Source organism: Mucilaginibacter sp. (assembly GCF_039921305.1).
GTDB lineage: Bacteria > Bacteroidota > Bacteroidia > Sphingobacteriales > Sphingobacteriaceae > Mucilaginibacter.
In genome coordinates this window covers 115,343-173,013 of record NZ_JBDSCA010000025.1, presented here as the reverse complement: position 1 = coordinate 173,013, position 57,671 = coordinate 115,343, and the positions used below count along the sequence as shown (strand labels likewise).

41 protein-coding genes (2 of these 41 running past the window's edge) are annotated in these 57,671 nt (G+C 41.6%); 16 read left to right on the top strand and 25 right to left on the bottom strand.

Annotated features, from left to right (window positions below):
• The 5 genes from ABIN91_RS07650 to ABIN91_RS07630 form a co-directional block, all read right to left on the bottom strand.
• Positions 1–1,535, bottom strand: partial view of an alpha-L-fucosidase gene (locus tag ABIN91_RS07650; protein ID WP_348050150.1) — the 5' portion only. 10 nt of this gene lie to the left of the window's left edge; 1,535 of the gene's 1,545 nt are visible here — the first part of the coding sequence; it begins with the start codon at positions 1,533–1,535; its stop codon lies off the left edge, out of view.
• Between the two features lie 27 nt (positions 1,536–1,562).
• A complete protein-coding gene (locus ABIN91_RS07645; protein WP_348050148.1) occupies positions 1,563–3,980 on the bottom strand; it encodes a glycoside hydrolase family 3 N-terminal domain-containing protein in 2,418 nt (805 codons plus the stop codon).
• A 172-nt stretch (positions 3,981–4,152) separates the two neighbouring features.
• Positions 4,153–8,262, bottom strand: coding sequence for a two-component regulator propeller domain-containing protein (locus ABIN91_RS07640; RefSeq protein ID WP_348050146.1), 4,110 nt, complete (start codon positions 8,260–8,262; stop codon positions 4,153–4,155).
• A complete protein-coding gene (locus ABIN91_RS07635; RefSeq protein WP_348050144.1) occupies positions 8,189–8,464 on the bottom strand; it encodes a hypothetical protein in 276 nt (91 codons plus the stop codon). Before ABIN91_RS07635 ends, ABIN91_RS07640 begins: the two co-directional genes overlap by 74 nt.
• Before the next feature lie 12 nt (positions 8,465–8,476).
• Complete coding sequence (locus ABIN91_RS07630; protein WP_348050143.1) at positions 8,477–9,712, bottom strand: right-handed parallel beta-helix repeat-containing protein; 1,236 nt, start codon at positions 9,710–9,712, stop codon at positions 8,477–8,479.
• Between the two features lie 309 nt (positions 9,713–10,021).
• Here ABIN91_RS07630 and arsC point away from each other — a divergent pair, with 309 nt between their 5' ends.
• On the top strand, positions 10,022–10,363 hold the full coding sequence (gene arsC / locus ABIN91_RS07625) for an arsenate reductase (glutaredoxin) (protein ID WP_348050141.1): 342 nt from the start codon (positions 10,022–10,024) through the stop codon (positions 10,361–10,363).
• 18 nt (positions 10,364–10,381) lie between these two features.
• Here the strand turns inward: arsC and ABIN91_RS07620 are convergent, their stop codons facing one another.
• The 7 genes from ABIN91_RS07620 to ABIN91_RS07590 all read right to left on the bottom strand — a co-directional run bounded on the left by ABIN91_RS07620 (position 10,382) and on the right by ABIN91_RS07590 (position 21,427).
• Positions 10,382–11,872: a rubredoxin gene (locus ABIN91_RS07620; RefSeq protein ID WP_348050139.1), complete on the bottom strand. Its 1,491-nt coding sequence runs from the start codon at positions 11,870–11,872 to the stop codon at positions 10,382–10,384.
• On the bottom strand, positions 11,872–15,453 hold the full coding sequence (locus ABIN91_RS07615; protein ID WP_348050137.1) for a molybdopterin-dependent oxidoreductase: 3,582 nt from the start codon (positions 15,451–15,453) through the stop codon (positions 11,872–11,874). The genes ABIN91_RS07620 and ABIN91_RS07615 overlap by 1 nt, the downstream gene beginning before the upstream one ends.
• Before the next feature lie 10 nt (positions 15,454–15,463).
• Positions 15,464–16,774, bottom strand: a complete 1,311-nt coding sequence (locus tag ABIN91_RS07610; RefSeq protein WP_348050135.1) for an MFS transporter — start codon at positions 16,772–16,774, stop codon at positions 15,464–15,466.
• Positions 16,775–16,815: 41 nt separating this feature from the next.
• Positions 16,816–17,688 (bottom strand): ABC transporter ATP-binding protein, encoded by an 873-nt coding sequence (locus ABIN91_RS07605; protein ID WP_348050133.1) that lies wholly within the window; start codon positions 17,686–17,688, stop codon positions 16,816–16,818.
• 29 nt (positions 17,689–17,717) lie between these two features.
• Positions 17,718–18,503, bottom strand: coding sequence for a nitrate ABC transporter permease (gene ntrB / locus ABIN91_RS07600; protein WP_348050131.1), 786 nt, complete (start codon positions 18,501–18,503; stop codon positions 17,718–17,720).
• Between the two features lie 84 nt (positions 18,504–18,587).
• The gene (locus ABIN91_RS07595; protein ID WP_348050129.1) at positions 18,588–19,811 is read right to left on the bottom strand and encodes a CmpA/NrtA family ABC transporter substrate-binding protein; all 1,224 of its coding nucleotides are present in this window, start codon (positions 19,809–19,811) and stop codon (positions 18,588–18,590) included.
• Between the two features lie 17 nt (positions 19,812–19,828).
• Positions 19,829–21,427, bottom strand: a complete 1,599-nt coding sequence (locus ABIN91_RS07590; protein WP_348050127.1) for an alginate export family protein — start codon at positions 21,425–21,427, stop codon at positions 19,829–19,831.
• Between the two features lie 514 nt (positions 21,428–21,941).
• On the opposite strand from ABIN91_RS07590, the gene ABIN91_RS07585 reads away from it, so the two are divergent.
• A complete protein-coding gene (locus ABIN91_RS07585) occupies positions 21,942–22,637 on the top strand; it encodes a Crp/Fnr family transcriptional regulator (RefSeq protein ID WP_348050125.1) in 696 nt (231 codons plus the stop codon).
• A gap of 9 nt (positions 22,638–22,646) precedes the next feature.
• Here ABIN91_RS07585 and nirD read toward each other — a convergent pair whose 3' ends face one another.
• Entirely contained in the window at positions 22,647–22,994 is a 348-nt protein-coding gene (gene nirD, locus ABIN91_RS07580) for a nitrite reductase small subunit NirD (RefSeq protein WP_348050123.1), read from the bottom strand.
• Between the two features lie 115 nt (positions 22,995–23,109).
• Positions 23,110–25,608 (bottom strand): nitrite reductase large subunit NirB, encoded by a 2,499-nt coding sequence (gene nirB / locus ABIN91_RS07575; RefSeq protein WP_348050121.1) that lies wholly within the window; start codon positions 25,606–25,608, stop codon positions 23,110–23,112.
• A 327-nt stretch (positions 25,609–25,935) separates the two neighbouring features.
• Between nirB and ABIN91_RS07570 the strand changes: the two genes are divergently transcribed.
• Entirely contained in the window at positions 25,936–26,289 is a 354-nt protein-coding gene (locus ABIN91_RS07570; protein ID WP_348050120.1) for a hypothetical protein, read from the top strand.
• Between the two features lie 21 nt (positions 26,290–26,310).
• On the opposite strand, the gene ABIN91_RS07565 is transcribed toward ABIN91_RS07570, so the two are convergent.
• A complete protein-coding gene (locus tag ABIN91_RS07565; protein ID WP_348050118.1) occupies positions 26,311–27,144 on the bottom strand; it encodes an alpha/beta hydrolase family protein in 834 nt (277 codons plus the stop codon).
• A 139-nt stretch (positions 27,145–27,283) separates the two neighbouring features.
• On the opposite strand from ABIN91_RS07565, the gene ABIN91_RS07560 reads away from it, so the two are divergent.
• Positions 27,284–28,264, top strand: a complete 981-nt coding sequence (locus ABIN91_RS07560) for a hypothetical protein (protein ID WP_348050116.1) — start codon at positions 27,284–27,286, stop codon at positions 28,262–28,264.
• A gap of 161 nt (positions 28,265–28,425) precedes the next feature.
• Here ABIN91_RS07560 and dnaE read toward each other — a convergent pair whose 3' ends face one another.
• The gene (gene dnaE / locus ABIN91_RS07555) at positions 28,426–32,013 is read right to left on the bottom strand and encodes a DNA polymerase III subunit alpha (protein ID WP_348050114.1); all 3,588 of its coding nucleotides are present in this window, start codon (positions 32,011–32,013) and stop codon (positions 28,426–28,428) included.
• A gap of 253 nt (positions 32,014–32,266) precedes the next feature.
• Between dnaE and ABIN91_RS07550 the strand changes: the two genes are divergently transcribed.
• The 4 genes from ABIN91_RS07550 to ABIN91_RS07535 all read left to right on the top strand — a co-directional run bounded on the left by ABIN91_RS07550 (position 32,267) and on the right by ABIN91_RS07535 (position 41,421).
• Positions 32,267–37,363 carry a translocation/assembly module TamB domain-containing protein gene (locus ABIN91_RS07550; protein ID WP_348050112.1) on the top strand — a complete coding sequence of 1,699 codons (5,097 nt, stop codon included), beginning with the start codon at positions 32,267–32,269 and terminating at the stop codon, positions 37,361–37,363.
• Position 37,364: 1 nt separating this feature from the next.
• Positions 37,365–39,641 carry a BamA/TamA family outer membrane protein gene (locus ABIN91_RS07545; protein ID WP_348050110.1) on the top strand — a complete coding sequence of 759 codons (2,277 nt, stop codon included), beginning with the start codon at positions 37,365–37,367 and terminating at the stop codon, positions 39,639–39,641.
• Positions 39,642–40,056: 415 nt separating this feature from the next.
• A complete protein-coding gene (gene mdh / locus ABIN91_RS07540) occupies positions 40,057–40,995 on the top strand; it encodes a malate dehydrogenase (RefSeq protein ID WP_348050108.1) in 939 nt (312 codons plus the stop codon).
• Positions 40,996–41,421 (top strand): aspartyl protease family protein, encoded by a 426-nt coding sequence (locus ABIN91_RS07535; protein ID WP_348050106.1) that lies wholly within the window; start codon positions 40,996–40,998, stop codon positions 41,419–41,421.
• Here ABIN91_RS07535 and ABIN91_RS07530 read toward each other — a convergent pair.
• The 6 genes from ABIN91_RS07530 to ABIN91_RS07505 form a co-directional block, all read right to left on the bottom strand.
• Complete coding sequence (locus tag ABIN91_RS07530) at positions 41,416–42,105, bottom strand: hypothetical protein (protein ID WP_348050105.1); 690 nt, start codon at positions 42,103–42,105, stop codon at positions 41,416–41,418. The genes ABIN91_RS07535 and ABIN91_RS07530 overlap by 6 nt on opposite strands.
• 236 nt (positions 42,106–42,341) lie before the next feature.
• Complete coding sequence (locus tag ABIN91_RS07525) at positions 42,342–42,749, bottom strand: hypothetical protein (protein ID WP_348050103.1); 408 nt, start codon at positions 42,747–42,749, stop codon at positions 42,342–42,344.
• Positions 42,746–43,210, bottom strand: a complete 465-nt coding sequence (locus tag ABIN91_RS07520) for a hypothetical protein (RefSeq protein ID WP_348050101.1) — start codon at positions 43,208–43,210, stop codon at positions 42,746–42,748. Before ABIN91_RS07520 ends, ABIN91_RS07525 begins: the two co-directional genes overlap by 4 nt.
• Positions 43,207–43,440 (bottom strand): hypothetical protein, encoded by a 234-nt coding sequence (locus ABIN91_RS07515; protein ID WP_348050097.1) that lies wholly within the window; start codon positions 43,438–43,440, stop codon positions 43,207–43,209. The genes ABIN91_RS07520 and ABIN91_RS07515 overlap by 4 nt, the downstream gene beginning before the upstream one ends.
• A complete protein-coding gene (locus ABIN91_RS07510) occupies positions 43,440–44,081 on the bottom strand; it encodes a hypothetical protein (RefSeq protein ID WP_348050095.1) in 642 nt (213 codons plus the stop codon). Before ABIN91_RS07510 ends, ABIN91_RS07515 begins: the two co-directional genes overlap by 1 nt.
• Entirely contained in the window at positions 44,078–44,416 is a 339-nt protein-coding gene (locus tag ABIN91_RS07505; RefSeq protein WP_348050093.1) for a PadR family transcriptional regulator, read from the bottom strand. Before ABIN91_RS07505 ends, ABIN91_RS07510 begins: the two co-directional genes overlap by 4 nt.
• A 116-nt stretch (positions 44,417–44,532) precedes the next feature.
• Between ABIN91_RS07505 and ABIN91_RS07500 the strand changes: the two genes are divergently transcribed.
• Positions 44,533–46,314 carry a DUF885 domain-containing protein gene (locus tag ABIN91_RS07500; RefSeq protein ID WP_348050091.1) on the top strand — a complete coding sequence of 594 codons (1,782 nt, stop codon included), beginning with the start codon at positions 44,533–44,535 and terminating at the stop codon, positions 46,312–46,314.
• Between the two features lie 195 nt (positions 46,315–46,509).
• On the opposite strand, the gene gyrB is transcribed toward ABIN91_RS07500, so the two are convergent.
• Positions 46,510–48,510: a DNA topoisomerase (ATP-hydrolyzing) subunit B gene (gene gyrB, locus ABIN91_RS07495; RefSeq protein WP_348050089.1), complete on the bottom strand. Its 2,001-nt coding sequence runs from the start codon at positions 48,508–48,510 to the stop codon at positions 46,510–46,512.
• 308 nt (positions 48,511–48,818) lie between these two features.
• Here gyrB and ABIN91_RS07490 point away from each other — a divergent pair, with 308 nt between their 5' ends.
• The 6 genes from ABIN91_RS07490 to ABIN91_RS07465 all read left to right on the top strand — a co-directional run bounded on the left by ABIN91_RS07490 (position 48,819) and on the right by ABIN91_RS07465 (position 53,473).
• On the top strand, positions 48,819–49,418 hold the full coding sequence (locus ABIN91_RS07490) for an OmpH family outer membrane protein (RefSeq protein WP_348050087.1): 600 nt from the start codon (positions 48,819–48,821) through the stop codon (positions 49,416–49,418).
• Between the two features lie 68 nt (positions 49,419–49,486).
• Positions 49,487–49,966 carry a nucleoside deaminase gene (locus ABIN91_RS07485; RefSeq protein WP_348050085.1) on the top strand — a complete coding sequence of 160 codons (480 nt, stop codon included), beginning with the start codon at positions 49,487–49,489 and terminating at the stop codon, positions 49,964–49,966.
• A gap of 432 nt (positions 49,967–50,398) precedes the next feature.
• A complete protein-coding gene (locus tag ABIN91_RS07480) occupies positions 50,399–51,919 on the top strand; it encodes a DUF3943 domain-containing protein (protein ID WP_348050083.1) in 1,521 nt (506 codons plus the stop codon).
• A 27-nt stretch (positions 51,920–51,946) separates the two neighbouring features.
• On the top strand, positions 51,947–52,720 hold the full coding sequence (locus ABIN91_RS07475; protein WP_348050081.1) for a phosphatase PAP2 family protein: 774 nt from the start codon (positions 51,947–51,949) through the stop codon (positions 52,718–52,720).
• A 96-nt stretch (positions 52,721–52,816) separates the two neighbouring features.
• Complete coding sequence (locus tag ABIN91_RS07470) at positions 52,817–53,044, top strand: hypothetical protein (RefSeq protein WP_348050079.1); 228 nt, start codon at positions 52,817–52,819, stop codon at positions 53,042–53,044.
• A 129-nt stretch (positions 53,045–53,173) separates the two neighbouring features.
• On the top strand, positions 53,174–53,473 hold the full coding sequence (locus ABIN91_RS07465; RefSeq protein WP_348050077.1) for a hypothetical protein: 300 nt from the start codon (positions 53,174–53,176) through the stop codon (positions 53,471–53,473).
• A 59-nt stretch (positions 53,474–53,532) separates the two neighbouring features.
• Here ABIN91_RS07465 and ABIN91_RS07460 read toward each other — a convergent pair whose 3' ends face one another.
• A complete protein-coding gene (locus ABIN91_RS07460; protein ID WP_348050075.1) occupies positions 53,533–54,966 on the bottom strand; it encodes a family 43 glycosylhydrolase in 1,434 nt (477 codons plus the stop codon).
• Between the two features lie 122 nt (positions 54,967–55,088).
• Complete coding sequence (locus tag ABIN91_RS07455; RefSeq protein WP_348050073.1) at positions 55,089–56,825, bottom strand: phospho-sugar mutase; 1,737 nt, start codon at positions 56,823–56,825, stop codon at positions 55,089–55,091.
• A 343-nt stretch (positions 56,826–57,168) separates the two neighbouring features.
• Between ABIN91_RS07455 and ABIN91_RS07450 the strand changes: the two genes are divergently transcribed.
• Positions 57,169–57,671 carry the 5' portion of an ABC transporter ATP-binding protein gene (locus ABIN91_RS07450; protein WP_348050071.1) on the top strand. It continues 1,222 nt past the right edge of the window, so 503 of the gene's 1,725 nt are visible here — the first part of the coding sequence; the start codon lies at positions 57,169–57,171; its stop codon lies beyond the right edge, outside the window.

Genomic DNA, 57,671 nt, shown 5'->3' with positions numbered 1-57,671 from the left:
ATCGCGATCACATCAACAGATCCACTTCGCAATTTGGATGGTACATTAATCGATATAGTTCCGTTATCCACTGTATAACTTAGCTTACTGTTACCCGCTATCATGCTGATATGTTTTGGAATACCGCTTGTTTTGAAAGTAATTGTTTCATCTTTAGCCGTAGTTGCTTTTGGATTGGCTGCCGGAGTAAGAAACAAATAACGATACTTCCCTTTAGCCGTTGCCGGCACCGATGAAGTCTCATCTCCATTAATGGCAACCGTACCTTGTACCGACGCTCCATTCACTTTCATCCAACTGGCTATCTCAGCAAGGCGCTGGTATTCTGCATCGCTAAACTGCCCGCTTTTATCCGGACCAAAGTTTAACAGCAAATTGGTGTTTATTGATCGGCAAGTAACCAGTTTGTCCAGCAGGTAAGGTGTAGCTTTTAATGGCGCTTTGGTGTATCCCCATCCCGGGTTCGCACTCGTCATGCACAGTTCGGCCCAGCCATCCTGTTTAGTTGCGGGTATGCCTTTATCACCTTCAAATGTTTTATAATCGCCATAGCCAAAAAACCGGGGACTAACCACTATACCGGGCTGTAATTGATGGATCTGATCCATCGTAATACAATCCTTCCACGCAGCGTTTCCTTTCGGAATATCGGGCGATCCATCAAACCAAACCATGTCTATTTTACCATAGTTGGTCAACAATTCGGTTATCTGGCCCTTAATGTATGCCGCAACTTCGTAGTAATGCGCCTGCTTTTCGCTTTCTGTTTTTTTAACGGTGCGCGGGTGCAGGTTAACATCCAACTCGGGCACATTAGGATAATTTTTGCCTACGCCGTAATATAAAAAACTTTGATAATCCTGGTTAAAGTACCAATCTGGTCCGGAATAATATAAACCAACCTTTAATCCATATTTACGGCAGGCGGCAACAAACTCCTTAACCAAATCACGACCGCCCATGTAGTTTTTAGTGTTGAAGTTACCATAGCGGCTTGGCCACATAGCAAAGCCATCGTGGTGGCGGGTGGTGAATACGGCATATTTCATCCCGGCATCTTTGGCGGCTTTAACCCATTTATCGGCATCGTAATTTTGCGGATTAAAATCTTTAGCCTGCTGCCAATATTGTATAGGTGTTAAGCACGAGTTATCCAGCTCACAATGGTGGCCGGCAAAAAAATTGCCATCTTTAATATACTTTGCTACCGTCGCGGTATCCGGCAACGGCCGTTTCCAGCCTATTTGTGTACCCGCCATCATCGGCCACGATAAGTCAACCTCTTTAATTGATGCGATGCTCCAATGCACAAACAAGCCAAAGCCAGCTTCCGCGAACCATTGCGCATCGGGGTTAGTAGTATGTTTATAGGTCGATTTTTTATCATCACTTATCCCAATCTGCTCATGCTCCATTTTGATGCGGTCGGCCTCTTCTTTTTTAGTATTGGTTTGGGCATGTGCAATTTGCACTATTGCCAAACTCAACAATAGCAGCAGTGCAATTTGGGAAAACCGGGTGTTTGATATTTTCATAACGAATGATTGTATTTAACGTGTATCTTATTTAAAAATAGCTGACCCGGTAACAGAACCAGTTTTAGTGATCTCGAACTTTCCTGTCAGCTTAATATCTTCTGATGATGCACCTACCATTACACTAAACTCGCCCGGTTCCACAACGTGCTGCATCTGGCGGTTATACAACATCAGATCATCGGGTACTATAGTGAACGATACCGACTTACTTTCGCCGGGTTGCAAGCTTACGCGATCAAAACCGCGCAGCACTTTTTCGTAAGTGGTAACCGTACTCAGCACATCGCGGATATAAAGCTGCACCACCTCATCACCTGCTAATTTACCTGCGTTCTTTACGGTGAAAGTTACAGTAACACTCCCATCGACAGATTGGGAAAGTGGATTGATCTTCAGATCGCTATAAGCAAAAGTGGTATAGCTTAACCCAAAACCAAACGGATATAGCAGGCCTTTTATTTTCGCCAGTTCGCCTTCATCAGTTTGAGAGTTTGGTTTACTTGGGAAATTGAATGGCAACTGCCCAACAGATTTGGGGAACGTGAGCGTTAATTTACCACCGGGGTTATAATCGCCAAACAAAACATCCGCTATAGCGATACCACCCTTCACACCCGGATAACCGGTATAAATGATGCCGTCCACATTTTGATCTATCCAGTTAATGGTCATCGGTTGCGATCCTATTAAAACCACCACCACGGGTTTGCCGGTAGCTTTAACAGCTTTGATCAATTGTAACTGGTAACCGGGTAAATCAAGACTGGTACGGCTTTTATTTTCGCCCGCGGTTTGGGTGTTACCACCTAATACCACAATTGCCAGGTCTGATTTTGATGCTACGGTGGCCGCGCTGTCTATCATGGCTTGCTCGTCTTTATTCGGCTCTTGCGGTAAGATCTCGCTTTCGGGCCAGCGCTTATCAACCAGTTTGCAGCCTAAAGCGTAGTGTACATTTTTAACACCCAATTTGGCTTGTACACCTTGCAAAACGTTAACGCTTTTTGATGCCAGCGGACCGTAATGTGTATGCGCATAATCGTCATCGGTAGCGTTGGGGCCTATCACAGCAACGTTTAACTGTTTGGATAATGGTAAAATATTAGCCTTGTTTTTCAGCAACACAATACTTTCTTTAGATGCCTGCAAGGCTACAGCCTGGTTAGCGGCGCTGTTTACATATTTAGCGCTGGCTTCGGCATCAGCAACATAAGGGTGATCAAACAATCCCAATTTAAATTTAACGCGCAGCACATCGCGTACGCGGTTGTTAATGGTATCCATAGGTATTTTACCCTCTTTAACCAACTGGCGGGCGTAAATAATAATACTATCGGGTGTGCGGAAGGTGGTACGTACATTCATGCCAGCCATAAATGCCTGCAAAACGGCATCTTTTAAATCGGCGGCTACATGGTGTTTGTTGTATAAATATTCAAGAGCATCGCTATCGCTGACCACATACCCGGTAAAGCCAAACTCGGTGCGCAGGCGTTGGATCAGCCAGTAGCTGCTTCCTGATATAGGCACACCATCGTAATCGTTATACGAGCTCATTACCCCCATCAAATTGGCTTCTTTAATTACCTTTTTAAAGGGATATAACAGAATGTTCTCCACCTCCCGCGGCGCCACTTGTGGGTCGGTACGGGCCAAACCCTCGCGGGCGCCTTTGTTGGCGCTATATACGGCAAAGTGTTTGGCAGTTGCCGCTATCTGATTGTTTTGCTGCATACCCTTAGCCATTTCTACCCCCATACGGGCCACCAGATAAGGGTCCTCACCATAAACTTCTTCTAAGCGGCCCCAACGTTGGTCGCGGGCTACGTCTAATATTGGCGCGTAAACGTTGGTGTAGCCCAACGCGCGGGCTTCTTTACCGGTTATAACGCCCATTTGGCCAACCAATCGCTTATCCCAAGTCATGCCCATATTCAGTTGCGTTGGGAAACCCGTTGCAGTATGTGCCTCTACACCACGAATACCCTCATCAGTAAAATCAACAGGGATTCCTAAGCGGGTTTGCTCAATAAAAAAGCGCTGGGTTTGGTTCATGGCCCAAACGTGCTTTTTAACATCGGCAACCAGGTCAAGTTCGGATGTTTTACCCCAGGTTAAAAAGCCGTTTAAATGCTCATCTATATTGGCTATGCCATCTTTCCATATCTGATTTTTCCAATCGGGCGTAGGTAATGAGTCTTTCAAAATACGTTTATAGCCGTACAGGGTGGCCATCTGACAGGTTTTCTCCTCCAGGGTCATCTGTCTCAACAAGTCTTTTACCCGGGCATCAATAGGTTGGGTGCTGTCTTCATAAATATCTTTTTTACCATTTTTATTAAGGTCTATCCAACCTTTTTTATAAATGGGCGGATCGGTTTTAAAGGATAAACAGCTTAGCAGGCAAATCAATAACAACAGGCTCGGTACAGCACGTTTCATAACTAATAGTAATTTATAATTAACAATACAATAATGTAGCTTTAGGATATTTGCCGATTTGATATTACAAACCGGCAAAGCGAATATGCAATTGTGTTTGCCTTTAAGGGGGGTAAAATGGGGCTTTTTTAGGGGTATAAATCCGCCATAGGGCTAAAATAAACCTGTAAGGTTAAATAGCAGTTTGGTTGTTTTGTTCCGTGTACTCCGACGGGGTTTTACCGAACTGCTTTTTAAATTCTTTGCTAAAATATTTACGGTCGTTAAAACCAACAGTGTAGGCAACCTCGGCAATGCTGAATTTATTTTGTGCAAGCAACTGGGCAGCTTGTTTTAATCGGGTTGATTTGATAAAATCGGTAATGGTTAAATCCGTCAAAGCCTTTATTTTACGGTAAAGTACCGTTTGGCTCATGCCGATAATGTTCACCAGCTTGATCACGTCAAACTCAGGGTCTTCCATGTTTTGCTCCACAATTTCCATCAACCGGTTTAAAAACTTTTCATCCGGCGATGCGATAACTTTATTGGCAGGCATCAGCATTACCTGCTGACTATATTTTTGTCGCATGGATTGCCTTGCCAGTAATAAATTGCGCACGTTAAGCTCCAGTATCTGCATACTGAATGGCTTGGTAATATAAGCATCGGCACCCGTTTCCAAACCGCTTACCTGGTGCGTATGAGCAGCCTTAGCAGTAAGCAGTATCAGCGGGATATGGTTGGTACGCTCATCAGTTTTAATTTTAGAACATAGCTCAAGGCCATCCATCACCGGCATCGTTACATCACTGATGATGAGATCGGGTATCAATCCGCTTGCTGTATCCCAACCATCGGCTCCGTTGTTGCTTTCGTGTATCTCATAAGTTTCGGCCAGGCCTTCTTTAATAAAGCCGCGAACCTCGTCGTTATCCTCAACCAACAGTACAACAGGCTTTTCCTTACCGGGGATAGGTTCAATGTTCAGTTCAGGTACCTGATAGCTTATCGGTTGAGGCGTATGCTGTTCCGGTATTTCATCTGCAAGTTCATCAACTGCAAAATGCGCCTTGCCCTTTAACAAGCTTACCTTAAAGGCTGTGTTGCCCGGTTGATTAGCTATAGCAATATCGCTCTTCACACTAATGCTGCCTTTGTGCAAGCCAACAATGTTTTTAGCCAGTGCCAGGCCTATCCCCCAACCCGATGCTTTTGACGAGTGCTTATCCTGGTAAAAATCATCAAAAATGTGTTGCTGCGCTTCCGCGGATATACCAGGGCCATTATCGGTAATGGTAATGGCCACATCATTAATACTCGTGATTAGATTTACCGAGATATTCCCCCCATCCGGCGTAAACTTAAACGCGTTCGACAGGATGTTGAATAAAACCTTTTCAAACTGTGGCCCATCAAAATAAACCATCACTTCGTCCGTATCCGATGTAAAGCTGTAGCTGATATTCTTCGCTATTGCCACCCGCTCAAAAGACAGGTATACATCATTACAAAATTTCACCACACCCTGTTCGGCGGCAAAGAGCTTCATGTGGCCGGTTTCAATTTTTCTAAAATCAAGCAACTCGTTCACCAAACGTATCAATCTATCAGCATTTTGCTTTACGTAAACCAATTGACGGCTCACCGCAGCATTATCCAAAGTTGTATCAATCAATTTTTCAACAGGAGCCAATATCAGCGTAAGCGGTGTACGGATCTCGTGCGATACCTTGGTGAAAAAATCCAGCTTAAGCTGATGCACTTCCTGCTGCCGCTCATAATTTAAATGCTCATAATATAAGTCGCGCTCCAACCGCGCCTGCCTGCGGAAAAAGCGGATGACCAGATACAATATCATAGCAAATACAATGGTATATATTAAATACGCCCACCAGGTTTTCCATAGCGGCGGTAATATTTTTATGTGCAGGCTTTTTACATCCGCGCTCCATAAACCATCATTGTTACTGCCACGTACCAAAAAATGATAATCGCCGGCGGGTAAATTGGTATAGGTTGCTGTAGGGATGCTTACATAGTTCCAGTCCTTTTCAAAGCCATCCAACTTGTACATGTATTGGTTACGGTCGGGCTTATCATAATTAAGCGCCGTAAAATCAATACTAAACACATTCTGATCGTGGGTGAAAGTAAGATCAGTAGTGAGGCCTATATCTTTTTTAAGCAATCCGGTAGTATCGCCAATACCAACCGGCTGGTTAAACAGCTTTAGGCTTGTGAATAAGATAGCCGGGGCAACATTATTCTCCCTGATCTGCCTTGGGCTAAAGCTAACCAAACCATTAAATGTTCCAAAATACAAGCTACCATCAGCATCCCGGTACCCCGAGCCATAATTAAACTCGTTGGTTGGCAAACCATCTTTTACGTTATAGTTTTTAAACCTGCCCGTTTTGATATTGAATTTGGATAAACCATTATCCGTACTTACCCACAAATAGCCATTATCACCCTGTTGTATGTTCAATACGTTATCGCTCGGTAAGCCTTGCTGCGTAGTATAAGTTTTAAATTTTTGCGTTTGCGGATTATATAAACTCAATCCACCATGAAAAGACCCTATCCAAATGTTGCCGCTGCTATCCTCCTTAATACAATTGATGTAACCTACCCTTAGCGCATTGCTATCGCGCTCATTAGCTTTAAACCAGGTAAAGGCTTTGGCACCGGGCTTTAATAAATTAAGCCCGCCGGTTGTACCCACCCAAATGTTATGTTTTGAGTCTTCATAAATACAGCGTATCCAACGACTGCTTAAACGCAAGGGATGCGCCGTATCACCCAGATAGTATAAAAACACCTGTTGCTTTTTATCAAACAGGTTTAGTCCGGTTGATGTACCAACCCAAAACCGGCTTTGACTATCCTCTAATATGCAACTCACAATATCGCTGCTAATGGTGTTTGGGTTATTGGCATCATGGCGGTAATGCTTAAAATTATCCGTAACGGGTTGATACTCGTCTAACCCACCCTGGTGCAGGCCAACCCACAGGTTATTATCCTTATCGCAATACAACGCCTTAATAAAATTGGTACCTATCGCGCCAGCATCAACCGGGTGACTGGCGTAATGTTTAAAAGAGCCTGCCACTTTATCAAAATAATTTAGACCATTACCCTCAGTACCTATCCACAGGTTCTGTTTCACATTGGCCGTAATGGCGCTTACAATATTGCCGCTAATACTGTTTTTAAATTTATTACTTTGATAAACCGTGAACGGGATGCTATTAGGGTGAATAATGTTTACACCACCAAACATGGTACCCACCCAAATGGTACCGTTGTTATCCAGATAAATATCCTTAACTGAGTTATCACTCAAGCTATTGCGGTTTTCTACATCATGCTCGTAATGGGTAAATTGTTTGGTTTGCGGATCAAATACGTTGAGGCCGTTCATGGTTCCAATCCAGAGCTTACCGCTCTTATCAGTCATTATTTTGCGCACATCGTTATTGCTCAACGTATTGGCATTGTACGGATTGTGCTTAAAGTGGGTAAAGGTTGCCGTTTGCGGGTTGTATAGATTCAGCCCTCCGGTTTCGGTACCTATCCACAAGTTGCCTTGCTTATCCTCGGTAATGGCTTTTACAAAATTGCCATCCAAGCCATTCGGGTCTGATTTTGAACTGCTGAATGTGGTAAAGATATAGTCGCCTTTCCGGGCAGTCATTCTGGTTACCCCGTCCGAAGTGCCGATCCACAGATTTTGATCATGATCCTGGTACACGATATTGACCTGGTTGCCTGCCAAACCGGGGTGATTATGGGTGGCCTTAAAATATTTGATAAACTTTCGGGATTTGGCCGATGGCAGCATGTTTAAACCATTCAAACTGCCAAACCACAAATTGCCCTGCTTATCCTGATAGGTACAAAAGATATTATTATCGCTTAAACTGCCTGCATTTTTAGGATCGTTCATGATTCGCTCGAACGAATCGCTTTCGGGAAGGTAGCGGTTGAGGCCCCTTACGGTTCCTACCCACAGGTTTTTTTCCTTATCCTCAAATACCGAAAATATATAATCGCTGCAGCTGATACTGGTGGTATCGTTATAATGATAGTTGTAGATCTTGATCTGGCGGGCGTCGTAGCGGTTGAGCCTGTCGCGGGTGCCAAACCACATATAACCGCGGCTATCCTTAAAAATAGATAGCACAGTACTTTGTGACAGCCCATTAGCAACCGACAAATGATCAAATAAAAGCTGACCGAGTGAGGCTTTGTAAAACGCGAAAAGTAAAACAATCAGGATCAAAAACTTTTTCATCCGCAGCCCGCACAATTTGTAAATCTTTAATCAAATCTAAAATTAGTAATTTTTTGCCAGTTAATAAACTGCGGGAGTCCTCCTTATCAAAACGAATGATAACACCGTTAATTACCTGTACATAAACAATAAAAACAGCACCCGCTTTAGCAAAACAACGGGGAAATCGTTTTACCTCAGCAGGCACTGCACAAATCAACAATCAAAAAAATGCTTAATAGTTACCCGAGTTAGCTATACCACTTTTAAGGTACAGGTTGCCCGATGCTGTATCGTTATTATATACGCCACCACCCGATGCATTAAAATTAGCGGTGCTCAAATTGGCACCATTAATCCAAATAGTACCGTTGGGTATCAAATTGTTTTGTATCAGGATGGAATACTCCATATCGGTTGTGTTATCACGATAGTAACCTATACCATGATAGGCATCGTTACCCGTAGCGCTCATATTAATATTATTGCCGGATACAACCACATATTTGAGGTACGGAAAAGCCGGGATATTATCATACTCGTACAACAACACGCCCGAGCCATTCATGGTATTAGTTGATATAGTAGCATTTTGCCCGTTGCGAACCTTTACCGCGCCACCGCTGCCGGTTGCTGGCCAGCCGGATATGGTATTGTTGGTAATGGTTAACCCGTTAAAGCTATGCGCGTATATGCCATGGTCGGTTAACGAATCTACACTGTTCAATGCCGTGTTACGGTTTAATACGTTATTGTCAATTAAGCTGTTGGTTTGGCTATTATCGTTAATACCACAAACAAAATAACCTGTGGTGCTGCCATTACCAAAGGTATTATTCAGTATTTTGGCATTGGTAGTACTTTTGACCCACACACCACGGCCAGGATCGGTTGAGCGGTGACTGAATACGCAATTACTCACCAGTGAACTATCCGTACTTAAAAACTCTACATAATCATCTTTCAGGTTATTGGTTTTGTTGGTACTGGCGGCACGCTTGGCATAATCAAAAATACAGTACTTTACCCATGTAGACGTGGCGCCGGTAACCACCATCCGGATATTCCAGAAGGTAATGCCCGAGAACATGCAATTGTTCAGCTCGGTACTATAGCTTAAGGTAAGTATATTGCTTAATCCGGTGGCATCAAAAATGGGGTTTGTGGTAGTTTGCTTTACAATTTTAACCCCCGCCTTCATCACTATTTTACCTGTAATGGTATAAGTACCCGGTTGCACATACACGGTTTGGCCAGCGCTTGCCCCGGCAATAACAGCATTGATCTGTGTCAGCGTCATCCCCGTCTCGATCACATGATCGGCTACCGAGAATTTAGAGGTAATGTTTGTGAATTTACCATCAGCGATACCGTCTGGTTGCGCACCAATGGTAGCTCCTTTTTTGCACGATAGTGCACATACTGCCATTCCGGCCAGCATGAGTTTTAGCGTAAAAATTTTAGTTTTCATAATTTATGGGTTGGTTTAAAACGAATTTGCGTTAAACCATTAATTATGAGGGGTAAGTGAGCGGTGTAAATGGGGTTAAATATTAGTCATGATAATATTTCTGGGCTCAAAAGGCAAACCACCCCAAACATGTAGTGTCAATTAGAGGAATTATGTTTATCTGAAACCAATGAGCTATCTCCTCTTTTGCACTTTCGATCTCATTTCTTAATTTTAGTATTGCAGATTTGTTCTTTAAAACGATTCAAAATAAATGGTGCCTTAATAACTACCGAAAGTGTTTTTACATCAATTTTACCAGATAATTAAATGATCAAGATTTACCATAATAATAGTTGCAGCAAAAGTAATTGTGCACTGACCATACTGGAAGAAAGCGGAAAAAAATTTGAGGTTGTTAATTATTTAGAAACACCGCCAACAGCAGATGAATTGATTGACATTATTAATAAATTGGGAATCAAGGCCCATCATCTCATTCGTAAAAACGAAGCCGTTTATATAGAAAAATACAGTGGCAAGGAGCTTTCGGACCGGGAATGGGTGATGGTAATGGTTGAGCATCCTATATTAATAGAACGCCCTATATTAGTTTCGGGAGCACGCGCGGTTATTGCAAGATCAACAGAAAAAATTTACGACATTTTGTAGTTGATAAATCGTTAAGCTTTAAGTAGAAACTACATCTGATAAAGTTGGCATCACCAATAATTCAAAATCAGCTTTAGGTGCATCGCATGTTGGGCAGTGGTAATGTTCAATGTCTGTAAACTTTGTACCCGGGCTTACTTCATTTATTACATCGCCATAGGTTTCGTTATACTGAGTGAGGCAGTTTTTACATTGGTAGATTTTCTCGTCGGTTTGAATGTTATTATTTTCGGTATCTGGTACAGATGCTATTGTTTTAACGCGATTAGCGCTTTGCTGTTGGTAAAAATGATTACACAACTCAATTAACAATGCACTTACATTTTGCCTGGTTACATTGCGTTTATAAATGATAAAATCCTTTGAGTTTGGATTAAAATCGCGGGTGTGCTGTATCTCAAACAAATCATCCTTACCCGCCTTATGCGGTTGTTTATTAATAATTACCGAACCAAATAAACCCGATTTCGGCTTGGTTTTAACCGCGAAGCATAAGTGATAGGTACGCGTATCGGCTTCTTCAAATTCACGCACCAATTCTCGTTTCATGTCTAAACCTTCTTCGCATAATTCTTCGGTTTGCCAGTTGAGTTCGTTAGCGGCATGCCTTACGTTAATACGATAATGATTTAGAATATTACCCCAGGCTTTACGGTCGGCCTGCTCAATACCTTTAATCACGAGAGATTTCCAGGGTGTTGCATAAAGCTGCCCAATACGTGTTTCCAAACAAAGCGTACAGATATCCTTCAAAAAATCAACCGGGAATAGCTCATTCCTGCGGTATATACCCAACCATAGTTTGTTATTACCATACTTATTAAAACCCTCGTAAAAAGGCAACTGAAAATCAGGAAGCTGTAACGGCTGTGTATAAGATTGAATTAAAAAAGAACTTTTTGCTTTTACACTTTTATGCAACAAGGCGCCATCAATAACAGGCTGATCGTAAAACAACTTCCGTTTACTCAGGATCTCATCCTCAATTAATTTGCTGATGCCGGGGATATCTTCGGAATAGATCAACGATGGCCAGCAATACAAGTTATTGGTTTTAGGAAAGCGAACATACAGGTACCAAAAATTGCTTACGTCCGAAGAAATAAAATTAAGGTTCCCGGTAAAAAAGGGGATAAAAGTTTGTGAGTTGTCGGCCAGGTTTATCTTCAATTCAGGATGGTAATCAAACAAGTCCAAAATATCTTTATAAACACCTTCCTTTAACCAATTGGCGTTGTAAACAATATCCTCGGTTACATATGAACTGATAATATTGGGGTGCTTATCCGCATTGATCTCGTAATTAAAATCAGATATCAGCAGGTCGTTTTTCAGGTCCTCTAATTCAGCATTAGTAACTTCAAAAAGTAATTGCTGCCTGTTACCAAAACGCACATTTTCAATACCAGCCGATTGGCATATGTTCATAATATCCAACAATTCTCCGGCAGGTAATATCCCACCCGGAAAATTGATCTTCACCATATATTTTAAATCGGCCTGTTCCATCAATTAACCTGTTCTAATTTCTCAATCTGTAATATTTCATCCAATATCCGCTTAACCTCTGGCCGGCACGAGCCGCAACCCGTTCCTGCACCTGTTGCTGTACATAGCTGCTTTAACTCGGTACAACCTTCCGCAATTTTATTGGTGATATTACCCTGCCCAACATTGTTACAGCTGCAAACCAGCTTACCAATAACAGGTTCGGCCTTATTACCACTGCGTAATAGTTGGATCCGCTTTTCGCTGAGTTCAGTTTTATTGGCTATCAGTTCCCTAAATTCCTGGAACTCGGTTTTATCACCTATCAATATTGTACCAACCAATTTATCCTGATGGATGATACATTTTTTATAATACCGTTTGGCCTTATCAATAAACACAATCTCCTCGTAATTATGATCGTCCGGAGATTCTGATAAACCAATACTACATAGGTCAAAGCCATGTATCTTAATAATATTCATAAACAGACTGCCTTTGTAATAGCTGGCAATGTCTCCGTTCATGTACTTAGCTACCACATCTGCTTGTTGTTCGGCAGCAGCGGTTATACCATATAAGGTACCTTCAAATTCAGCTATCTCCCCTATGGCATAAATATCCGGATCATTGGTTTGCAGGTATTGATTCACAATTACGCCGCGTTTGCATTCAAGGCCGCAATCTTTAGCCAACTCCAAATTAGGGGTGGTACCTATGGCTAATATCACGGCATCGCAATCAATACGGTTACCACTTTTTAAACCAATACCAGTTAACTTTTTGCGACCGTAATAAAGCTGAACTTCATCATCATAATAAACATCGCAACCCTGGTCAATAATTTCCTCGTGCAGTAACTGGCTACCCAACGGATCAAGCTGGCGATTTAAGAAGCGGGAGATCCGTTGTACGATGGTGATCTTCACGCCTACCTCCCGTAAGGAAGCCGCCATTTCTAAACCCAGTAAGCCACCACCCACAATAACAACATGGGCATTTGTGGGGATATGGTTTTTAAAGTTATCAGCATCGGTACGGCTCCGCATGGTGAATATCCCCGGCAAGGCAGGTACATTACGAGGCACTGCTGCGCGGCTTCCTGTTGCCATGATCAGCACATCGTAATCCGTTTTAATACCGCGCGAGTCAATCACAAATTTGCTTTCGCGATCAACCTGCTCAACGCTTACACCACGTAATAATTTGATGTTGTAATTAGGTTCTTCCTCATCGGTCATTTTAACCAACTGCTCCCAGCGCTGCTCACCGCTAATGTAGTCGGGAAGCATAACCCGGTTGTAAAAGGGGAAATCTTCTTTACTAAAAATGGTGATCTCATCATCAACATTCATTTCGCGATACGATTTTACAAAGCCATAAGCCCCCGCCCCTGCTCCGATTACCACAATGCGCTGAAAAGGCTTTTTATATTTTTGTACACTAACGGCACAAAATTTAAAGTCGGGTTCTTTTGATATGGGGTCAACTTGATCATTAGTAAGGTTGTTAGCCCTGTTAAGATCATTCCCTAATATTTTACCCCAGTGCATTGGTAAAAACACAACTCCCTGTTTAATGCCAGCGGTGATCTTAGCTTTAACCTGTACCTCGCCCCTTTTAGAACGAATCACCGTAACTTCACCTTCGCCAATATTTAGCCTGCGGGCATCAGCGGGATTGATCTCTAAAAAGGCCTGGGCAATATGCTGATTGAGTTTGTTCACCTTTCCGGTTTTGCTCATGGTATGCCACTGATCCCGAATGCGGCCGGTGGTTAAAATGAACGGATAGTTTTCATTGGGTTGTTCACCGCTGTTAGCATCGGGCACGGCATGGATAACGGCTTTAGCCGATGGCGTATAAAACTGATGATCGGCAAATAAACGTGCTGTACCTTTTGAGGGTGGCAATGGTTCAACTACCGGTGCTATTTTCTTTTTACCTATAGGTTTTTCTGCTTCCAATGGTTTAGGGTAGGGCCATTGAACAGTTTTAACCTGCCTTAAAATATCATAACTTAAACCACTGATATCAATATGCGTACCGGCGGTTAAAGCGGCATGCTCGGCATAAATAGCCGCCGAATTTTCAAAATCAAAACCAGCATAGCCCATTTTCCGGGCAAAGCGGCAAGTAATTTCGGCATCGGGGATAGCCTCACCTGGCGCGTCAATAACTTTATTGAGATAGCTAATGCGGCGCTCCGAATTGGTCATGGTTCCCTCTTTCTCGGCCCAGGCAGCGGCTGGTAATATCACATCGGCATAGGGCAAGGTTTCAAGCTTGTTGCTTACATCCTGCACCACTACAAATTTGGCTTTCTTTAAAGCTTCTTCGGCTAAACGCACATTAGGCAAACTGGTTAGCGGATTGGTACACACTATCCATATCGCTTTTAAGCGGCCATCATTCAAAGCCTCAAACATTTCGGTGGCTGTTAATCCCGGCTTTTCGCCAATGGGCTTGCCGCCCCAAAAGTGTTGTACCTCTTCGCGGTGTGCCGGATTTTTAAGATCGCGATGCGCAGGCAGTAAATTAGCTAATCCACCAACCTCGCGCCCACCCATAGCATTGGGTTGTCCGGTTAACGAGAACGGCCCCGAACCCGGTTTACCAATATGCCCGGTTATCAAATTAAGGTTTATTAAACTCAGGTTCTTATTCACCCCAATTGAGCTTTGGTTAAGCCCCATCGTCCACATCGAAATAAAACCTTTAGCATTGCCAATGTATTTTGCCGCCAGCCTGATATCGCTTTCGCTGACACCACAAATTTGAGCGGCTTGTTTTAATGATGTTTTGAAAACCAGTTCCTGATACTCCGCAAAGCCTTCGGCATGGTTAGTTATAAAATCCAGATCAATATCCCCGTTCTCAATAATGGCCCGGCCAATGGCGTGGTTCAATGTAATATCCGTACCAGGGTTCAGTTGCAAATGCAGATCGGCAATGGAACAGGTATCTGTTACCCGTGGGTCAACCACAATAATTTTAGTATCCGGGTTGGCCGCTTTATGCGCCTCAACCCTTCGCCATAAAATGGGATGGCACCAGGCCGGGTTTGCTCCCATTACATAAAAGCAATCGGCCAGTTCAATATCATCGTAACAAATAGGTACGCTATCCTCGCCCAAAGCCATTTTATAGGCAGCAACTGCGCTGCTCATGCACAAGCGCGAATTGGTATCAATGTTATTGCTCCCTATAAAGCCTTTCATTAACTTATTGAGTACATAATACTCTTCGGTTAAACATTGCCCTGAAGCATAAATGGCAACTGAATCCGGACCGTATTTATCAATAAAAGTTTTGAATACTGCGGCTGTACGGGTTAAAGCATCATCCCAGCTAACACGCTGTACGGGCATATTTTTATTGTACCGCATTTGCGGATAAAGCAGCCTGTCGCTTTGGTTGTTTACGGTATGATGCAGGTTCATACCCTTACTGCAAAGCATACCCATATTTACCGGGTGCTCTTTGTCACCTTCAAGCGATACTGTTCCGTTCTTTTCTTTATTAAGCAAAATGCCGCAGCCAACGCCGCAATAGCAGCAGGTGGTACTTAATTGTTCGGTATGCTTATTTTTAGACGACATTCTTTTTTAATTATATTTCGGCAACAGCTAAATCATCAACTGATTTTTCTTCGCCTACCTTAAAAACCTTGGTGAAACGGGTGATCAATATCACTACCGAAACCGCGATAACTACGTAACCGATATAAGTAAATGCCTCGGCATAAGTAATACTGCTTGATTTGAATAAAAAGCCAAACAACATGCCGCCAAGGTTACCGCCCGCGCCAACTATACCGCTTATTAACCCTACATTTTTAGTGTTAATAAAAGGAACAATGCCATACGTTGCACCGTTAGACATTTTAAGGAATAACGCGAACGTTAACATAGATATGATAGCGAATAACATTGAGCCAGCTTGCGCGAATAAAATAAGGCCCAAGCCTTCAAGCAACAACACTCCGGCTAATAATAGGCCTTTGCCACGCATTCCGTATTTACCGCCAACCTTATCTGACACGATGCCGCCCAGGGCGCGGGCAAAAATATTCATGAAGCCAAATATTCCGGCCCAAAAACCTGCCGAACTTTGTGACAGGTGAAAACTATCTACAAAATGCAACGAGGCCACATTATCAAAAGTAAGCTCCATACCAAAGCAGCAGGCATAAGCTAAGGTTAGCGCCCAAACGCGCCAGTCGGCCAGTACGCTCCAATCTGTTTTTTTGGCTTCGGCTTTGGAGTGGCCTATCTCATCAAAGTTACCGGCTGGGGTATCTTTGGTATATCTATGATAAACAAATGCGATGATAAGCATCATTACTCCCGGAACGATCATGGCGTATCTCCAGGCCTCGGCTTTAGTAAAGCCGAAACCAACAATAGCTGCAAATATTAATGGCATTACCATATTGGTTACACCACCGCCCAGGTTTCCCCAGCCACCAGTTACCGCATTGGCAGTACCTTTTATTTTGGCTCCAAACATCATTGATGTATGGTATTGCGTAATAACAAATGATGCGCCTATGATACCAATACATAAGCGGAATAACAGAAACGTGGTATAACTATGTGCCAATCCCACACAAAATACCGGGATCGAACCTATAAGGAGTAACCTAACAGCGGTTTTCCGTGGGCCCCAAACATCACATAGCTTACCTATAATTAAACGGGCAATAATGGTTGATGCTACCGATGCGATAATGAGATTACCTATCTGGGGCTTGGTTAAGCCTAATTCTACACGGATAGTTGGCATTAATGGGGCCAAACCAAACCAGCCAAAAAAGCATACAAAAAACATTAACCACGTAATGTGGAAGGTTTTCATCTGGATGCCCGATAAACTAAAAATTTTTAGCTTATCAAGTGGTTGCGTTGCTGTGGTATTCATTGTTATAATTTATGGTGTGATTGTATTATCTAATTGTTTTATTAATCGTTAATTGAAAACTTATCTATAAGCAAGTTCAATAACTTATCGTGGATGGTCATATAAGCGGGATCGTGTACGATATCCTTTTTATTACGCGGGCGGGGTAAGGGAACGTCTACAATTTCTTTAATAGTGGCCGCGGGGCCGTTATTCATTACCACTACCCTGTCTGATAAAAAAATGGCCTCTTCAATATCATGGGTAACCATTACTATGGTTTTTTCGCGATTATCGAGGTTCCATAACTTAAGCAGCTCAACATGCATGGAGCTTTTTGTTAAAGCATCCAGCGCGCCAAAGGGCTCATCTAATAATAGTATTTTGGGATTGATAGAAAAGGCACGGGCAATGGCCACACGCTGTTTCATCCCACCAGATAATTGTCCGGGCAACTTATCTTTATGCTCCCATAAGTTAACCATTTTTAAGTTGGTTTCTACCAGTGCTACTTTTTCGGCAGCGCTTTTATCTTTTAAAGCTGAATCAACAGCTACGTAAATGTTTTTATATACGGTTAGCCACGGCAGCAGTGAGTAATTTTGAAAAACAATACCCCTATCCGGACCGGGAGCGTTTACCTTTTTACCATTGGCTATAACTTCGCCCCCGGTAGGTTGTACCATGCCACTTATGGTACCCATTAAAGTGGATTTGCCACAACCCGAGTGACCGATAAGGGTAATGATCTCTCCTTTTTTAACCGAGAGGCTAATATCTTTAACAGCAGTATAAACGCCTTTAGCAGTTTTAAAACTTACTGATACATTTTTAACATCAATACTTTTGTCCGATACAACGGCTTGTTCCAGTATCTGATCAGCGATTGTATTGATGCTATCTGTAGGCTTTGATTCTATTGTTGATGCGCTCATGATGTGATGATTTGATGTTTATAAATTAACTATACCGCATACGAAAACTTATTTTGCAACCAGGTAAAGCATTTATCAAGCAGTGAGCCTACCAAGCCTATAATGATTATGGCCACCAATATTTTAGCGATGTTACCACCGTTAAAACCTTCTTCCCAAACAAAATAGCCCAGCCCCATACCACCCGAAAGCATTTCGCCGGCTACAATAACCATCCAGGCAACACCTATTGACAGGCGCAAACCGGTAACTATATGTGGCAAACTGAACGGCAATAATATTTTGGTTAGATATTTCCAGGTAGAAAAGCCGAAAGCCTTACTAACGTTTTTATGATCTTGCGGAATATTTGAAGCCCCAAAAGCCGCATTAATTAAGGTTGGCCATAACGAGCAGATGAATATCATAAAGATGCTGGCTTTAGGTGAATCCTGAAAAATGGCTAAACCCAAAGGGAACCAGGCCAATGGTGATACCGGTTTTAATATCTGCACAATAGGGTTGATCATTTTCATGGCAATTTTGCTGCTGCCCATTAATAAACCCAAGGGGATAGCGAACAAGCTTCCCAAACCAAAACCAATACTTACCCTGCCTAATGAGCTAAATAGTTTTGTACCTATTCCTTTATAATCCGGATCGTTTTGAAAAGGATTATGCATAACCTCTTTAAACACTATCCAGGTTGCCTGCGGGTTAGGTATTTCGTTTTTAGTTAATTTGGATATCAGGGCCCATATCCCCCCAAGGATAACCATACCTGCTATAAAGTATGCTACCGAAAGCGCTGTTTTGGCCGAAAAGAAATATTTCATTGTTATTTGATTTATGTTTTGAAAAACTACCGGGCGGCTTTCGCCTCCCGATAGTATCATCACTCATTATTAAAACTCAAACTATTACTTTTTTGCTCCGGCTATATAAGCGGCCGGGTTGGCAGGATCAAACATTATGGTTTCGAGGTTCGTTTTAAACGGCTTCATGTCTTCCTGTATAGGTACGCCCATACTTTTGGCCACCTCGGCATACAAATCGCTCATAATTATTTTTTGCGAAATATCTTTATAAGCCGGCGCGGTAGTTATCATTCCGAAACGCATGTATTGCGCCATAAACCAAATACCGTATGATATTTTAGGTGTATTCACCATTCCGTTATTGTAAAACAACATGTAGTCGTTTTTATATTTCTGCACACCCAGATCGCAACCCAGATCGGTTGAACCCATTAGCCGGGCCTCAATTACCTGTACCGGCGCGTTCACATAATTTGGCCTGCTTAAAAATAAGGCCGCTTTTTTGCGATTGCTCATTACATCAAGCCATTTACAAGCTTCCATAATGGCTTTCATTACATTTTTCAAATCTTCTTTATCTGTTTCGGCAAAAGTTTTATTTACCACTAATGCCTTTTCGGGATGATTTGTCCAGATATCCTGACTGGCGATGTGTGTGAAGCCAATATTTTGTGTGGCCGCTACACCATTCCATGGTTCACCAACGCAAAAGCCTTCCATGTTATCAACCTTCATGTTGGCTACCATTTGTGGCGGCGGAATGGTAATGATACCTACCGATTTAGCACTAACGCCACAAGCGGAAAGCCAGTTACGCAGCCATATATCATGTGTACCACCCGGGAAAGTCATGGCAAACGTTACCTCTTTACGGGCCTTAACAGTTTTGATAGCCCCGGCAACTTTTTTAAGATCTTTAAAGCCTACAATACCGCAAAAATCTTTTGACAGGGTTATGGCTTGCCCGTTGTTACTCAATGTCATGGCGATGCGCATTTCTGAACCCGACTTACCTCCTATGCCGGTATATACCGAAAATGGCATCGAAAAAAGGCAATGCGCGCCATCAAGTTCACCATTCAAAATTTTATCGCGTACTACGGCCCACGATGCTTCTTTTGATAATTGCACATCCACACCATATTTGGCAAACAGGCCCATCTCTTTAGCTATAACTAAAGGTGCACAGTCTGTTAATGGAATAAAACCCAATTTAATAACCCGTTTGGGTGGATTGGCACCGGCTATTGAGTTAACCAGCACCATAATAAAGCAGCATATTAATATGAGCTTTGTTTTTTTGTTGATATATTGAGTTGTCATCATTTGTCAGTTTAATTAGGTTATTGTTTAATGGCTACCGGTTTTGAATAAAAGAAATCTGGAGTAAACTTGAACATCAAATAAGCCCATGTGCCCAGTTTATTATAGGTATCGGCCGCTAAATCGGTTGTTACCTGCCCTTTGGCGAATGGCATACTGTTGGTTGCTTTCATTAAAGAGTATCCAAACTCGATATTGGTAAACTTATTCATGCTATAACTGGCCTGTAGGTCAATTTCGTTACCCAGGTTTTTATCCAGTATGGTTCCATCTCCCTTTTTCATATCCTTATTTAAAGAGAAGTGATGCAGATCAAGCCCTAACGAAAGCGCGCTACCTGTATATTTAAGTTTGAGGTAAGGGTTATTTAAACCACCCACCGGTGAACCGCTTCCCGCGTAGAAATAATCCATATATCCCCAGAATTTGTGCGGCGTTCCGTAAAGCGGATCAAAACGATTGTCTTTACCTGATGGGCTAACGGCATCATTTCCCGAAAGCACATCATAGCCCGGGGTAATACTGAACCAACTTTTTTGATAGGTTACCGCTATTGTATAGTGATAAGCATCCAGCGCAATATTATCGCGGTCTTTACCGGATTGCTGGTAGTATGCCGCTTGTATGGCTATCTTGCCAAAACCAGAAGCATTACCAATGGTATGGTTTATCATTAAACCATAGGTATAACGCTGTATTGGCGAATAGTCATAAAGGTCGGTAGTTCCATTTTGTACAAAACGCCTGCCGTATACATAACCAGTAGCGGCCGAGCCAACCGAATCAAGACGATATTTACCAAAGTTGTCGTTAAAAAACAAAGCCGAAAACTTAGTTTGATCGATCTTTTTGCTGATGTACAAACTGGTGAACGATTTGTAATTTTGCGTAGCGCCATTGGTACTGGTTGGGTTTGCATAAATTGGTGTACCAGCCTTTGAGCTATTATTACCTGCGCTGCCGCCTGTTGCTAAAGGCACTATACCTGCCGGTGTTGGAACCAACGCACCTAAGGAATTTCTAACATAGGCTGGAGTATTACCTGGCACATATTCGGTATTGGTTACGCCAACCGCATCTGTGTTTTGATTAAAGGCATAACCCAGATCAACCTGCCAGCCGTGATGCACCACCTTTAATAAGGCCATATCAAAAGTACGCCCTTGTTGCAACCAATCCAGGTTGCCAATTAAACGCGCATCATCATAAATTAATTCCTGGCGGCCAATTTTTAGCGTTAGCAGATCTAAAAGTTTAAATTTAACATTGGTATCAGCCTTATTAGCTAAGGTTAATTCGGCCCAGCCTTCGTGTAAAAACAAGCGGTTATCTGTAGTAGATATGGTTGAAGCATCAGCTCCCCAAACACGAATATCCTGTATACTTGTTCCAACGGTTAAAAGATCCCACTTGTAACCAAAATTTAAGCGTGTACGTTGCGAAATAAAGCCACCTTGTTGGGCATCATTGGTAACCAGGTTACCATATCCATTTCTATCTTCGGCCCGTGTTCTAAATTGGCCCGTTAATGATATTTGTGCTTCGCTATTGAAGGCTTGGAAGCAAAGCGTTATTAATATTGCAGAAACCCTGCACGTTTTGAGTACATTTTTATACATTTGATAAAGTTTTAGAGTTTTGTTAAAGCACTTGAACTGTTAAACCCCCGCTTGGAATGCGACCTCCGACGGGGGCTTTTTTATTTTAAAATGTTAGAATTTAAATTTCCTTTCATCCATATCTATCTTAATTAAGTTTGCGACCCTGTTAATTACCTTAAATATATCATAATTAACAATAAAAGACAACTAATTGTACAATTATTGTTAATTAATATGATTTAAATCATTAATAATTTAAATTATTGCGATTTTTTCAAATAGAAATAACAAAATGATTGGTAAAAAATGATTTTTGTAAAAAAAATCAAAGAATAAAAACATAAAAATCACCAATAATGATGTAAAATTTAAAAAAATGCTCTATAAAAATCAGATTATAGTAATGTAGATTGAATTTTTACACAAAAAATCAATAATTATTACATAAAATATAAAAATGTAGATAAATTTTAATTTAGTTATACTTAATATTGCACAGGATATATTTAGCAACTACTGACCCCTACAATAAATGAAGAAAAGCAAACACGATTGCGATTTGCAAAGCTGTTTTTTGTGCAAACTCTGTGTTAAAGACTGGCTTCCGGCGGTGGCCCTTAACCGCAAAAATTTCGACTTAAAAAAAGGTGAGCTTATTTTTAAGGAAGGCGATCCGGTTACCGGGGTTGGCTTTGTTTATTCGGGCAATGTTAAGGTCCATAAAAAATGGGGAAATGATAAGGAGTTAATTTTGAGATTCGCCAGTAGTGGTGCAATTTTTGGCCACCGCGGTTTAAGCACCACATTATATCCAATATCTGCAACAGCATTAGAGCCTACCAAGGTTTGTTACTTCGATCTGGATTTTTTTCTTTCAAGCTTAAAGGTAAATCACGAATTTGCCTATAATCTGATCATGTTTTTGGCCGAAGACCTGCAGGAATCTGAAAAAAGAATGCGTAACCTGGCGCATATGTCGGTAAAGGGAAGATTAGCACAATCATTATTATCATTAAAAGACCAGTTTGGCTTGACCGAGCAAGGCGCCATTAATGTTGAACTTACCCGGCAGGACCTGGCTTCGTTTGCTGGAGCTACCTACGAAACCGTTTTCAGGATACTGAATGAATTAGCCGCCCATAACATGATCTCATCAAACGGCAAAAGCCTTACTTTACTTGATACTGATAAATTACTGGCGCTAACTACAGATACCAATTTGGATTAATATCGGTAATTAAACCCCAATATATACCTTACCATCAACAACCTTTACGGGATAGGTTTTAATTTGATATTCATCGTCGCTCATACACTCACCGGTAACTAACGAGAAGGTTTTTTTATGGAATGGGCAAGCCACCTTTGGCTCACATTCGTCGCCGGTGCTGCCTATCATTCCCCGCGATAAAGCCATTTGTTGCTTATGCGGGCAAAGATTTTGCGTGGCAAACCACTCACCCCGGCGGGTAAAGTTAAACACAGCTATCTGCTCATCGCCATGCTTTACACAAGCGCCACCGTTTTCCGGAATATCATCGGCATAACAAGCCATTACCCAGGTTATATCTATTGCTGTTTCCATGTTGATTCTTTTTAGTCCGGAAGTCGGCAAGACCGAAAGTCCGGAAGTTTTTATTCTTTTGATTAGCTTCTACTCAAGTACTATTTATCATGTGGCCTTTCGAACTTCAGTCTACCTACCACCCCTTAGCTTTCACCTGATCACGCATAGGCTCAAATTGCGCATGCGGGTCTTTTTCTTCGGGCGCATTTACAAAATGGTTGAAACGTTTACGCAATTCAGGGCTTTCAACTACCTCTTTCCACTCACAGTGATAGGTATTTATTAAGCCTTGTATGTCTTCTTCCAGTTGTTCGGCTATACCTAAACTATCGTTAATAATTACATTTTTAAGATAGCTTAAACCACCATCCATTTTATTGAGCCATGTTGCGGTACGGGTTAAGGGATCGGCCGTTTTAATGTAGAACATCAAAAAGCGATCGAGGTATTTAATACAGGTTTCGCTGTCAATGTCTGCTGCGAGCAATAAAGCATGCTGCGGTTTTGAACCACCGTTACCACATACATATAAATTCCAGCCTTTTTCGGTGGCAATAATTCCGAAATCTTTAGCCTGAGCCTCGGCGCATTCGCGGATACAACCACTTACACCACCTTTTAATTTATGCGGTGAGCGGATACCTTTATACCTATCCTCAATTTCAATAGCGAACGAAACACTATCGTGCAAACCAAACCTGCACCAGGTACTGCCAACGCAGCTTTTTACAGTACGAAGCGATTTACCATAAGCATGCCCGCTTTCAAAACCTGCATCAATCAACTCTTCCCATATCTGAGGCAAGTCGCCCATGTGAGCGCCGAACAAGTCAATACGCTGACCGCCGGTTATTTTGGTATAGAGATTATATTTTTTAGCAACCTGCCCAATAACGATCAATTTATCGGGCGTAATTTCACCACCTGGAATACGCGGAACTACTGAGTAAGTACCGCCTTTCTGAATATTTGCCAGATAACGATCATTACTATCCTGAATTGGCGCTTGTTTCACGATCAGATCGTTCCACAAGCCGGATAATATACTGGCAACAACCGGTTTACAAACCTCGCAACCATCACCACGACCATAGTGATCAAGCACCTCATCGTAATTTTTGATCTTATTGACACGGATCAGATCCAGCAATTCTTGTCTTGAATGATCAAAATGTTCGCAGATCACATTTTTGACATATTGGCCATTGGCTTTCATGGTACCCACAACCAAATCTTTCACCATAGGTACACAGCCACCGCAACCAGTTCCGGCTTTGGTACATTTCTTTATACCATCAACCGAAGTAACACCCTGCCCGGTAACCGCATCGCAAATAGCGCCTTTGGTTACCGCCTCGCACGAGCAGATCAAAGCATCATCCGGTAAACTCATTACCCCTGCCCCGGCATCACCAGCTTCGGCGCCACGAGCACCTAATAATAAATCTTCGGGGTTTGGCGGCAATACCAATTTATTGTTAACCGTTTGCAACAACATATTGTAAGCATCGGCGTCGCCAATTAAAATACCTCCAAGCAAATATTGCCCATCGGTACTAATGTTTATGCGCTTGTAAATACCTTTATGGGTATCTTCAAAAATAATGGTCCGGCAATCAGGCTCGGTTATAAAAGCATCGCCAAAACTGGCTACATCAACACCGATGAGCTTTAGCTTGGTGCTCATGTCAAACGCTTTGAATGATTTATCTGCTTCGGTAAGATAAGACGCAACCACATCGGCCATTTCGTAGCCTGGGGCAACCAGGCCGTATATCATCCCATCAAACAACGCGCATTCGCCAATGGCAAAAATACACTCGTCGCTGGTTTGCATTTTTTCGTTCACTACAATACCACCTCGTGTACCTACATGCAAACCCGCCAGTTTAGCGAGTTCATCGCGCGGACGGATACCTGCCGATATCACTAAAATATCAACCGGTAAAATACTATCGTCGTTAAATTTAAGTCCGGTTATTTGATGATCGCCGGTTATACATTGGGTGCTTTTATTAAGATGAATATTTAAACCCAGCGATTTCAATTTGGATTGCAGCATACTGCTCCCCATCGAATCTATTTGCCTCGGCATCAATCGCGGGGCAAACTCTATCACATGCGCTTCGGGAATACCTAAATCAAGTACTGCTTTGGCCGCTTCTAATCCTAACAAACCACCACCCATTACAGCGCCAACTTTAGCATTAGCGGCATGAGTTTTGATCAACTCCAGATCTTCGATAGTGCGATAAACAAACACACCTTCTTTTTCAACTCCCGGAATATCCGGAACAAAAGCAGATGAGCCTGTAGCCAGCACTAAGTAATCGTACTTCAAAGTCATTCCTTTTGAGGAATGAACTGTTTTTATGGCACGGTTAATTTCTTGTATCGGATCATTCAGAAACAAAGTGATTCCATTTTCTGTGTACCATGACAGGGTAGACATGGACAGATCTTCGGCAGATTTGCCGTTGAAATACTCGCTCAGGTGAACGCGATCATAAGCATGACGCGGCTCTTCGCCAAATACAATAATGTTGAACCCGGTTGACCGGCTGATCAGTTTTTCGCAAAACTTGTAACCAACCATGCCATTTCCAACTACAATAATGGTAGGTTTTGACATAAAAAAGTTTTAAAATGTTAAAGCACTCTTTTGTAAATAACCAAAATGCGACCTAAAGCGTATTTACAATAGCAATTATACTAAAAAAATTAATAAAATCAAACAATTATATTAATTTAGTCATATAATTTAATAAAAATCAATGTAAAAACCCAAGTTTAGTATGATTTACATCATATAATTTGCAATTTTTCATCATAAAAAATGAAATTAAGTTAAAAAAGCAGATAAATAAAAGTCAAAAACTATCAATTTATTAAAAATTAATAAATTTTACAGAAAATAACACTTACCAACCTCAATAAAACCAAATAAATACTCGTCAACATGAAAATTCGCATCAAAGGAAACTCATTACGTTATCGTTTAACCAAAAGCGACATACATAACTTTACAGAGAACGGTTATATTGAAGAACACACCAATTTTGGAGAGCGTACCTTAATATATGCATTACAAAAAACGAATGATGCCCAATTATCAGCAAAGTTTGAAAACAACGTGATCGCATTATATATGCCCGAAGAATTGGTTAATGAATGGGCATTAACTGATAGAGTTGGTTTTGATGGCGAATACAACGGACTTACTTTATTGATAGAAAAGGATTTTAAATGCCTTGATAATGTTGCCGAAGACCAAAGCGATAATTATCCCAACCCCTTAGCGCTTAAATTTTAGAATAACAAGAATACCGCAACCTTATTTAGACTTAGCTACGAAAAATTCGTGGAAAAACAGCATCTGGTATTTAACGGCGTTGCTCCAATAGGGCCAGTTATGGGTGCCGGGGCGGGCAATGTAGTTATGCTCAATATTACGCTCCAGCATTTTTTGGTGCAGCTCAAGGTTAACCTTGTAGAAAAAATCTTCGGTACCACAGTCTATGATGATGGCCAGTTTACCTGGTTCAACTAAATGAAGCATATTGGTTACGCTGTTCTTTTCCCAGTTTTCGGGATGCTCGTTCAGGCTACCTAAACGCTCTTTTAACTTCCAGTTATTGGGAAAGGGCCGCAGATCAACACCTCCGCTCATACTCCCGGCTGCGCCAAAAACATCGGGATGCTTAAAGGCTAAATACAAGGCACCGTGCCCACCCATACTCAAGCCGGCAATAGCGCGGGCATTTTTATCGGCAATGGTTTTATAATGGCTATCAATATAGCCAACCAATTCTTTGCTAACATAAGTTTCGTATTGCCATTCGGGGTTACCCGGCATATCAAAATACCAGCTTGATATATTACCATCGGCACATACGATCATTATTTTATAGCTGTCGCAGATCTCCTTTAAAGCGGGTACGCTTTTTACCCAACTGGCATAATTGCCACCATAACCATGTAACAGGTAAACCACCGGCATAGCCAAAATACCGGCATAAGCATCGGGGCGTATCACTACCGCTTTGATCTTCTTTTTCATTACGGCACTGGTAGTTTCAACCGTATCAACTGTAGCGGCAAACAAACGGGCGCTGCCAGTAAGCAATAAAACAACAAGCAAAAATTTAACTAAGGGTATATTCTTCATAAAAGAGATGTTATTTTTCAGCCGCAAGTATTTTATTACAAAGTAACATTTATGAGTAGTGTAGCTTATCAATTTTCGTGATAAATATAGAGGTTTGTTTTAAGGTGATAAAGTGTAACTTTAAATTTTCGAATGATATATGACTATTAAAGAAGCGATACTAAAAAGTTTAGAAGACAAGAATAAAATATCTAATTATCTTGAAATATGTAACCATATTATCGAAAGCAACTATTACGATTTCAAAGATGCAAAAACCCCGGCTTCAACCATTTCGGCATTGTTAGGGGATTTTATAAGAAAAGGTGATTCAAGAGTAAAAAGAATAAATCAACCGGGAGGCACATATTCTTACTACCTAACAAAAAACGAACAATTGGTCACCACAGAAACATTAGTTACTTCAGTAATACCTAACGAGAAGAAAAACATTAAAATAAAAAATTACGAAGAAAGAGATTTACACAAATTACTAAGTAGTTATCTAAAATCTATCGGCACATATTCTAAAACTATTTTTCATGAGCAATCTATGAATAGCAAAGACAATCATCAAAAATGGGTTCATCCTGATATGGTTGGAATAAGCTTTTTAGATCTACATACCGAAGCAAGTCAAACGTTTTTAAAAGCAATTAATAGAATAGACACTTTTAAGATCACATCTTATGAAGTTAAAAAAGAAATAAACACAGACTATGAACTAAAAAAGACTTTCTTCCAAGCGGTTTCAAATTCAAGCTGGGCTAATTATGGTTACTTGGTAGCTTTTTCAATTAGCGACAGCCTACATGATGAAATGGAAAGACTTAGTCAGTCATTTGGAATAGGAATAATTGAACTTAAAGCAAACCCTTTTGAGAGTAAAGTGCATTATGTTTCTAAATATAAAACTTTAGACTTTAAGACTATCGATAAGCTTTGCGTAATTAATAAAGAGTTGGAAAAGCTTATTGAACAGGTTGAAAAAACACTCACAGCAAATGAGAAGTATATAAAGTCTACCAAAAAAGAATTAGAAGAATTCTGTGATTCCTATTTATCAAATGATTCCGAAGTAGCTGCATATTTTAAAGAGAAAAATATCCCGGCAGAAATCCCATTAGATAACATTATATAAACTTGGGCGTTGCCTTCGGCCCGCGCTCTCCGCTCCAATTCCTCACCGCTGATAGGAGCGGTTCCGGGATTTCCGCTGTGATCGCTAACGCAAAATTCCATATCAAGTACAAAAAAACTAACCTACAAATCAAAAGTCCCCCTTTAGGGGGTTAGGGGGCTCTACGCTAATACCGGTTGCTCCTTGGTCAACGCCTTGATCTCTTCCATTAAATCATCACTTGGGTTTACCTTGAACGATTTGGATGGCATATCAACCAAAATGGCCTCGTCCCTGTCGCGTATCTTGAATCGCAGTGTACAATTTTTAACCGGGTACTTTTCGTTATTAGCGGTTACCATGCTTTGCAGATCGTTGAGCAAATCACTGTTCAGATCATTCAAATTCAGAATTACAGTTAGGCTTTTGGTAAACTTGTCGCGCATTTCGCTTAGTAAGCTCATTTGGGTAATACGCAGATCCCAGTTACCAACCTGTCGGAATTTTTCTTCGATGTTGCCTTTGATGTGGATAAAGATCCCATCCATCAGCAGGTTGCGGTGCTTGATATAGTCATCCCCGAAAAGGGCGAACTCGTAAGAGTCAAAGTAATCTTCGAGAATAAACGTACCGAAAGGCTTACCAGTTTTGGTGGTTTTGTGCTGTACAGAACCGATTAACCCACCGATACTTAACTCGGATGCGGTGCGGCGCAGGTTGTTGAAGGCAATTTCGGTTTCTTCGCCGCCTTCGCGGTTCTTCATTTTTTGGAGGAGCTTTAAATCGGCAACGGTATGTTTGCAGAAGCGCTCAAGCTCTACTTTATAGTTATCGAGCGGGTGCCCTGTAAGGTAAATACCGATAACCTCTTTTTCGTATTTTAACTTTTCAATCAGCGGGAACTCCTCGGCATCAGGCATGGTTGGCTCCGGGATATACGATGCCACCGAACCTCCGAATAGTGATGATTGCGAACTACTTTGCGTATTCTGATAATCGTTGGCGTATTTGCTTAGGCGCTCTATTCCGGTTAATAAACCATTTTCGGTTTTAGCAAAAAATTGGGCGCGCTTAAAATTAAAACTATCAAAGGCCCCGCTATAAACCAGGTTTTCGTATGATTTACGGTTAACGGCTTTGGTATTTGAACGCTGTGCAAAATCATAAACGGTTTTAAACGGACCGTTGGCTACACGCTCTTCAATGATACTTTCTACAGCCTTATCACCAACACCTTTAATACCCGCTAAACCGAAACGGATATTACCTTCGCCAACAGCGGTAAACAATACCGATGATTCATTCACATCCGGACCTAAAACCAATGTACCCATGCGGCGGCACTCTTCCATAAAGAAAGAGATCTTCTCCATGTTATTCTGGTTATTCAATACCGCGGCCATATACTCTGCCGGGTAGTGCGCTTTGAGGTATGCTGTTTGATAGGCTACCAGGGCGTAACAAGTGGAGTGCGATTTATTGAAGGCGTATTGCGCGAAGGCTTTCCAGTCGTTCCAAATCTTGGTCAGCTTATCTTTAGGGTGCCCTTTTTCGGTAGCTCCGCTGATGAACTGGGCTTCCATTTTGTTCAGTACCTCGATCTGCTTTTTACCCATCGCCTTCCGCAAAACGTCAGCGTCGCCTTTACTAAAGCCCGCAATTTTTTGCGACAGAAGCATCACCTGCTCCTGGTAAACGGTAATACCATAAGTTTCGCCAAGGTATTCTTCCATATCATCCAAATCATAGGTAATAGGTTCTAAACCATGCTTACGTTTGATAAAATTAGGGATATACTCTATTGGCCCCGGGCGATAAAGGGCGTTCATGGCAATTAGATCTTCAAACTTATCGGGTTTGAGATCGCGCAGGTACATTTGCATACCATCGCTTTCAAACTGGAAGGTACCGTTGGTATCGCCGCGTTGGTAAAGCTCGTATGTTTTTTGGTCGTCGAGCGCGATGTAGTCTATATCAATATGAACGCCATGACGAGCTTTGATCATCTGCAGGGCGCCTTTGATGATAGTCAGGGTTTTTAAGCCCAGAAAGTCCATCTTAATTACGCCCGCATCTTCAATTACACGGCCATCGTATTGGGTAACTAACAGGTCAGAATCTTTTGCAACAGCAACCGGAACGATGTTGGTTAGATCATCGGGCGCGATAATTACACCCGCTGCGTGCACGCCAGTGTTACGTACCGAGCCTTCCAATTTTTCGGCGGCTCGTAATACTTGTGCACGCAGATCGTTACCTGCCAAAATGGCCTTTAATTCGGGCACCTGCTCAATGGCATCCTTCAGCGTGATACCCAAAGTATCGGGCACCAGCTTTTTCATGGCGTTCACTTCAGAGAGCGGCATATCCAATACCCGGCCCACATCCTGAATACTGGTACGGGCGGCCATGGAGCCATAGGTGATAATTTGTGCTACCTGGTTTTTGCCGTATTTATCAACTACATAATCAATTACTTTTTGGCGGCCCTCATCATCAAAATCGGTATCAATATCGGGCATTGATTTACGATCGGGATTCAGGAAACGCTCAAACAGGAGATTGTACTTCATCGGGTCGATATTGGTGATCCCGGTACAATACGCTACCACCGAACCCGCTGCCGAACCACGGCCCGGGCCAATAAATACGCCGATATCGCGGCCATGCCTGATGAAATCGGCTACGATTAAAAAGTAACCCGCGAAACCCATGGTACGGATGGTGAATAGTTCAAAGTCTATCCGTTCCTGGTTCTTTAATGAGATGTCGCCGTAACGTTCCTTAGCACCTGTATAAGTCAGGTGCTTGAGGTATTCCCATTGGTTAAGCACATCGCTTTCGGCCCCACTATGTATGTTAAATTCGGGCGGAATGGGAAAATTGGGAAGCATGATATCACGCTTCAACTTCAATACATCAACCTTATCTACAATCTCGTTAGTATTATCTAATGTTTCGGGCAGATCGTGAAACACCTGCCCCATTTCGGCCTGTGTCTTAAAATAAAACTGGTCGTTAGGAAACCCAAAGCGATACCCTTTACCACCTTCTTCATCAGTTGCAATAGGCGTGCTTTGCATATCACCGGTATTTACACAAAGCAAAATATCGTGCGCGTTGCTATCCACCTGATCCACATAGTGCGAATCGTTGGAGCAGATCATCTTAACGTTATACTTTTTAGCGTATTTGGTGAGCACATTATTAATGGTAGTTTGCTCGGGTATTTCGTGGCGTTGCAGCTCAATGTAGTAATCTTCACCAAAAATATCCAGCCACCATTTAAATTCGGTTTCGGCTTCATCTTCGGTACCCTTTAATATGGTTTGTGGTACCGATGCGCCAATGCAACAGGTGGTGGCAATTAAACCTTTATGATATTGTAATATGAGTTCTTTATCAATACGCGGCCATTTGCTATACAAACCTTCCATATACCCAAGCGAACATAGCTTGATGAGGTTTTTATACCCTTCGGCATTTTTAGCTAAAAATAACTGATGGCGGCGTACGTCTTTTTTCTCTTTAGTGAACTGTTTTTTATGCCTGTCGTCCACCACATAAAACTCGCAGCCTACAATGGGCTTCACGTTATGCTTACCTGCTTCGGCCACAAATTTGAACACGCCGAACATGTTACCATGATCGGTAATGGCCAAAGCTTTCATACCATCAGCGGCGGCCTTTTTGTATAATTTGGATATATCGGCAGCGCCATCCAATAGCGAAAACTGGGTATGTACGTGGAGGTGCGAAAAATCGGGCATGGCAATTAAAAATCTGTTACACTAATATCCTAAGCGGATAACAAATTTATCAAAAAACGAGCGGTAAAAACAGCGTTGTTGAAAAATGACTAATAACGGATGTGGCCTGTTAAATATAAATTTTAATTAAAACGAGAAAATATCCATTTCAGCAAACAAGTTCACATAAAACATTGTTGAAAACAAAGCTTACAACTAAAAAACAGTAGTTTGGCTATAACAAACATCAACTTATAAGATAAGACTTTACACCTTGAATAGATTTGGACGCATAGCCCTTAAAACCCTGTTATGGATAATTGGGGTAGTCATTTTTTTGGTAGTGCTGGTATTGGTTTTAATACAGGTACCTACTGTGCAAAATTTCGCCAAAAATAAGGCTGTGAGTTTTTTGCAGAGCAAGATCAAAACCAAAGTACAGATTAACCGGCTGAGCATTGATTTCCCTAAGATGATCGTATTGGAAGGGGTTTATTTTGCCGACCAGAAAGGTGATACCTTAATAGCCGGCGATAAACTGAAGGTTGATATCGCTATGATGCAATTGCTGCACAAACAAGTTGTTATTGACGAAATAAACTTAGAAGGCATTACCGCAAATGTTAAACGCGGAACCGACAGCGTTTTTAATTACGATTACATTGTAAAAGCTTTTAACAGCGGACCAAAAACTCCTGAAAAGGTAGACACCTCTAAATCATCATTCAAAATTTCGCTGGATAAGTTTATTCTCGATAAGATCAATATCAAGTATGATGATGCCATCAGCGGCAACGATGTTAAGTTTAACCTTAACCATTTTGATACCCGCATTAAGGAGTTTGATCTGGATAAGATGATCTTCACCATCCCGAAGATCACCTTATCGGGATTTAATGCCAGTGTGGTTCAAAAAGCGGTTGACCCCACCCCTGCCCCCGCGCCGGATACCACAACAAAACCGATGGACTTTCATTTAAATTTAGGCACCATTGATCTGTCAAAGATCTACGTGAACTACGAGGGTGCCGAGATGAAAACCAAAGTTAGCCTGGGTAAGCTATTGGTTGATATGGATAAGATAGACCTCAAAAACCAAAATGTGGGCATTAAAAACATCCGCCTGGAAAATACGGATGGTATGTTATCGCTGTTAAAGCCTACAAATGTTAAAAAAGCCGTGGTTAAGGCTATAAAAAAGATAGATACACTGGTAGCATCGCCTACAAGTGGCAAGGGCTGGGCATTAACATTAAATAAAATAACTCTGCTGCATAATCACATTAAGTTTGACAACGAGGCGCAAAAAGCCATGCCTAAAGGTATCGACTTTGGGCATATGGATATTAAATACCTGAATGCTGATGCGCAGGATATTAGCTACAACCCTAAAAAAATAGCTGGTACAATTAATACCTTCAGCTTTAGCGATAAGAGTGGCTTGCAGGTTCAAAAATTCCATACCAGGTTTTTATATGGAGAAACGCAATCATACCTGAAAGACCTTTACCTGCAAACACCTTATACTGTTTTGCAGGATGATGTAGAAATCGGCTACAAATCGATGGATGATATGATGAAGCATTTGGGTGAGCTCAGGGTGAATGCCAACATCAAAAACAGCAAATTAGGTTTGCGTGATGTGCTGATATTGATGCCAACCATGAACAGTATGGAGCCATTTAAAAGCTCACCGAATGCGGAGTTTAAAATTAACGCTAAAGTATACGGGCAGGTTAATAACCTGACTATCCCTAACCTTGACGTGGTTGGTTTAAGTAATACACATATTAAGGCATCGGCAGTGCTGAAAGGCTTGCCCAATATGAACAAGGCCTACTTTGATGTGAAGATAAAGGACTTTAATACCAGTGCCGCAGATATTAATAAGCTGGCGCCCAAAGGCAGCATTCCATCAAGCTTCAGGATACCTGCTGCAATGAATGTGAAGGGAACCTTTAAGGGTGGGATGACTAATTTTACCACCAATTTGAAATTGAGATCGAGTGATGGTAGTGCTGATGTAATTGCCTCACTCAACAATGCCAAAAGCGGCATGAGCTACAATGCTGATGTAAAAACCTACAACTTAAACGTTGGCCGGATGCTGAAACAAGAAAAGAACGTAAAAACGATCACACTATCGGCAAAGGTTAAAGGATCGGGCACGAGTTTAAAAACCGCGGTGGCCAGCTTTAGCGCCAATGTAATTAGCGCCGATGTGCAGGGCTATCGTTACCATGATCTGATTATGAGTGGCACCGCCAATCGTGGTATTATTACTACTGTGGCTAAGATGAAAGACCCGAATATCGCTTTCTCGCTTAATGCGAAAGCGAACATGACCAAAAAATATCCGGCCGTTAACATGACCTTGAATGTAGATAGCATTAACCTGCAAAAACTGCACTTCACTAAAGATGAATTACGTTTCCACGGAAAACTGGTTGCGGATGTACCTACCGCCGATCCGGATTATTTAAATGGAAATATTAAGCTGACCGATATACAGATGGTAAATAAAGGCGTGCTGATCAAAATGGATTCGGTAGTGATATTGGCTACCGCCAATGCCGATAGCAGCACCCTGCGTTTAAAAACCGATATGCTTACCGCGCACCTGGCAGGTAAATATAAACTGACCGAAATTGCGCCTGCTTTAACGGATGTGATCAATAAGTACTTCAACACCTCGGGCCCGGCAGCGGCCAAAACGGCTAAGGTAAAATACTCGGCACAACAATTTGTGTTTGATGCCCGGTTAATTAAAACACCATTATTTAAACAGTTTGTGCCCGATTTGAAACAGCTTGAACCGGTTATTATTAAAGGTAGTTTTGATAGTGAGGCGGGTAAATTGATAGTGAATGGCTCGGCCCCAAAAATCATTTACGGCACTAATATCATCAATAATGTAAAACTTAACATCAATACAGATAATGCCATAAACTATAGCATTACTGCTGATCAGATCAAGGCATCGCAGGTTAATTTACTGTACCCGAGCATCACCGGTAACGCCGTGAATAATACATTAAATACCAGCGTTCAAATCCGCGACGCGACTAAAAAGGAACGCTACCGCCTTGCAGGCGCTTTGACCACCAATAATGGCGAGTTTAGCTTTAGCTTTTTGCAGAACGGTTTATTGTTAGATTATACGCAATGGACGGTTGGCCCAGGCAACGCGTTGGAATTTGGCAGCAAGGGTATTATGGCACATAATTTTTCGTTAAGTAATGCCGGACAAATGCTGACCGTGAATACAAATCCGCCGGGATATAATGGTCCGCTGAATGTTGATTTTAAGAACTTTAAGATAGAAACCTTAACCAAGCTTGCCGATCAAAGCTCGCTGTTGGTTGGTGGCACCATTAACGGTAACGCTACGGTTACCAACCTTGATAAATCGGCAACGTTTGTATCTAATATCAACATATCCGATTTTAACTTTAAAGGAGATACTTTGGGTAACATCGCACTTAAAGTGAATAACCAAACCGCCAATGCCTTCGCGGCCAACGTAAGTATTACCGGCAAAGGTAATACGGTTAACCTGGATGGTTTTTATTATACAGATAAGAGCAGCTTTGATTTGAACCTTGACATAGTAAAATTGAACCTGAAAAGTATTGAAGGGTTTACGTTCGGTAATTTAAGGCAGTCGACAGGCTCTATCAATGGCAAGTTGAAAATTACAGGAACTACAGACGCGCCTGCTGTTCGGGGTGATATTAATTTTGATCAGATAGGCACCAATATCACCATGATCAATTCGTACTATAAAATGAATAAAGAGACCATTACCTTTAATAATGATGGTATACTTTTCAGGGATTTTACTTTGGTTGATTCGGCGGGACAAAAGGCTATCATAGCGGGTACCATTTATACCAAAACTTATAAGGACTATAAATTCGGATTAGATATTACAGCTGATAACTTCAGGGTGTTTAACGCCACCCCGGTTGAGAATAAATTTTATTACGGCCAGGCTTATATTAATGCCCGTATCAAAATACGCGGCGACATGGACAAGCCCGTTGTTGATGGTACATTGAAGGTTAACGAAAAAACCAAGATGACCATTGTATTGCCACAAAGCGACCCTGGGATTGAAGACAGGAAAGGTGTGGTTGAGTTTGTGGATAAACTCAAGATAAAAACGGACACGGTGTTTAAAGGGAAAATGGATTCGTTAAAACGCTCAAATTTGACCGGATTAGATGTTGCCATGAACCTAACCGTTGATAAGAATGCAGACTTTACCATTGTGGTTGATGCCGCCAACGGTGACGTGGTACATGTTAAAGGTGATGCACAACTGGCTTTGGGTATTGACCCAAGTGGAAAAACAAGCTTAACCGGAACGTTTACAGTTAACGAGGGATCATACGATCTGGCTTATTTAACCATTAATCGTAAATTCAGCTTTAAACAAGGTAGTACCATTACCTGGGAGGGGGACCCAACCAGCGCTACACTTGATTTGACGGCTGTTTACATTGCCAAGGTTGCGCCTATTGATTTGGTTGATAACCAATTGACGGATGAAACCCAGCGTACCATATATAAACAGCCCTTACCGTTTAACGTACAGCTTACTTTGCGTGGCGAATTGCTAAAACCTGATATTACCTTCGGCATTGTGCTGCCGCAGAACAACAACATGAATACAAGCGCTGATGTATTATCAACAGTGAATAACAAACTCGACCAGTTAAGGCAAGACCCAAATGAGTTGAATAAACAGGTATTTGCCGTGTTGTTATTGAACCATTTTATTGGCGAAAATCCGCTGCAAAGCGCGGCCGGTGGTATCAGTGTTAACGGACAGGTTCGTTCCAGCGTTAGTAATTTACTATCCGACCAATTGAACCAGTTGGCAGGTAACATGATAGCCGGTGTGGATTTGAATTTCCAATTAAACTCAGGCGCCGATTATTCATCGGGTGTGGCTACTAACCGTACCGATTTGAACGTAGGTTTATCCAAACGCTTTTTGAACGACAGGCTGACGGTTAGCGTAGGCAATAATTTTAACCTGGAAGGGCAGCAGGCTAACGAAAAGGCTACCAATATAGCGGGTGATATTTCGGTAGGTTATAAGTTAACCAAGGATGGCCGTTATATGATCCGCGCTTATCGTAAAGACCAATATATTGTGATACAGGGGCAAGTAGTTGAAACGGGTGTAGGTTTTTCGTTAACTGTGGATTATAACCGCTTTAGCCAGATATTCCGGGGAAAAACCAAGCGTGATAAAGAGATACTGAAGAAGGCCAAGGAAGAGCAAAAAGAAGATAAGAAGGAAGAAAAAGCCAAAGAAAAGGCTGTTGAAAATAAACAACAAGAAACATCAAGCAATTAACATGAGCAGGCATTTATCTATACTATTTTTACTGGCATTGATACTAAGCGCTTGCAGCAATACCAAGTATTTGCCCAAAAACGAAAAGCTATATATTGGCGCTAAGGTTAATATTCTGGATAAGAATATGCCGAAAAAGGACGCCAAAGCTTTAAAAGCCGAATTAGAGGAGCTACCCCGCCCTAAACCTAACGCGTCTATTTTGGGTTTACGGGTAAAATTGTATTTATACAATATCAGCAAAGGTAAAAAGAACTTTGTATCGCGTTTTATTAACAAGCGTGGTGAACCGCCTGTGTTGTGGAGTTCGGTTGATGAGGACCATAACAGCAAAGTGCTGACTAACCACCTGCAGAACGAAAGCTATTTTAGGGCTCAGGTTACACCTGATAGTATCATTAAAAAGCAAAGAGCTATGGCTGTTTACAATATCCTTGCAGGGCCCTCATTCAAAATCAAACGTGTGGTTTTCCCTACGGATAGTGATAGTTTAGATACCGCTGTAGCTGGGATATCTAAGCAATCGTTTTTAAAACCGGGCGATAAATATAACCTGGATGTGATCAAGAATGAACGGATCAGGATTGATGCCAAACTGAAAGAAGAAGGCTTTTACTATTTTTCGCCCGATGATATTTTGGTACAGATTGATAGTACCAATGCCGGCCCTAATATGGTTAACTTATACGAAACGGTTAAATATGAAACACCGGATAAGGCCTGGGATATTTACACGATGGATAAAACGTATATCTACCCGAGGTACTCACTGAAAGACACTTCGGCCAAACTGGATTCGGCCTTGCATTATAACGACTATTATGTGATAGACCCGAGGAAAACCATCCACCCGTATGTTTTCCAAAATGTGATAGCCTTGCATCCGGGCGAACCGTATAACCGTACCGACCATAGCCAGGCCCTGAGCCGTTTTATTGATATTGGCCCTTATAAATATGTGAAGAATAAGTTCGAGATATCTGATAAGGATACTCTAAAGCTGAACGCTTTTTATTATCTCACGCCATACCCTAAAAAATCGTTAAGGTTTGAAACCGTGCTTCGTACTACATCGGCTAATTACAATGGTACACAAGTTAACATTAGCTGGCGAAACCGTAATGCCTTTAAAGGCGCCGAACTATTAACGGTTACCCTAATGGGAAGTACCGATATCCAGTTTGGGGGTAACAGCGCAGGTAATAATGTGTATCAAGTCGGTGTACAAACCAGCCTTACCTGGCCGCGATTTATTACGCCGATGCGGGTAAATACCAACAATGGTTTTTTACCACGCACACGTTTGCAATTGGAGTACGACCTAACCAACAGGGTTAACTTGTATACGTTAAACTCGTTCAGCGCATCGTGGGCGTATTTGTGGAAACAGGATATCCATATACAGCATGAGTTAACTGCTTTTGGGTTTAATTATGTTAACGCGGCTAATGTTACCAAGCTTTATCAGGATAGCATTATACACACGCGTAACCCATCGTTAAAGCACGTGATTGATAACCAGCTTACCTTTGGGCCAAGCTACAGTTATACCTATACTAACACCATGGAAAACTATAAGCAAAACACTTATTATTTTAATGGTAAGGTAGGTTTATCGGGCAATATTTTAGGTTTGGTGACCGGTGCAGACACCTTGCACGGTAAAGCAAAAGCTATATTTGGAACTAATTACGCACAATACGTTAAACTGGAAAGCGAAATGCGTTTTTACCATAAAATTAGCGCCAACAGCACCTGGGCCAACCGCCTGATTGTTGGCGCGGGTTTAACTTACGGTAACTCTACCATTATGCCGTATAGTCAGCAATTTTTTGTGGGTGGTTCAAACAGTTTACGCGGATTTAGGGCAAGATCTATTGGACCTGGTAGTTATTTTCCTGATGCTTCAATTACCCACGGAACCGGTTTTATTCCGGATGAATCGGGTGATATTAAGATCGAGGCTACAACCGAGTTCAGGCCTAAATTGTTCAGCATAGTTTATGGCGCTATATTTTTAGATGCAGGTAATGTATGGTTATTGAATAATAACAATACCCAGCCCGGCGGACAACCTGGCGGTGCATTCAGCAAAAATTTTTTAAAAGATATGGCCGTTGACGCCGGTTTAGGCTTACGCTTCGACTTAACCGTACTGGTGCTCCGTACCGATCTGGGTTTCCCGCTGCGTAAACCATGGCTGGATAAAAAATGGGTGTTTGACGAGGTTAGTTTGAGGAACAGTATTTTTAACCTGGCTATTGGGTATCCTTTTTGATTTGATTATTAATTGTTGAGGGTTTTTGCGTTAGGGACAGAAGTGGATACCGGCCTGTGGCTAATGCCTGTGCAGTATGAACGTATGGCCCGGGCCGCAGGTAACGCCCAGGCATTGCTTTTGGAAATTAAGCCGTTTTTTCGTACCTTGCAGGGAATGTTATTGTTGTTTCCGCAAGGGGAATATAATTTGAATTATACCGACAAATACCGACATCGAGTCCCGAAGCGTGGACGCTTTCAACTGTTAGTGTTCAGGCGTGGACGGACGGTGTAATGCTGTTTTATTTTTGTTAAAATACCGACAAATACCGATGAGCATGTTTCAAAAACTTAATGTTACAATCATTTTAAAATATGCCCGGTTTCAGTATCTTCGGAACAGTAAATACTCAACCAAAAAATTATAACCAACCATGAAGATAACCGTAATTGGGGCGGGAGCTGTAGGCGCAACCTGTGCCGATAATATTGCCCGCAGGGAATTAGCCGAAGAATTAATTTTATTAGACATCCGCGAGGGTTTTGCCGAAGGTAAGGCCATTGATATGATGCAAACCGCGAGTTACCTGGGTTTTGATACCAAGGTTACAGGTGTTACCAATGATTACGCCGCTACCGCGGATTCAGAAGTGGTGGTAATTACATCCGGCTTGCCACGCAAACCAGGAATGACGCGCGAAGAACTGATAGGCACCAACGCCGGTATTGTCAAGAGCGTTACCGAGAATATTGTTAAATACTCGCCTAACACTATTATCATCGTGGTATCAAACCCGATGGATACGATGAACTACCTTACCTTTAAAACTTCGGGATTACCTAAAAACAAGATCATTGGTATGGGTGGCGCGCTGGATTCGGCACGTTTTAAATATTATTTAAGCCAGGAATTAGGCTGCTCACCCGGCGATTTAAACGCGGTAGTGATTGGCGGTCATGGCGATACTACCATGATTCCACTAATTAAGCACGCTACCTGGAACAGTATCCCGGTTACACAGTTTTTGAGCCAGGAACAACAGGATAAGGTTGTTGCAGCTACAATGGTTGGCGGCGCAACTTTGACCAAGCTAATTGGTACTTCGGCATGGTATGCGCCAGGCGCGGGTACTGCTGCTATGGTGGAGAGCATTGTGCGCGACGAGAAGAAATTAATATCGTGCGGCGTGGCTTTAGATGGCGAATACGGTCAGAAAGATATATCCTTGGTTGTGCCTGTTATTTTAGGTAAGGGCGGCTGGGAAAGGATCCTTGATTTTAAATTGAGCGATGCCGAACAGGCTGAATTTAACAAGAGCGCTGACGCGGTAAGAAATATGAACCAGGTTTTGGTGGATAGTAAGTTTATATAATTGACTATTATCCCACTACAAATTATCGATTTACAAGACGACGGCTTCCACCCTTTGGTGGAAGTTGTTGTTTTTGGGCAACCCCATTTACTGGTACTGGATACTGGTGCATCAAAAACGGCCTTCGATAAAGGGATGATGATGCAAGTTTATGAAGAAGCCGAATTTTTGGCTTCAGATAAATTATCAACCGGATTAGGTACTAACTCGATGGAATCGTTCACGGCTACGATTTTGGATATGCAAATAGGCGGATTGAATATCCCGATGTTTGAAGTTGCGGTGTTGGATCTATCTACTATCAACATCGCCTACGCGCAACTCAATAAGCCTTTGGTGCTTGGTGTTTTAGGTGGCGATATTTTGATGCAGTATGGCGCTGTGATTAACTATGGCAACAGTACTTTAACGCTAAATGAGTTATAAACTACTTAACAGGTTGTATTTCTCATCCAACTCAATACAATTGCTGATCGTTATTTTACGCAGCTTATCCACCACCAAAAACAATAGGATTATTAATACGATCAAAACACCGAAAATTAATCCGGCGGTGCTTACACTCAGTTTTTGGTATAGTTTAAACTGGTTTAAGGTGATATTCCATAGGTTGTAAATTACGGCGCAGATAACCACATAACTATTACCCATACGCATGGTGAGCATTTTGTTATACTTTTTATATTTAACCTCGTAGGTAATACCGGTTGCTACCAATGTAATTAGCAAGGCCATAAAAACGCCTGCAACAAAATAACCGGGATTATTAATGGCGACATAAAACCGATCAATAAGATAAACCGAGGCTGCTATTGCCGGAAGATACTTCCAATGGAAGTATGATGAGAAAATACTAATAAAGAGTTTAAAGAACCTTTTTTGCAGAGATGAGATCATCGAATCTTCGAACACACTAAAGCCCATTATACCGAACTCGCCATGGGTAATGCTAATGGCCTGATGGAGGGTGAGGGTATGATCGTTACTCATCAATTCTTCTACACGGCTGGCTACATGATCTATGATCTCGAGTTGCACATCAGGATAGGTAAAGCCCCGTTTAGATATGAAAGCTTTGATTTCGGTTATTTGATCGGCTGTTAATTTCATCGGGCAAGGTTTATGCGGTATTCATCGCGGTAAAGTGTAAAAAAGCTAAGTACATATATACTATAACATACAAAATGCCGGCGATGGTGGCACCATATAAGACATAATCTGAGTTGAAAAAGTTGAACACATTGAATAAGCTGTTTGATAACATGGCAGCTGTAAAAATGTAATTATCTTTGATGGATTGTTTGCTGTATATATCAAACTTCCAGGCTATAACCCATTTTGACACCCTACGAAACAGCACAAAAAACATTGGCAACAAGGCTAAAACTGCTATTGATAGGGCGGTGCGTAACAGGATTAAGTGCAAGGTAATATCCTGCCAAAGAGATCAGTAAAGTAAAGGCCATTGTGGGCCATCTGAAAAATTTGAGTAGGTTTTGACCGTGTTTTTTACGCAATGCTTTGAACAATATCTTAGCCCGATCATTCTCCATTTGTTTGAGCCCATTGTAACCGCCAAACTCATTATCGATAATGCTTTTGGTGATAGTAGTACCATAAAAGGCAGTATTCCCTTCCATCGCTTCGATGGTTGATATGACGTGATCATACAGTTCATCGTAAGTTTCCTGGTATTTTACAGCGTAGTTTACCTCTTGCTGTATGGCTTGTTTTTGCTCTGTAGTTATTATCATGCCTTTAGTCGTTTTAAAAATTCGTCGCGGTATGTTCTAAAAATGGCTACCATATACAGGCACATGCCTAAAAAAGTGGCGCATATTAATATATTGTTTTTAATAGCCGCAGCCTGCTTGCTCAAATCGAAAATATGCTCAAGATGCATGGTTTGCAGCAAAAGATCAATTCCAGCTGACCAGCACATTACCAACCAAACATTACGGACAATTAAGTTTGTACTTAAACGGCGAATAGACCTAACTCCTCCCCTGCTTTTGTAGGCGATGATGGCATTACCTATGCCAATGAAAACTGTAGGTAAAAAAATAATGCTAATAATACCATAGATTAACCCAATTTGCACTTCCTTCTTATTTATGGTGAAGCTGTAATAACACAATGCAGTATATACAAGTGGTATCAATATACCGGGCCAGCCAAAAAACCATTTTAAAGTGGCCCATCGCTTTTGCTTCATATCCGCCATATCAATAAGCGCTGGCGGCCTTCTAATATTTCGATACCTTTATGACCGCCGAAATCTTCTTCCAGGGTATCACGATAAGCTTTTTGCAGATCGCGAATGGAATCTTTAGCTTCTAAAGCAGTAAGCATATGGTCGTATACTTCCTGGTAAGTTTCGTAGTAACTTACTTCGTTACTTACCAGTACGCTTATATTGGCTTGTTGTTCGGCAGTCAGTTTCATTATCTTAAACTTACTTTAAGCTGCTTTACGCTGATGGTGAAAAATATAAACACGTGGATAATAAGCAGAACAAAAAACGCGTGTTCGATATATTGGCCCATTTGCATCTTAAATATCAATAAAATGGCTTTTGCAAAACAGTAAACCCGGAACAATACTAAAGCAAGTTCACTCATCACATCACCAAAATAAGTATTCTTTACTTCTTTAACTTTTAAGCCTATTATAAAGTTGCGTACTACTAAAAACAGCCAAGGCGAAACACAGCACATTAAAAAAAGCACAGCGGCAACAAAGCTTGTACCAAATAATGAAATATCAAAATATGCCGCTATTAAAGCCAATGCCGGTAACAATATACCTGGCCATTTAAACAAATTAATTAGGTGATTCACATACGCTTTTTGAATATTATGCCTAATCGCTTTTTTGCCAATCTTTTCCATAATTTCAATACCTTTAATACCACCAAAGTCGTTTTCCAAAATATGGGTATAAGCTATTTGCACATTGGGTATCGTATCCATAGTTTCTAAGGACGTCAGTATGTGGTCGTAAATTTCCTGATACGTTTCCTGGTATTTTACAAATTTGATCAGATTTTGCTGAATGGCAGTTTTTTGCTGGTTATCTAGCTTCATTTCAATGCAGGTTTAAGGCTTAGGATGGCTTGTAACTGTTCGATAAATGCTTGCGCCTCATCTAATTTACTGGATACTTCGTTACCACCCTGCTCGGTTAGCCTGTAGTATTTGCGTACGCGGCTGTCTACAATTTCGGTAGTGGTTTCAAGCATTCCTTCGGCTTCCAGTTTGTGCAGTGCCGGATATAGGGCACCTTCGGTGAGTTTAATTTCGCCGGCGGTAATTTCTTTTACCTTTTGGGTGATCTCGTAACCATACATCTGGGTATTATCTTCCAGCAGTTTGAGAATTATAGTTTGCAGGGTGCCTTTTAACAATGGATTTGTGCTCATGATAATGCAAACATAATAAATTTACATACATAAGAAAGCTATGTATATAAATTTAATTGTGATAGATTGCTATTAATATTAATTATCTTTAATTTCAAATATTAAACCCTCAACCTATGCGTAAATTATGTTTCCTTTTATGCCTTGCGGCGATGTTTACTGCCTGCAAGCAAACTAAAACCGGCAGTTCAACCAAAGCGCCAAATAAAGATCTGGCTAAATTATTTGACACTTATTACGAGGATCGGCTAAAGCTTTATCCTTTAGAGGCTACTTCCATTGGCGATAACCGCTATAACGATCTGTTACCTAACGATGGTACAGCGGCTTTTATGAAACAGGCAAGCGACTTTTATAAAAATTATCAAAGCAAGATCAATTTTTACGCCGATGTTGAATTGAATGAAGAGGATAAGCTATCGTACGACATTTTTGTTTATGAAATGAATATCAATGTAGATTATTTTAAGCAGCATTTCGAGTATCTGCCTTTTAACCAGATGTTTGCTTTGCCGCTAACTATTGGTCAGTTTGGGTCGGGAACAAGCGCGCAGCCGTTTAAAACGGTGAAGGATTATGATGATTGGTTAAAGCGCCTGTCAGCATTCCAACTTTGGGCGGATACAGCCAAGGCTAACTTTAGCAAGGGCATTAAAGCCGGTGATGTTTTACCCAAGGCTTTAGTAGTGAAAATGATACCACAGATGGAGAGCATGGTGGTTACCGATGCTACCAAAAGCTTATTCTATACGCCTATCACCAATTTCCCTAAAACCTTTTCGGATGCTGATAAAAAGCGTTTAACCGAAGATTATAAAAAGGCTATCCTAACTGTAGTTGTACCTACATACAAGGGCTTAGGCGATTATTTAAAGAACGATTACCTACCGCACGCGCGTTCAACATCGGGATACTCTGCCATGCCTGATGGGCCGGCGATGTATACTTACCTGGTTAAACAGCAAACTACAACCGATAAAACACCCGAGGAAATATATCAATTGGGTTTAAAAGAGGTTACCCGCATTCGCGGAGAGATGGATAGTATTAAGAATAAGGTTGGGTTTAAGGGTGACATGCATGCCTTTTTCACCTATATGCAAACCGATCCTAAATTTATGCCTTATAAAACACCCAAGGAGGTTTTAGCCGCTTTTGAGGATATACACCAGCGCATGCAGCCTAACCTGAAGAAGATGTTTAACCACGTGCCTAAAACACCTTTCGAGATACGCCAAACCGAAGCCTTCCGTGCGGCATCGGCCAGTGCTGAGTATAATCAGGGTAGTGCCGATGGAACACGTCCGGGTATATTTTATGTGCCAATTTTAGACGCTACCAAGTTTAATACTACATCGGGTATGGAATCATTGTTCCTTCACGAGGCTATTCCTGGTCACCATTACCAGATCTCGTTAACGCAGGAGAATACTGAGTTACCTAAGTTCCGCCGCTTTGGTGGGGATAACGCTTATGTGGAAGGTTGGGCGTTGTATTGTGAATCGTTAGGCAAAGAGTTAGGCTTATTTGCCGACCCTTACCAGCACATGGGCGCTTTGGGCGACGAAATGCATCGCGCCATACGTTTAGTGGTTGATGTGGCTATTCACACTAAAAACATGAGCCGCGAAGAAGCCATTAAGTATATGACCGATAATGAGCAGATCAGCACTGAAGGTGCTACTGCCGAGATTGAACGTTACATGGGTATCCCGGCTCAAGCTTTAGGATACAAGATTGGCGCCTTGAAAATACGTGAACTGCGTAATAAAGCGGAGCAGGAATTGGGTAGCAAGTTTAATTTGGCAGATTTTCATGATCAGATTCTGAAGGATGGATCAATGCCGCTGGCAGTGCTGGAGAGTAAGATTAATGCTTGGATTGCGAGCAAGAAATAGAATAATAATGCCATTTCGAAATCTCTTATGCTGTTCAGATCTGTAGCAGACTGATCGCTCGTAGAAGATTTCTCAGTCGTTCCTCTTTCGAAATGACAATTTTTCAAAACAGAAAAGCCCACTTAATGCGGGCTTTTCTGTTTTATAAAAGGTCTTGATTCCTGATTCCTGATTCTTGCCTCTTGATTCTAAATATTAGATATCTATCCTCGCGTATTTAGCGTTCTTTTCAATAAACTCGCGGCGTGGGGCTACTTCGTCTCCCATTAGCATGGAGAAGGTGTGGTCACACTCGGCGGCGTTATCTATTGATGCGCGGCGCAGGGTACGGGTATCGGGGTTCATGGTGGTGTCCCATAATTGTATGGCGTTCATCTCACCCAAACCTTTATAACGTTGTACGTGTACGCTGTCTTCTTTACCGGCACCTTTAAGACGTTGGATAGCATTCAAACGTTGATCTTCTGTCCAGCAGTATTCCTGTTCTTTACCCTTTTTAACTAAGTAAAGCGGCGGCGACGCGATATAAACGTAACCATTCTCAACCAAAGCCTTCATGTAACGGAAGAAGAAGGTTAAGATCAATGTAGTGATGTGCGAACCATCCACATCCGCATCCGTCATGATCACAATTTTGTGGTAACGTAGCTTATCCAAGTTCAGAGCCTTAACATCGTCAACCGTTCCTATGCTCACACCCAAAGCTGTAAACATATTCTTGATCTCTTCGTTCTCGTAAATTTTGTGCTCCATGGCTTTCTCCACGTTCAAGATCTTACCACGTAGTGGCAGGATAGCCTGAAACTCGCGGTTACGGCCCATTTTGGCGGTACCACCCGCCGAGTCGCCCTCTACAAGGTATAGCTCACATAATGCAGGATCGCTGTTAGCGCAATCGGCCAGTTTACCCGGTAAGCCCGAGCCGCCCATTACGTTTTTACGCTGCACCATTTCGCGGGCCTTGCGGGCCGCTGCACGGGCCTGCGCCGCAATAATCACTTTACCTACAATCAGCTTGGCTTCTTTAGGGTTTTCTTCTAAAAAGTTACCTAATATCTCGCCCACAGCCATATCAACGGCACCCATTACCTCGTTGTTACCCAACTTGCCTTTGGTTTGCCCTTCAAATTGCGGCTCTTGTACCTTTACCGAAATTACAGCAGTCAATCCCTCACGGAAATCGTCACCTGTAATTTCAACCTTCATGTTTTTCAGCAACCCCGATTTATCGGCATAAGCCTTTAAAGTACGGGTCAACCCCCGGCGGAAACCGGCTACGTGTGTACCGCCTTCTATCGTGTTGATGTTATTTACGTAGCTGTATACGTTTTCGCTATAAGTATCATTGTACTGGAAAGCCAGCTCAACCGGAATACCGTTCTTGATACCATCCAAATAAATTGGCTCGGGTATAATTGAGGTACGGGTTGAATCCAGATAGGCTACAAATTCCTGCAAACCACCTTCAGAATAAAACACTTCCGAAAGGAATGAGCCATCTTCGTTAACTACACGCTCATCTGTCAGCGTAAGTTTGATGCCTTTGTTCAGGAAAGCCAGCTCGCGTAGGCGGCCTGCCAACGTTTCGTATTTATATTCGGTAGTTAGCGTAAATATTTCGTCATCCGGCTGGAAAGTTTGGGTAGTACCGGTATGATCGGACACTCCAATTTCTTTAACCTCGAACAATGGCTTACCCTTTGAGTACTCCTGAGTAAATATTTTACCTTCGCGATAAACCAGGGTTTTCATGTGGATAGACAGCGCGTTAACGCAACTTACACCCACACCGTGCAAACCACCCGATACCTTGTAAGTATCCTTATCAAATTTACCACCGGCGTGTAATACGGTCATTACAATTTCGAGCGCCGATTTATTTTCTTTTTTATTGATACCCGTAGGGATACCACGACCATTATCAATAACGGTAATGGAGTTACCTTCGTGAATAAAAACCTCAATGGTATCGCAATAGCCTGCAAGGGCCTCATCAATGGAGTTATCTACAACCTCGTAAACCAAATGGTGAAGTCCTTTTGAACCGGTATCACCAATATACATAGACGGACGCTTACGTACCGCCTCTAAACCTTCTAAAACCTGTATATTATCCGCGTTATAATTAGATTTATCCTCTGCTTCGTCGGGTTTATTTACTTGTTCTTCGTTATTATCTTCGATTTCTTCGCTCATAATTAGTATAAATTCAACAACCTTCAAAAATACGAAATTAGACCGACTTAACCACTATTGTGGATAAAAAGGCCGGTGTTAGGATTTACGAATTTAGAGTTACGAATTACGAATTTTCTTCTTGGTGGAAATAGCAAACAACTTGATAACCGTATCATTGCGTTTAGAAAAATGCAACCCGTAAATCCTCAAATCCCAATTCCGAAATTCACAATCAAAAAAAATCGTAACTCGTAAATCCCAAATCGTAAATCAATTAGGATACTTGTACCGAAAGTTTATCTTTGTCAAAATTTTTAAGTTCAATAATGAAAACTTCAGTCTCTAATTTAATTAAAACAACATTAGCGGTGGCTCTTGTAGCTACCTTTGCAGCTTGCGGTCAGAAGACTGATACTAAAGCAGCCTCAACCACTACTACCACTGTAGCTACTCCTGAAAAAGCAGATATCGTATACGTTAACTCGGATACACTGATACATAACTACGAGTATGCCAAAGATATGGGCAAACGTTTGCAGGATAAAGGCAAATCTGCTAACGATGATGTGGTATCAAAAAAACAAGCTTTCCAACGCCAGGTTGGTGATTACCAAAAAGGCGCTGCTACCATGAGTGCTGACCAACGCGCAGGCGAAGAGCAAAAATTGCAACGTAAAGGCCAGGAAATTCAGGCTTATGAGCAAAACGCTACCGCTCAGTTTCAGCAGGAAAGCGCCAGCGAGCAAAGCAAACTATACGATAAGATAGCTGATTTTGCTAAAACTTACGCTAAAGAAAAAGGATACAAATTGGTATTAACTTTCTCTAAAGCTAACCCTACCGTTTTATTTGGCGATCCAAGTTTAGATGTTACCGCTGATGTGGTTAAACGTTTGAACGACAACTACGCTAAAGATAAAAAATAAGAAAAACCTATAAAAAGGATACCAAAACCTCGGCTGTTTAGTTGGGGTTTTTTTGATGAACAAAGAATATGAGTAACGAAAACCACGAGAAATTTATGAGGATGGCCATTGAGCTATCTGAGTATAATGTAAAGCAGGGAGCCGGCGGTCCGTTTGGCGCCGTAATAGTGAAGGATGGGATGGTTTTAGCCCGTAGTGCCAACCGTGTAGTACCCACTAACGACCCCACGGCCCATGCCGAAGTATCGGCCATACGCCTGGCTTGCCAGGAGTTAGGCTCGTTCAGTTTGGAAGGCTGTGTAATTTATACCAGTTGTGAGCCCTGCCCTATGTGTTTGGGCGCTATATACTGGGCCCGGATAGACCAGATATTTTATGCCAATAACAAAGTTGATGCCGCCGCGATAGGTTTTGACGATCAATTTATTTACGAAGAAATAGCCTGCGAAATGGCCAACCGTAAACTCCCCATTGTACAAATGCTACGTGATGAGGCACAGGGTGCTTTTAAGCTTTGGACCAGCACTGAAAACAAGACAGAGTATTGAGTTAGTTATTAGGTAAATGGTTATTGAGTTATTTTAGGCTGCCGGTTTGGCGGCCTTTTTGTTTATATAGAGTTATATTACATCGGGCGTATCATTAGCTCGATATCCTTTTTCACATCATCGCACTGGTGGTTTTAACAGTAGCGGCCAATTAACAGTATCGGCCAATAAGCCAAAATGAGCAAAGTTAAAACCCAATTCTGTATAAATTTTGAATTTTTGATCCATTTTAAATTAAATGAAAAAATAGTTTAAAACACTAAACAATTGATTGTTGCTTAGGTTAAAACATTGTTAAACTAATATTAAGCAATATATATAGAACTTTAACCAGCAGATACAGCCATGATATATGCTTTAACTTTTTCCGCAATAATACTCTTGCTTTTCAATCAGAAAAAAAGCAGAAAAACAAGTCTGATAATATTGTGCTTGTTTGTTATAGCCAGCATAAAATCCTTTGCGCAGGTTACTCCTGTTGATACGATCAAACCAGGCAAAGGCCCGGCAGACCAACAATTGAAACAGATCAAAGCAACCAAAGTAAAGTTACTGTCAGACTCTGGCGCAAGCCAACCTAAAAAAAGCCCGTTTATTGATACAACAATTCAAAACAAGTATGGCGATCTGTTGAATGATGATAAAAAACTCAACTTAAAATATCCCATCTGGAAACCAGCGGTTGAAGTTTTAGGTATTAATGCTTTCACATGGTCAATGGACCGCCTTCTTTTCAATGCAGATTTTTCGCACATTGGCCCCACTACATGGAAAAATAACTTTCAAAAGGGTTGGGAATGGGATGACGACCGTTTCGGAATAAACTTTATAGGCCACCCTTATACAGGTTCAATGTATTTTAACGCGGCACGGTCGCAAGGCTATAGCTATACAGAATCTTTCCCTTTTGCCGTGGGCGGAAGTTTAATTTGGGAGTATTTTGGAGAAAACACACGCCCCTCATATAATGATTTAGTAAACACTCCGGTTAACGGCGCGTTTTTGGGGGAGATCTTTTATCGTTTAAGCTCAAACATTCTGGATGACCGTACAATGGGCAGCAACAGGGTATTCAGAGAAATAGCTGCCGGTTTAATAGATCCGGTTCGCGGTTTAAACCGGCTTTTGCAAGGCAAATCTTTCAGGCGCACCACAAAAGAAGTTTATCAAAAAGAACCCCTTAATATTACCGTATTAGCCGGAGTGCATAAAATAAACCAGGATAACAAAACGGTTTTTGGCGCTGGCCCTACTGATGAATTGCTTAATATTCAATTAGATTATGGGAACCCATTTGAAGACAGGTACCGCAAACCATTTGATTTCTTCAGGCTCCGTACCGATCTTACCTTTGGCGTTGGCAGAAAAATTTTAGACAATTTAACCGGATATGGTATTCTATTTGGCAATAACACAAGCTACGGTAAGCTTTCGGTACTTTACGGCGCCTATCAATATTATGATTACTGGGATAATAAAACCTTTGAATTAGGTGTGGTAGGTTTTGGTGGGGGGATATTTACCAAGTACCCCATAACTAAAAGCATCACGCTTTATACCAATGCGCACCTGGCATTTGTGCCGTTGGCCGGTAACAGCACACGCTTTGGCCCGGATACATCACAAGTTAGAGATTACACCTATAATAATGGCCTGGAAGCAAAGTTTGAAAGCACGCTCAATTTAGGAAAATATGTAAGTGCATCGGTAGCCTATTATTACTTTTTAATGCACACCATTGTTGGCCCTGCCGGTAATAATTACGTGGCTATTTTAAAACCAAGGCTCACAGTACAGCTTTATAAGAACATGAGTATTGGTTTTGAACATTTTGTTTATTACGATGATCGCTATTTACAAAACTTCCCTGCTATATATTCGGTACGAACAGAGCAAAAAATATTCCTGTCGTGGTTTATAGAAGACCCGCAGCGTAAGGGAAGGTATAACTAAACTATTGTTAACGTTAATATAAATAAATTGAAAAAAATAATAATAGCCGTATTGTGTATAATTTCGATGAGTGCACACGCTCAAATTGTTGACAGTATAAAAAAGGATCTGCTAACCGCTCCCGATACGGTGAAGCACCTGCACAGTAAATTCCTGTCGCTCGTTCCGCCCGCAGCCCTGATCACTTATGGTGGCATATCATTCGCTATTCCGGCTTTACGCAGATTAGATTATTCTATCAATAACGAGATCCTTAAAACCGACCCCGGCTTCAGCTCTGCAAAAACCGAGAACTATTTCCAGTTTGCTCCGGTAATTTTGGTGTATGGTTTAAACTTTGTGGGTGTATCCGGCAAGAATACCTTTCTTGATCGTACCATATTACTCGGCATATCGGGTGGCTTTGTAAGCATCATGACAAGCACACTTAAGCACACTACCAACCGGCTACGGCCAAATAGTGCCGATTATCTCTCCTTCCCATCCGGCCATACTTCCACCGCTTTCGCGGGAGCAGAATTTATGGCGCAGGAATACTCCGAAAAATCGCCGTGGTATGGTGTAGTGGGTTATACTATAGCCACAACAACGGGCATCTTCCGCCTCTATAATCACGATCATTGGTTTAGCGATGTTGTGGCCGGGGCTGGTTTCGGTATCATATCAACCAAACTGGCTTACCTGGTTTACCCCTACCTGCGTAATGCTTTAACACGTACCGATAAGAAAGGCAAAAGCAGTATGCTGGTTCCAACTTACCAGGATGGTATGGCGGGCTTTACATTTGCTATGCAACTGTAAAGACATCGGGCTAAAACTTAATCATCTCATAATTTAAAATTAAGTTTTGCTAAACTTATGCTGGCGATATTGTTATTCAATTAAAATACAAAAGCCATGAAAACAGAAACAGCAGAATTATTGGATTACAACGAAGCTATTGATCCGATTGAAGGTGACGAAGAAACTACTTATACCGACGATGATCTGGATACTGAAAGTGAAGATGACCAGCACGAAATTCAAGTAGGGAACAGCATTAACGAACCCGATGCCGAAGACGCCGATCTTGGCCCCACAGAAGCCAACCTGCCCGATGATGAGTCGACAGATGATGACGAGTAAAGGTTAAAGCTTACTATAAACCTTAAACAAAGGGCACAGTAAATGTATATTACTGTGCCCTTTGTTATTATGCAAACTAAATACAGACATGAGTGTTATTGTATTATCAAATAACAATAAACACAGATCATGAAAAAGCTAAAATTATTAATAATACCCGCCCTATTGGTTTCAGTACAGTTAATGGCACAAACCAAAACATCGAGCGATGGCTCAGTTGGCAAAACCATTAACAAAATAGGCAATAAAACAGCGCAAGTAGCTGTAAAAGGTGCATCGGTAATTACCGACAAGGTGTATCGCGATAAACGCGGACCAGGTGGCCAAACCGTATACATCAACAAACACTCTCACTACTATTACGTAAACGGCCGTGGCAAAAAGGTTTACATCACCAAAGCCCAAATGAAAAACGAAAAAGAGGATTAATAAACTTATTCCATTTAATAATAAAGCCTGCAACTTGAGAAGTTTGCGGGCTTTGTTATTTAATTGATAATTGCGACTTTGGTAATTGCTACCTGATCGCCGGTACTTCCAAATATAGTATGAGCCTTGTTTGACCATTGGCTATGGGCACCTAACACCTTAATTATTAAAGTGTACGCCGATTTAACCAATATCGGACTTACATATTTGATACCCGTGTTCGGATTTTTGCTATAGAAGTCAATAGTAGCTGTAGCGATAATCTTTTTGTTCTTATCAAGCAAATCAACTTTAGCATAGCCACCGTTCAATGAATTGTAACCGTATAGTTTGATCTGGCTACCTGTAAAATTAATATTCATTTGAGCTCCTTCGGCGGCCGATACATTCATAACTTCTACAGCATCATTTTTACCCGGCCCATCCCATTTACCTTGATAGCTTATTTGCTTTTTACCCGCATAAACTATAGCCTTATTTTCAAACTTATCCGTTCCCCACTGAGCTGTGGATAAATTCAGCTTCCAGGCATCAATAAATTGAGGAATAGCTATCGAGCTCTCCGATACCTTAAGAGGTTGCCAAACATACGTTGCCGCGCTGCCCTGCCGCGGGTACGACCACCTGTCGCCCATAAACATATACGTTGTGTCTTTCTTAATACCAGGTAAGGGCAAAACAAATGTTGTTTGCGAATCCCAGGTCAGCTTTTTATCTGGTGCAAAATACCCCCGGCTTATCCATGGTCCTTTTAAGGAATTTGCCGTGAAGTAAAAGTTATCGTTCCGCTCCCAGCTTGTGCGGGAAGAGGCCAGCCAGAAATAAGTATTATTCGCTTTAAATACTGCCGGCGATTCCGATTCCGGCGTCATGTCCTTTAGCACCTGCTCAGTTACGCTGTGATAATCATTAGCTAACTTAAATATATTGCCGCCATGTATCAACACATAGCCGGATCCATCGCCATCCTGAAAGGTGCCCATATCCCACTTTTTGATGGGCTTACCGTTAAAAAGCAGCGGTCCCATTAAGGTATAATCACCGGTAATGGTTGCCGAAATTGCATAGGCTATATAAGGGTCTTTATAACCTAGATTATCGGCATGCATAAATAAAATAAACTCCCCGGTTAAAGGGCATTTCATTACTTTAACCCGTTCACCAACACGGTTAGGTCCCAATATACCATCTTGTTGTATTTTAAGAACCTGGTTTTCAAATTTCCAGTTATATAGATCGGCAGATGAGTAACAATTGAAAGCCGTAAACGCGTTATTCGTATCAGAATGGCATTCACCAATTAAATAAAATCTTCCATTCTCTTTAATGATATTGGCTCCGTGCGCATTAACAATATTTCCATGGTCATCAAACCACGGTACGCCCGAGTAAATAGCATTGTATTGAACATTTGTAACACCTTGCCCAAGGCAGTATCTATTACCAACATAAAAAAACAGAGCGAGGCATAAGATATATTTGACATTACCCATGCACAAATATGCATAAGTAATATCAAATTAAACCCTGGTCAACAAAAGATGCCCAGCCAAAGCCGGGCACCATATAAATCAAATTCTTTCGGACTTTCCGTCTTTCCAGACTTCCGGACTACCTACAATCCCAAATCCTTCATCACCACCTCAATCTTCTTATCCAAAACAGCTTCAGTTTCGGCAAAGGCATTTTTATTAGCCAGCTTAGTATTCACGCTGCAATAAAATTTGATCTTAGGCTCAGTACCCGATGGGCGTGCCGAAACCACGGTACCATCCTCGCTGATGAATTGTAGCACATCGCTCTTTGGCAGATCGATAGGTTTGGTGGTATTGGTATCCAGGTCGGTTTCAACACGGAACTCATAATCCTTTAAAGCGATAACCTTTGAGCCACCCAAAGTTTTAGGCGGGTTGTTGCGGTATTGTTCCATCATCGCTTTAATTTCCTGCGCGCCGCTTTGTCCTTTTTTGGTGATGGATATTAAGGTTTCTTTGTAAAAACCGTATTCCAGGTAAGTTTCAACCAGAGCCTCAAACAAGCTGCTGCCTTTATCTTTGTAAAAGGCCGTCATCTCGGCAATAAACGCGCCCGATACAATGGCATCCTTATCACGCACAAACTCACCTATCAGGTAGCCGTAGCTTTCTTCGCCACCACCAATAAAGGTTTCTTTGCCGCTTAACTGGGTCATTAATTCGCCAATGTATTTAAAGCCGGTCAGCGTGTTAAAAAACTTAACGCCTTTGGCATTGGCAATCTGTTCTATCAGGTTACTGGTTACAATGGTTTTAACAATATATTCTTTGCCAGTGAGTTTACCCCGCTCCTGCCAGGCGGTAAGCAGGTAGTTGATCAGTAAGCTGCCGGTTTGGTTACCGTTAAGCAATACCCATTCGCCCGCGGTATTTTTTACGGCTATGCCTACACGGTCGGCATCCGGGTCGGTTGCCAATACTAAGTCGGCATCTATTTCTTTAGCCTTTTTCATGGCTAAGGTAAGGGCTTCTTTTTCTTCGGGGTTAGGGTAAATTACGGTTGGGAAGTTACCATCTGGAGTGGCCTGCTCTTCAACTATAGTAACGTTGTTAAAACCAAATTGCGCTAAAGCTTTAGGCATCAAAGTAATACCCGTACCATGTATAGGCGAGTAAACTATCTTAAGGTCTTTCTGACGTTTAATAGCCTCCGGCGATACCGAAAGTGTGGTAATGGCATCCAGATAAAGCTTATCTATCTCTTCGCCTATTAATTCAATATTAGCTTCAACGCGGTTAAATTTAATATCATCAACACTGGCTATAGCGGCAACCTCATCCATCACAGCTACATCCTCCGGCGATACAAACTGACCGCCATCGGCACCGTAAGCCTTGTAACCATTATACTCTTTAGGGTTATGCGAAGCCGTGATCATCACCCCACTCTTGCAACCCAAATGCCGTATCGCGAAAGAAAGTTCCGGCGTAGGCCTCAACTCCTTAAAAAAGTAAACATGGACATCATTAGCCGAAAACACCTCGGCAGTAATGCGGGCAAACAGATCAGAATTATTACGACTATCGTGAGATATGGCAACTTTAACCTTTTCGCCAGGATAGGTTTTCTTTAAGTGATTACACAAACCCTGCGTAGCCGCGCCAATAGTATATTTATTAATCCGGTTTGAGCCCGGACCCATAGTACCACGTAAACCGCCGGTGCCGAACTCAAGGTCGCGGTAAAACGAATCGGTTATTTCGGTATAAGCTTTATCATCAAGCAGTTTTTGTATTTGTTGTTTAACGCCGGCATCGTAGTTACCATTGAGCCATGTATTCACTTTCTGTTGAACAGAAGCATCTAATTCCTGCATATGTATTTATTATTAATGTTTGATCTATGTTGCTTTATGCTAACAAATATGCTAATAAAAAGTTGTGGTGCATTAATTGAATCAATATTATTTGAGATAAAAATTGAATATAAGGGTAACAAATTAACAGGATGATTGATATAAACACATCAGCAAATTAAGGGATTGATAACGCTGATCATTTCTTTGCTGGCCCCGCGATGGGGCCGCAGAGATTTTTTTGTTTAATAACATTACCATAGCCTGTAGCCTTGGGTAATAGTTATATTTGCAATTCGGTTCAAAATAGTTAAAGTAATTTTTAGCCCTAACCGTTAACTCAAACAAATCAACCTTTTTACAAATGGATAAAAAGCCCGGCATACTCACGTTGCTCAAACCTTACCGGGGTTTAGTGCTGCTATTATTAATATTCACCCTTTTTGGTAATGCCATTAACTTACTGTTACCCAAAATCATATCAAACAGCATTGATGCTTTTACGCATGGCACCTTTGTTTTCAACCCCATATTGATTGAGTTTAGCGTTGCTGTTGGAGCCATATTTATATTTACCTATTTGCAAAGCGTTATTCAAACCTATGCCTCGGAGCGCGTTGCACGCGATTTGCGAACCCGCCTGTCTGACAAAATATCCAAGCAAAACAATGCCTTTATCGAAACCGCAAACCCATCCAAACTGTTAACCAACTTAACTACCGATGTTGATTCCATTAAGCTTTTCATATCACAAGCCATTGTATCTATCGTATCGTCGTTGTTTATCATTATCGGTTCAAGTGTATTGCTGCTTACCATTAACTGGCAACTGGCACTTTGTGTAATCGCTATTATCCCGATAATCGG

Coding starts and splice junctions, on each gene's coding strand:
- ABIN91_RS07645 (WP_348050148.1), bottom strand. CDS start 3,980: ATGAAACGTGCTGTACCGAGCCTGTTGTTATTGATTTGCCTGCTAAGC.
- ABIN91_RS07640 (WP_348050146.1), bottom strand. CDS start 8,262: ATGAAAAAGTTTTTGATCCTGATTGTTTTACTTTTCGCGTTTTACAAA.
- ABIN91_RS07630 (WP_348050143.1), bottom strand. CDS start 9,712: ATGAAAACTAAAATTTTTACGCTAAAACTCATGCTGGCCGGAATGGCA.
- arsC (WP_348050141.1), top strand. CDS start 10,022: ATGATCAAGATTTACCATAATAATAGTTGCAGCAAAAGTAATTGTGCA.
- ABIN91_RS07620 (WP_348050139.1), bottom strand. CDS start 11,872: ATGGAACAGGCCGATTTAAAATATATGGTGAAGATCAATTTTCCGGGT.
- ABIN91_RS07615 (WP_348050137.1), bottom strand. CDS start 15,453: ATGTCGTCTAAAAATAAGCATACCGAACAATTAAGTACCACCTGCTGC.
- ABIN91_RS07610 (WP_348050135.1), bottom strand. CDS start 16,774: ATGAATACCACAGCAACGCAACCACTTGATAAGCTAAAAATTTTTAGT.
- ABIN91_RS07605 (WP_348050133.1), bottom strand. CDS start 17,688: ATGAGCGCATCAACAATAGAATCAAAGCCTACAGATAGCATCAATACA.
- ntrB (WP_348050131.1), bottom strand. CDS start 18,503: ATGAAATATTTCTTTTCGGCCAAAACAGCGCTTTCGGTAGCATACTTT.
- ABIN91_RS07595 (WP_348050129.1), bottom strand. CDS start 19,811: ATGATGACAACTCAATATATCAACAAAAAAACAAAGCTCATATTAATA.
- ABIN91_RS07590 (WP_348050127.1), bottom strand. CDS start 21,427: ATGTATAAAAATGTACTCAAAACGTGCAGGGTTTCTGCAATATTAATA.
- ABIN91_RS07585 (WP_348050125.1), top strand. CDS start 21,942: ATGAAGAAAAGCAAACACGATTGCGATTTGCAAAGCTGTTTTTTGTGC.
- nirD (WP_348050123.1), bottom strand. CDS start 22,994: ATGGAAACAGCAATAGATATAACCTGGGTAATGGCTTGTTATGCCGAT.
- nirB (WP_348050121.1), bottom strand. CDS start 25,608: ATGTCAAAACCTACCATTATTGTAGTTGGAAATGGCATGGTTGGTTAC.
- ABIN91_RS07570 (WP_348050120.1), top strand. CDS start 25,936: ATGAAAATTCGCATCAAAGGAAACTCATTACGTTATCGTTTAACCAAA.
- ABIN91_RS07565 (WP_348050118.1), bottom strand. CDS start 27,144: ATGAAGAATATACCCTTAGTTAAATTTTTGCTTGTTGTTTTATTGCTT.
- ABIN91_RS07560 (WP_348050116.1), top strand. CDS start 27,284: ATGACTATTAAAGAAGCGATACTAAAAAGTTTAGAAGACAAGAATAAA.
- dnaE (WP_348050114.1), bottom strand. CDS start 32,013: ATGCCCGATTTTTCGCACCTCCACGTACATACCCAGTTTTCGCTATTG.
- ABIN91_RS07545 (WP_348050110.1), top strand. CDS start 37,365: ATGAGCAGGCATTTATCTATACTATTTTTACTGGCATTGATACTAAGC.
- mdh (WP_348050108.1), top strand. CDS start 40,057: ATGAAGATAACCGTAATTGGGGCGGGAGCTGTAGGCGCAACCTGTGCC.
- ABIN91_RS07530 (WP_348050105.1), bottom strand. CDS start 42,105: ATGAAATTAACAGCCGATCAAATAACCGAAATCAAAGCTTTCATATCT.
- ABIN91_RS07525 (WP_348050103.1), bottom strand. CDS start 42,749: ATGATAATAACTACAGAGCAAAAACAAGCCATACAGCAAGAGGTAAAC.
- ABIN91_RS07520 (WP_348050101.1), bottom strand. CDS start 43,210: ATGAAGCAAAAGCGATGGGCCACTTTAAAATGGTTTTTTGGCTGGCCC.
- ABIN91_RS07515 (WP_348050097.1), bottom strand. CDS start 43,440: ATGAAACTGACTGCCGAACAACAAGCCAATATAAGCGTACTGGTAAGT.
- ABIN91_RS07510 (WP_348050095.1), bottom strand. CDS start 44,081: ATGAAGCTAGATAACCAGCAAAAAACTGCCATTCAGCAAAATCTGATC.
- ABIN91_RS07505 (WP_348050093.1), bottom strand. CDS start 44,416: ATGAGCACAAATCCATTGTTAAAAGGCACCCTGCAAACTATAATTCTC.
- ABIN91_RS07500 (WP_348050091.1), top strand. CDS start 44,533: ATGCGTAAATTATGTTTCCTTTTATGCCTTGCGGCGATGTTTACTGCC.
- gyrB (WP_348050089.1), bottom strand. CDS start 48,510: ATGAGCGAAGAAATCGAAGATAATAACGAAGAACAAGTAAATAAACCC.
- ABIN91_RS07490 (WP_348050087.1), top strand. CDS start 48,819: ATGAAAACTTCAGTCTCTAATTTAATTAAAACAACATTAGCGGTGGCT.
- ABIN91_RS07485 (WP_348050085.1), top strand. CDS start 49,487: ATGAGTAACGAAAACCACGAGAAATTTATGAGGATGGCCATTGAGCTA.
- ABIN91_RS07470 (WP_348050079.1), top strand. CDS start 52,817: ATGAAAACAGAAACAGCAGAATTATTGGATTACAACGAAGCTATTGAT.
- ABIN91_RS07465 (WP_348050077.1), top strand. CDS start 53,174: ATGAAAAAGCTAAAATTATTAATAATACCCGCCCTATTGGTTTCAGTA.
- ABIN91_RS07460 (WP_348050075.1), bottom strand. CDS start 54,966: ATGGGTAATGTCAAATATATCTTATGCCTCGCTCTGTTTTTTTATGTT.
- ABIN91_RS07455 (WP_348050073.1), bottom strand. CDS start 56,825: ATGCAGGAATTAGATGCTTCTGTTCAACAGAAAGTGAATACATGGCTC.